This window comes from Marinococcus halophilus, from assembly GCF_002265875.1.
Classification (GTDB): domain Bacteria; phylum Bacillota; class Bacilli; order Bacillales; family Marinococcaceae; genus Marinococcus; species Marinococcus halophilus.
Genome location: NZ_NPFA01000009.1, coordinates 1 through 57,671, shown reverse-complemented (window position 1 = coordinate 57,671; position 57,671 = coordinate 1). Strand labels below are relative to the sequence as shown.

Annotated in this window: 53 protein-coding genes and 1 tRNA gene (1 of these 54 running past the window's edge); 35 read left to right on the top strand and 19 right to left on the bottom strand. The window is 46.9% G+C overall.

Annotated features, from left to right (window positions below):
- Window positions 1–793: the 5' portion of an acetaldehyde dehydrogenase ExaC gene (gene exaC / locus CHL76_RS10610; protein WP_094908529.1), read on the bottom strand. 731 nt of this gene lie to the left of the window's left edge; 793 of the gene's 1,524 nt are visible here — the first part of the coding sequence; its start codon is at window positions 791–793; its stop codon lies beyond the left edge, outside the window.
- Between the two features lie 128 nt (window positions 794–921).
- Complete coding sequence (locus CHL76_RS10605) at window positions 922–1,902, bottom strand: aldo/keto reductase family protein (protein ID WP_079474236.1); 981 nt, start codon at window positions 1,900–1,902, stop codon at window positions 922–924.
- 166 nt (window positions 1,903–2,068) lie between these two features.
- Between CHL76_RS10605 and CHL76_RS10600 the strand changes: the two genes are divergently transcribed.
- Window positions 2,069–2,599 (top strand): GNAT family N-acetyltransferase, encoded by a 531-nt coding sequence (locus CHL76_RS10600; protein WP_179124008.1) that lies wholly within the window; start codon window positions 2,069–2,071, stop codon window positions 2,597–2,599.
- On the opposite strand, the gene CHL76_RS10595 is transcribed toward CHL76_RS10600, so the two are convergent.
- Both CHL76_RS10595 and CHL76_RS10590 read right to left on the bottom strand, forming a co-directional pair.
- Window positions 2,587–3,312, bottom strand: coding sequence for a potassium channel family protein (locus CHL76_RS10595; RefSeq protein ID WP_079474237.1), 726 nt, complete (start codon window positions 3,310–3,312; stop codon window positions 2,587–2,589). The genes CHL76_RS10600 and CHL76_RS10595 overlap by 13 nt on opposite strands.
- A gap of 14 nt (window positions 3,313–3,326) precedes the next feature.
- Window positions 3,327–3,824 (bottom strand): GNAT family N-acetyltransferase, encoded by a 498-nt coding sequence (locus CHL76_RS10590; protein ID WP_079474238.1) that lies wholly within the window; start codon window positions 3,822–3,824, stop codon window positions 3,327–3,329.
- A 129-nt stretch (window positions 3,825–3,953) separates the two neighbouring features.
- Here CHL76_RS10590 and rlmD point away from each other — a divergent pair, with 129 nt between their 5' ends.
- Window positions 3,954–5,342 carry a 23S rRNA (uracil(1939)-C(5))-methyltransferase RlmD gene (gene rlmD, locus CHL76_RS10585; RefSeq protein ID WP_094908528.1) on the top strand — a complete coding sequence of 463 codons (1,389 nt, stop codon included), beginning with the start codon at window positions 3,954–3,956 and terminating at the stop codon, window positions 5,340–5,342.
- A gap of 84 nt (window positions 5,343–5,426) precedes the next feature.
- Here rlmD and CHL76_RS10580 read toward each other — a convergent pair whose 3' ends face one another.
- A complete protein-coding gene (locus CHL76_RS10580; protein WP_094908527.1) occupies window positions 5,427–6,602 on the bottom strand; it encodes a DUF4317 domain-containing protein in 1,176 nt (391 codons plus the stop codon).
- A 122-nt stretch (window positions 6,603–6,724) separates the two neighbouring features.
- Window positions 6,725–7,537: a PRC-barrel domain-containing protein gene (locus CHL76_RS10575; protein ID WP_094908526.1), complete on the bottom strand. Its 813-nt coding sequence runs from the start codon at window positions 7,535–7,537 to the stop codon at window positions 6,725–6,727.
- A gap of 319 nt (window positions 7,538–7,856) precedes the next feature.
- On the opposite strand from CHL76_RS10575, the gene CHL76_RS10570 reads away from it, so the two are divergent.
- The 6 genes from CHL76_RS10570 to CHL76_RS10545 all read left to right on the top strand — a co-directional run bounded on the left by CHL76_RS10570 (window position 7,857) and on the right by CHL76_RS10545 (window position 15,848).
- A complete protein-coding gene (locus CHL76_RS10570; RefSeq protein ID WP_094908525.1) occupies window positions 7,857–9,371 on the top strand; it encodes a pyridoxal phosphate-dependent decarboxylase family protein in 1,515 nt (504 codons plus the stop codon).
- Complete coding sequence (locus CHL76_RS10565) at window positions 9,358–11,118, top strand: IucA/IucC family protein (protein ID WP_094908524.1); 1,761 nt, start codon at window positions 9,358–9,360, stop codon at window positions 11,116–11,118. The genes CHL76_RS10570 and CHL76_RS10565 overlap by 14 nt, the downstream gene beginning before the upstream one ends.
- The gene (locus tag CHL76_RS10560) at window positions 11,099–11,689 is read left to right on the top strand and encodes a GNAT family N-acetyltransferase (RefSeq protein ID WP_094908523.1); all 591 of its coding nucleotides are present in this window, start codon (window positions 11,099–11,101) and stop codon (window positions 11,687–11,689) included. Before CHL76_RS10565 ends, CHL76_RS10560 begins: the two co-directional genes overlap by 20 nt.
- A complete protein-coding gene (locus CHL76_RS10555; protein ID WP_094908522.1) occupies window positions 11,679–12,995 on the top strand; it encodes a lysine N(6)-hydroxylase/L-ornithine N(5)-oxygenase family protein in 1,317 nt (438 codons plus the stop codon). Before CHL76_RS10560 ends, CHL76_RS10555 begins: the two co-directional genes overlap by 11 nt.
- A gap of 39 nt (window positions 12,996–13,034) precedes the next feature.
- A complete protein-coding gene (locus tag CHL76_RS10550) occupies window positions 13,035–14,834 on the top strand; it encodes an IucA/IucC family protein (protein ID WP_094908521.1) in 1,800 nt (599 codons plus the stop codon).
- A 159-nt stretch (window positions 14,835–14,993) separates the two neighbouring features.
- Window positions 14,994–15,848 carry an STAS domain-containing protein gene (locus CHL76_RS10545; RefSeq protein ID WP_233133364.1) on the top strand — a complete coding sequence of 285 codons (855 nt, stop codon included), beginning with the start codon at window positions 14,994–14,996 and terminating at the stop codon, window positions 15,846–15,848.
- A gap of 64 nt (window positions 15,849–15,912) precedes the next feature.
- Here CHL76_RS10545 and CHL76_RS10540 read toward each other — a convergent pair whose 3' ends face one another.
- Window positions 15,913–16,716 carry an alpha/beta hydrolase family protein gene (locus CHL76_RS10540; protein WP_079474246.1) on the bottom strand — a complete coding sequence of 268 codons (804 nt, stop codon included), beginning with the start codon at window positions 16,714–16,716 and terminating at the stop codon, window positions 15,913–15,915.
- Window positions 16,717–16,793: 77 nt separating this feature from the next.
- On the opposite strand from CHL76_RS10540, the gene CHL76_RS17200 reads away from it, so the two are divergent.
- From CHL76_RS17200 to CHL76_RS10530, 3 genes are all read left to right on the top strand, one after another.
- Window positions 16,794–16,964, top strand: a complete 171-nt coding sequence (locus CHL76_RS17200; protein ID WP_179124009.1) for a hypothetical protein — start codon at window positions 16,794–16,796, stop codon at window positions 16,962–16,964.
- Window positions 16,965–16,966: 2 nt separating this feature from the next.
- Window positions 16,967–17,518, top strand: coding sequence for a GNAT family N-acetyltransferase (locus CHL76_RS10535; RefSeq protein ID WP_079474247.1), 552 nt, complete (start codon window positions 16,967–16,969; stop codon window positions 17,516–17,518).
- A gap of 73 nt (window positions 17,519–17,591) precedes the next feature.
- Window positions 17,592–18,644, top strand: a complete 1,053-nt coding sequence (locus tag CHL76_RS10530) for a C45 family autoproteolytic acyltransferase/hydolase (RefSeq protein ID WP_094908519.1) — start codon at window positions 17,592–17,594, stop codon at window positions 18,642–18,644.
- A 24-nt stretch (window positions 18,645–18,668) separates the two neighbouring features.
- On the opposite strand, the gene CHL76_RS10525 is transcribed toward CHL76_RS10530, so the two are convergent.
- A complete protein-coding gene (locus tag CHL76_RS10525; protein WP_079474249.1) occupies window positions 18,669–19,454 on the bottom strand; it encodes an SDR family oxidoreductase in 786 nt (261 codons plus the stop codon).
- A 193-nt stretch (window positions 19,455–19,647) separates the two neighbouring features.
- On the opposite strand from CHL76_RS10525, the gene CHL76_RS10520 reads away from it, so the two are divergent.
- The 3 genes from CHL76_RS10520 (at window position 19,648) to CHL76_RS10510 (ending at window position 21,532) form a co-directional block, all read left to right on the top strand.
- The gene (locus tag CHL76_RS10520) at window positions 19,648–20,079 is read left to right on the top strand and encodes a VOC family protein (RefSeq protein WP_094908518.1); all 432 of its coding nucleotides are present in this window, start codon (window positions 19,648–19,650) and stop codon (window positions 20,077–20,079) included.
- 13 nt (window positions 20,080–20,092) lie between these two features.
- A complete protein-coding gene (locus CHL76_RS10515) occupies window positions 20,093–20,626 on the top strand; it encodes a GNAT family N-acetyltransferase (RefSeq protein WP_079474251.1) in 534 nt (177 codons plus the stop codon).
- Window positions 20,627–20,818: 192 nt separating this feature from the next.
- The gene (locus tag CHL76_RS10510; RefSeq protein WP_079474252.1) at window positions 20,819–21,532 is read left to right on the top strand and encodes a TraR/DksA C4-type zinc finger protein; all 714 of its coding nucleotides are present in this window, start codon (window positions 20,819–20,821) and stop codon (window positions 21,530–21,532) included.
- Between the two features lie 79 nt (window positions 21,533–21,611).
- Here CHL76_RS10510 and CHL76_RS10505 read toward each other — a convergent pair whose 3' ends face one another.
- Entirely contained in the window at window positions 21,612–21,983 is a 372-nt protein-coding gene (locus CHL76_RS10505; RefSeq protein ID WP_094908517.1) for a DUF2512 family protein, read from the bottom strand.
- 408 nt (window positions 21,984–22,391) lie between these two features.
- On the opposite strand from CHL76_RS10505, the gene CHL76_RS10500 reads away from it, so the two are divergent.
- The 14 genes from CHL76_RS10500 to CHL76_RS10435 all read left to right on the top strand — a co-directional run bounded on the left by CHL76_RS10500 (window position 22,392) and on the right by CHL76_RS10435 (window position 40,420).
- Window positions 22,392–23,213, top strand: a complete 822-nt coding sequence (locus CHL76_RS10500; protein ID WP_079474254.1) for an MIP/aquaporin family protein — start codon at window positions 22,392–22,394, stop codon at window positions 23,211–23,213.
- Window positions 23,214–23,443: 230 nt separating this feature from the next.
- Window positions 23,444–24,991, top strand: coding sequence for a carboxylesterase/lipase family protein (locus tag CHL76_RS10495; protein WP_158219153.1), 1,548 nt, complete (start codon window positions 23,444–23,446; stop codon window positions 24,989–24,991).
- Between the two features lie 98 nt (window positions 24,992–25,089).
- Window positions 25,090–28,044: a CDP-glycerol glycerophosphotransferase family protein gene (locus CHL76_RS10490; RefSeq protein WP_158219152.1), complete on the top strand. Its 2,955-nt coding sequence runs from the start codon at window positions 25,090–25,092 to the stop codon at window positions 28,042–28,044.
- A gap of 293 nt (window positions 28,045–28,337) precedes the next feature.
- The gene (gene tagD, locus CHL76_RS10485) at window positions 28,338–28,733 is read left to right on the top strand and encodes a glycerol-3-phosphate cytidylyltransferase (RefSeq protein WP_079474257.1); all 396 of its coding nucleotides are present in this window, start codon (window positions 28,338–28,340) and stop codon (window positions 28,731–28,733) included.
- Window positions 28,734–28,961: 228 nt separating this feature from the next.
- A complete protein-coding gene (locus tag CHL76_RS10480) occupies window positions 28,962–30,224 on the top strand; it encodes a CDP-glycerol glycerophosphotransferase family protein (RefSeq protein ID WP_094908514.1) in 1,263 nt (420 codons plus the stop codon).
- A 33-nt stretch (window positions 30,225–30,257) separates the two neighbouring features.
- Complete coding sequence (locus CHL76_RS10475; protein WP_079474259.1) at window positions 30,258–31,067, top strand: ABC transporter permease; 810 nt, start codon at window positions 30,258–30,260, stop codon at window positions 31,065–31,067.
- Between the two features lie 59 nt (window positions 31,068–31,126).
- Entirely contained in the window at window positions 31,127–31,933 is an 807-nt protein-coding gene (gene tagH / locus CHL76_RS10470; RefSeq protein WP_079474260.1) for a teichoic acids export ABC transporter ATP-binding subunit TagH, read from the top strand.
- Between the two features lie 93 nt (window positions 31,934–32,026).
- Window positions 32,027–32,614: a GNAT family N-acetyltransferase gene (locus CHL76_RS10465; RefSeq protein ID WP_079474261.1), complete on the top strand. Its 588-nt coding sequence runs from the start codon at window positions 32,027–32,029 to the stop codon at window positions 32,612–32,614.
- A 1-nt stretch (window position 32,615) separates the two neighbouring features.
- The gene (locus CHL76_RS10460) at window positions 32,616–33,047 is read left to right on the top strand and encodes a UPF0158 family protein (RefSeq protein WP_079474262.1); all 432 of its coding nucleotides are present in this window, start codon (window positions 32,616–32,618) and stop codon (window positions 33,045–33,047) included.
- Window positions 33,048–33,061: 14 nt separating this feature from the next.
- Window positions 33,062–33,997 carry an alpha/beta hydrolase gene (locus tag CHL76_RS10455; protein ID WP_094908513.1) on the top strand — a complete coding sequence of 312 codons (936 nt, stop codon included), beginning with the start codon at window positions 33,062–33,064 and terminating at the stop codon, window positions 33,995–33,997.
- 170 nt (window positions 33,998–34,167) lie between these two features.
- A complete protein-coding gene (locus tag CHL76_RS10450; protein ID WP_094908512.1) occupies window positions 34,168–34,728 on the top strand; it encodes an LPXTG cell wall anchor domain-containing protein in 561 nt (186 codons plus the stop codon).
- A gap of 115 nt (window positions 34,729–34,843) precedes the next feature.
- A complete protein-coding gene (locus CHL76_RS10445) occupies window positions 34,844–35,779 on the top strand; it encodes an NADP-dependent oxidoreductase (protein WP_079474265.1) in 936 nt (311 codons plus the stop codon).
- 169 nt (window positions 35,780–35,948) lie between these two features.
- Window positions 35,949–38,753 (top strand): bifunctional diguanylate cyclase/phosphodiesterase, encoded by a 2,805-nt coding sequence (locus CHL76_RS10440; RefSeq protein ID WP_094908511.1) that lies wholly within the window; start codon window positions 35,949–35,951, stop codon window positions 38,751–38,753.
- Window positions 38,754–38,779: 26 nt separating this feature from the next.
- Window positions 38,780–40,420: a thiamine pyrophosphate-binding protein gene (locus CHL76_RS10435; RefSeq protein ID WP_079474267.1), complete on the top strand. Its 1,641-nt coding sequence runs from the start codon at window positions 38,780–38,782 to the stop codon at window positions 40,418–40,420.
- A gap of 19 nt (window positions 40,421–40,439) precedes the next feature.
- On the opposite strand, the gene CHL76_RS10430 is transcribed toward CHL76_RS10435, so the two are convergent.
- Window positions 40,440–41,513 (bottom strand): FUSC family protein, encoded by a 1,074-nt coding sequence (locus tag CHL76_RS10430; RefSeq protein ID WP_094908510.1) that lies wholly within the window; start codon window positions 41,511–41,513, stop codon window positions 40,440–40,442.
- A gap of 124 nt (window positions 41,514–41,637) precedes the next feature.
- A complete protein-coding gene (locus CHL76_RS10425) occupies window positions 41,638–43,074 on the bottom strand; it encodes a carbon starvation CstA family protein (RefSeq protein ID WP_094908509.1) in 1,437 nt (478 codons plus the stop codon).
- 252 nt (window positions 43,075–43,326) lie between these two features.
- On the opposite strand from CHL76_RS10425, the gene CHL76_RS10420 reads away from it, so the two are divergent.
- The 3 genes from CHL76_RS10420 to CHL76_RS10410 all read left to right on the top strand — a co-directional run bounded on the left by CHL76_RS10420 (window position 43,327) and on the right by CHL76_RS10410 (window position 47,303).
- Window positions 43,327–44,085, top strand: coding sequence for a FadR/GntR family transcriptional regulator (locus CHL76_RS10420; protein ID WP_269845161.1), 759 nt, complete (start codon window positions 43,327–43,329; stop codon window positions 44,083–44,085).
- A 102-nt stretch (window positions 44,086–44,187) separates the two neighbouring features.
- Window positions 44,188–44,640 carry a MarR family winged helix-turn-helix transcriptional regulator gene (locus CHL76_RS10415; RefSeq protein ID WP_079474270.1) on the top strand — a complete coding sequence of 151 codons (453 nt, stop codon included), beginning with the start codon at window positions 44,188–44,190 and terminating at the stop codon, window positions 44,638–44,640.
- Window positions 44,637–47,303, top strand: coding sequence for an MMPL family transporter (locus CHL76_RS10410; protein WP_094908508.1), 2,667 nt, complete (start codon window positions 44,637–44,639; stop codon window positions 47,301–47,303). Before CHL76_RS10415 ends, CHL76_RS10410 begins: the two co-directional genes overlap by 4 nt.
- A gap of 39 nt (window positions 47,304–47,342) precedes the next feature.
- Here CHL76_RS10410 and CHL76_RS10405 read toward each other — a convergent pair whose 3' ends face one another.
- The 4 genes from CHL76_RS10405 to CHL76_RS10390 all read right to left on the bottom strand — a co-directional run bounded on the left by CHL76_RS10405 (window position 47,343) and on the right by CHL76_RS10390 (window position 52,894).
- Window positions 47,343–47,762 carry a GNAT family N-acetyltransferase gene (locus CHL76_RS10405; RefSeq protein WP_079474272.1) on the bottom strand — a complete coding sequence of 140 codons (420 nt, stop codon included), beginning with the start codon at window positions 47,760–47,762 and terminating at the stop codon, window positions 47,343–47,345.
- A gap of 65 nt (window positions 47,763–47,827) precedes the next feature.
- Window positions 47,828–50,104 (bottom strand): 5-methyltetrahydropteroyltriglutamate--homocysteine S-methyltransferase, encoded by a 2,277-nt coding sequence (gene metE, locus CHL76_RS10400; protein WP_079474273.1) that lies wholly within the window; start codon window positions 50,102–50,104, stop codon window positions 47,828–47,830.
- A gap of 190 nt (window positions 50,105–50,294) precedes the next feature.
- Entirely contained in the window at window positions 50,295–51,767 is a 1,473-nt protein-coding gene (locus CHL76_RS10395; protein WP_079474274.1) for an MDR family MFS transporter, read from the bottom strand.
- Window positions 51,768–52,018: 251 nt separating this feature from the next.
- The gene (locus tag CHL76_RS10390) at window positions 52,019–52,894 is read right to left on the bottom strand and encodes a TetR/AcrR family transcriptional regulator (protein WP_158219151.1); all 876 of its coding nucleotides are present in this window, start codon (window positions 52,892–52,894) and stop codon (window positions 52,019–52,021) included.
- 167 nt (window positions 52,895–53,061) lie between these two features.
- Here CHL76_RS10390 and CHL76_RS10385 point away from each other — a divergent pair, with 167 nt between their 5' ends.
- Window positions 53,062–54,312, top strand: a complete 1,251-nt coding sequence (locus tag CHL76_RS10385) for a YeeE/YedE family protein (RefSeq protein ID WP_094908506.1) — start codon at window positions 53,062–53,064, stop codon at window positions 54,310–54,312.
- Between the two features lie 54 nt (window positions 54,313–54,366).
- Here the strand turns inward: CHL76_RS10385 and CHL76_RS10380 are convergent, their stop codons facing one another.
- Entirely contained in the window at window positions 54,367–54,927 is a 561-nt protein-coding gene (locus CHL76_RS10380; RefSeq protein WP_079474277.1) for a nitroreductase family protein, read from the bottom strand.
- A 101-nt stretch (window positions 54,928–55,028) separates the two neighbouring features.
- Between CHL76_RS10380 and CHL76_RS10375 the strand changes: the two genes are divergently transcribed.
- Window positions 55,029–55,340, top strand: coding sequence for a flavodoxin domain-containing protein (locus CHL76_RS10375; protein WP_147041507.1), 312 nt, complete (start codon window positions 55,029–55,031; stop codon window positions 55,338–55,340).
- A gap of 36 nt (window positions 55,341–55,376) precedes the next feature.
- On the opposite strand, the gene CHL76_RS10370 is transcribed toward CHL76_RS10375, so the two are convergent.
- Entirely contained in the window at window positions 55,377–56,096 is a 720-nt protein-coding gene (locus CHL76_RS10370) for an NAD-dependent deacylase (RefSeq protein WP_094908504.1), read from the bottom strand.
- Window positions 56,097–56,273: 177 nt separating this feature from the next.
- Window positions 56,274–56,360 (bottom strand) — tRNA-Leu (locus CHL76_RS10365).
- 172 nt (window positions 56,361–56,532) lie between these two features.
- Here CHL76_RS10365 and CHL76_RS10360 point away from each other — a divergent pair.
- Complete coding sequence (locus CHL76_RS10360) at window positions 56,533–57,120, top strand: hypothetical protein (protein WP_233133357.1); 588 nt, start codon at window positions 56,533–56,535, stop codon at window positions 57,118–57,120.
- 129 nt (window positions 57,121–57,249) lie between these two features.
- Window positions 57,250–57,384: a hypothetical protein gene (locus tag CHL76_RS17380; RefSeq protein ID WP_261763931.1), complete on the top strand. Its 135-nt coding sequence runs from the start codon at window positions 57,250–57,252 to the stop codon at window positions 57,382–57,384.
- Between the two features lie 123 nt (window positions 57,385–57,507).
- Here CHL76_RS17380 and CHL76_RS10355 read toward each other — a convergent pair.
- On the bottom strand, window positions 57,508–57,671 hold a 164-nt coding region (locus CHL76_RS10355), incomplete at its 5' end, for a cold-shock protein (protein ID WP_094909179.1).

The following is a 57,671-nucleotide window of genomic DNA, read 5'->3' as shown; positions in this document are numbered from 1 at the left end:
CGCCGAGCTCAAGCGTTACTGGAATAATGTTCTCTGACGCGTACTGCATGATCAGGCGGCCGGTGGTTGTTTCACCAGTGAATGCCACTTTGTCGATGCCTTCATGCTGAGCGAGCGGCTTACCGGCTTCGACCCCAAACCCGCTGACTACATTCAGTACCCCCGGCGGAAGAAGATCTTCGACTAGCTCGAGTACCTTATAAATCGAAGCAGGCGTCTGCTCGGCTGGTTTCAGCACAATGCAGTTCCCGGCAGCTAGGGCAGGAGCGATTTTCCAAATGCCCATAAGGATTGGAAAGTTCCAAGGAATAATCTGCCCGACGACGCCAAGCGGCTCGTGAAAATGATAAGCTACTGTATCATCGTCAATTTGGCCAATTGTTCCTTCCTGGGCACGGATGACGCCCGCAAAGTAGCGCAGGTGGTCGATAGCAAGCGGTATATCAGCATTCAGCGTTTCACGTACCGCTTTACCATTTTCCCAGGTCTCGGCAACCGCAAGCATTTCAAGGTTTTCTTCCATCCGGTTCGCCATTTTATTTAAAATATTGGAACGTTCTGTAGTCGAGGTCTTGCCCCAGGCTTCTTTTGCTTTATTTGCTGCCGCTACAGCCGCGTCAACGTCCTCTTTCGTTGACCGGGCGACCTGGCAGAAAACGGTACCGGTGACCGGGCTGACATTGTCGAAATATTCGCCCTGGGCCGGCGCCCTGTATTCGCCTCCAATAAAGTTGTCATACTTGTTTTTAAAATGTACCAGGCTTTCAGGGGTGTTTGGTGCATCGTATCTCATGCAAAATCCTCCTTCGTATTAGAGAAAAATTGGAAACGTTTACACAAGTTCATTATAGCACCAATTAAAAATAATGAAAATATAGAAGTTTAAAAATAAAAAACCCGCCGGTGCCGGCGGGGATTGTTTTAATGAAGGCCTGAGGTAACGTGTTCGATCTCCTGCAGGGTGCTGTCAATTTCGTCAAGCAGGCTGTCTGAAAGCTCAAGCTCTGCCGCTTTTAAATTCTCGTCAAGCTGTTCGGGACGGCTCGCCCCGACGATGGTAGAGCTTACGCCCGGTTTTCGGAGAATCCAGGCAAGAGCAAGCTGGGAAAGCTTAACGCCGAGTTCGTTACGGGCCAAATCCTCCAGTTTCACGACATTTTCAAGAATGCGGTCGTCCATGAAGCGTTCCATCGCAAAATTAATATCTGAATTAGCAGCCCGGCTGTCGGAAGGAGGCTGTTCCCCCGGACGGTACTTGCCGGTTAAGATGCCCTGGGCGAGAGGGGAGAAGACGACCTGGCCGAGTCCTTCCCGTTCGCTGATTGGAAGGACTTCTTTTTCAATGTAGCGCACGAGCATATTGTAGATTGGCTGATTCGACACCGGCCGGTGAAGATTCCGCTTATCGGCCACGTGGGCTGCATCGCTGATTTGGGTGCCGGACCATTCGCTGAATCCGTAATACAATATTTTCCCCTGGCGTACGAGGTCGTCAAGGGCCATCATTGTTTCTTCTAAAGGAGTATCAGGATCATAACGGTGGCATTGGTACAGATCCATATAATCAGTTCCCAGCCGCTGGAGGCTCGCATCGCACTGCTCCATAATATGCTTACGGGAAAGCCCGCGGTCGTTCGGGCCATCTCCCATTGGAAAATACACCTTTGAAGCGAGCACGTAGCTGTCGCGCTTGTAGGAGCTGAGTGCTTTACCTACGACTTTTTCTGCTTCACCTCTGTTATAGACGTTTGCCGTGTCAAAGAAATTAATGCCGTTTTCATAAGCATGCTGAATAATGTTCCCGGCGGTCTGGTCCTCCACGGATGAACCGTAGGTGAGCCAGCTGCCGAGGCCGATTTCACTTACCTTCAAGCCTGAATTGCCCAATCGACGATATTTCATACCAACACGTCCTTTTCATAAGTATAATTCGCTGCGGCAAAAAGACAGGTTACGTGAAGGGTATTCCTCTGTTTAAAGAATTGTAAACAAGCCGGAAACAAATGTTGAAGCAAACAAAAGAAAAACAGGTATGTTATTCTAGGAAAAAAAGCAGGATAAGAGAGGGATGCAGGTGGACTATTACATAACGAGAATGCAGAAGGAGCACTGGCCCGAGGTCCGGGACATATACGAAATGGGCATTATGAGTGAACACGCCACTTTTGAAACGGAGGCACCGTCGTGGGAGCTGTGGTCAGCAACGCACGACCTGGCCTGCCGGCTCGTTGCCATTGACAGCACGACCGAAAAAGTAATCGGCTGGGCCGCACTCGCACCAATTTCCGGAAGGGAAGTATATGAAGGTGTAGGCGAGACGAGTGTCTATATCCACCAGGACGAGCGCGGCCGGGGCGTAGGCGGCACGCTGTTGGAGGCATTGATTGAAAAAGCGGAAGCGGAGGGCTACTGGATGCTTCAGGCCGGCATTTTTCCGGAAAATGACTACAGCCTGCGGATTCACCGGCGTAAAGGCTTCCGTGAAGTAGGCATACGGGAGCGGATCGGCAAGATGCAGGGGCGCTGGCGTGACGTGGTGCTGCTTGAACGCCGCAGCCAGGTGATCGGCGTAGATGAGGAAGACAATTATGATGATTGATCTTCCTCTTTTTTGTAGCGCTCCTTCCACTTTTCGATTGAAGCAATCATGTCATCCATTTCTCTGGTGGTAATTTTCGGGTAGCGGTTTAGGGTTTCCTGCACGTGCCGGGCTTCGGGTGGAAGCGTACGGTTGTCACGGGAGAAAAAGGCAGCTACGGTTCCGGTTACAACACCGATCAGGCCGATGCCGACGATCATCAGAATGCTTGCAATAATTCTGCCGGCTGTTGTCACAGGAATGAAATCCCCGTACCCGACTGTGGTAGTGGTGACAATTGCCCACCAAAGCGCCTCCTCATATGTGTGAAAATCGGGTTCAATCCAGCGCATGGAAAGACTGGCCGCAAACAGAAGCACGCCGACAATAATGACAGCCCTGTCTATATGGTATTTAGAAAAAAACACGTCAAACGGAGAGTGCTTCCGGCTGAAAAGCACAATCAAACGCAGAACTTTTAAGAGACGAACGAGGCGGGCAGCACGGAAAATTTCCCCGAGCGGTAAAATAGCAATCAGCTCCAGCGGGTTGTTTTTAATGTATTTCCATTTGTTGTCGCTTGCAAAAAAACGGACAGTAAAGTCAATAACAAATAATACATAAATAAATATATCGAGTGCCCGTGCCTGGTCCGACGGCAGATCTACCGTCAATGAAAACATTAAAAGAGCGGCAAGGATCAGCTCATAAATTGCTTCAAATGAAATACGCACAGTGTTGCCCCCTTCTACAGCAGTTTAGCCATCATGATTTCGTTAACGTACGTGCCGTGGGCAAAAAGCGAGTCCTGTTTAACTCCTTCTTCCTGAAAGCCAAAATGCTCGTATAGCGCCCGGGCCCCAGTATTGTCCTCTATAACGGTCAGCTCCAGGCGGCGGAGCCTGCGCTCTTTGGCCCATGCTTCGAGATGCCGGAGCAGCCGTTTTCCAATGCCCAGGCGATGGTATGCCGGGAGCAGGCCGATAACAACAGAGGCGGTCCGGCAGTTGCGAATGGTGCTGCCCCCAACGCCCATTGCGTGTCCAACAACTGTACCCGCATCCTCCACGATAAAAAGCACAAGGCGGTCCTTCATAATAAACTCGTTCACCATATGCTGATGCTGGTTGGCCGTTGGCTTGCGTTCTCCCGGCTCCATCAGCATATAAGAAGTTTCATTATCGAGCTGTTGCGTAAACGCCAGGTGATCGTTGGCGTCGGCTGGCTCGATCAGCCGAATCTTCATATGTATCTCTCCGTTCTAAGCTGTTTGCTTCGGGTATTCCTACATTATAGCGTGCGAACAGACGGACGCCAAACCGTTCCTGTGTTACAATTTTGCTGACAGACTAGAATGAACGGAAGGAACGAAATAATGAGTAAGCAAAACAAGCCGGAAGCCCCGGTAGAAAAAAATGAATTAATAGAGACTACAATTGAAGATTTAACTCACGAAGGACACGGGGTAGGGAGAGTCGAAGGATACGCACTGTTTATCCCTTACGCTCTGCCTGGCGAACGAATCCAGGCAAAGGTGATTAAAACGAAAAAAGGATATGGCTTTGGAAAGCTGATTACCGTTCTTGAAGAAAGCAGCGAACGGACGGAAAAGCCTTGCCCGATCTACGTAAAATGCGGCGGCTGCCAGCTGCAGCATATGACCTACGAGGCACAGCTCCATTATAAGCATAAGCAGGTGAAGGACGCGTTCGAACGTATCGGTGGCCTCAACGAAGCAGTGGTCCGCGATACAATCGGGATGGAGGACCCATGGCGCTACCGCAATAAAGCCCAGGTGCCGATCGGTGTGAAAGAAGACGGACGGTTGAAAGCAGGATTTTACCAGAAACGGACGCACAACATCATTGATATGGATGAGTGCATTATTCAGCAGAAAGAAAACGACGGTGCTGTCCAGCAGGTAAAGGATATCGCCAGCCGGTTTGGCATGAGCGCCTACGATGAAGAAAGCGGACGCGGGTTTCTCCGCCACGTCGTAACACGTTATGCACCGACCACCGGCCAGCTGATGATTGTCGTTATCACAAACGGAAAGAAAATCCCGGACGAGCAGGCTTTTATCGAAGCTGTGCGTAATGAAGTAAAGGATACCGCAAGCATCGTTCAAAACGTGAATACGAAGCGCACGAACGTGATCTTTGGCGAAAAAACAAAAACGTTATGGGGCGAAGACTACATTTACGACCACATTGGCGGCGTGAAGTTTGCGATCTCCGCGCGGTCCTTTTACCAGGTGAACCCGGTCCAGACAAAAACGCTGTACGATAAAGCGCTGGAGTATGCGGACCTGCGCGGTCATGAAACGGTTATTGATGCTTACTGCGGCATCGGTACTATTTCCCTGTTCCTCGCAGAAAAAGCCCGTCAGGTGTACGGCGTGGAGGTAGTGCCGCAGGCCGTGAGTGATGCCAAGCGCAACGCCCAGCTGAATCATTTTGATAATGTAACCTTCGCGGCAGGGAAAGCAGAGGAAGTGATGCCGTGGTGGGTCAAAGCAAACGACCTGCGTCCGGACGTCGTTGTGGTGGATCCGCCGCGGAAGGGCTGCGACGAACAGCTGCTTGATACAATGCTTGAGGTAGCGCCTGAACGTATCGTATACGTTTCCTGTAACCCGGCGACACTCGCCCGGGATTTAAAGCACCTCGTGGAAGGCGGCTATGAGGTCGTCGAGGCCCAGCCGGTAGACATGTTCCCGCAGACGACGCATGTGGAAGTAGCCACGAAATTAGTGAAAAAGTAAAGTGGGAGCCTGCAGAAAGCACGCCGGCAATTCAACTGGATACCAAAAACAAGGAAGGTCCCGGGCGGGGCCTTCCTTGTTTTATTACTGATTATCTTCCCCAAAAGCTTCCGGCAGCATTTTAAAACCTTCAATCTCTGCGTCCTCTTCAATCTCGATCATAATGCACCGCTTTCCCTGGTAATTGACTTGTCTCACGTATTCAAGATCCTGCGGGCTGATCGCGATGTTGGCGATTTTCGTGTTGATTTTAATGGATTTGGAGTTGTATTTCGGCACGATGCTGCTTGCTTTCAGCTCGTACGTTTCGTTATCGGTCACCCGCTGAAAGGCTGTTTTTACTTTATCGGTCTCCACCTGCTCGCCGCTCTGCTGGAGTACCCGTTCGACGTCTCTATAGTCAAGCGTCGGCGAGGTATCCTCTTCGTTTTCTTCGACGACCCGGTGAATTTCTCCGTAGACGTTCGCAAGCGTGGAAGGATTCACCTGGTCGCCGACCACGTCTCTTACAATATCCTCGAATACCGTTTTGTTTTCTTTGGCCGTGATGATCTCTTCGCCGTTCAGCACGTCCTCAATGAACCGGTAGTCCGGATCATTGGGCTTTGAGGCCGCGTAAAGCACATGATTGACATCGGCGGCCCCGTCGGTCATTGCAGGAAACAAAAAGCCGGCCATCGGATGTTTAAGATCGATAACTGGATCGGCCTCGACCTTGTATTTGAATTCCTTCTCAATATAGTCGAATTGCATTTCTTTTTGCGGCTCTTCTGTTTTATTAATACTGCAGAGAATAAAAGCATTGGAATACACCGCATCACGGTCACTCGTTTCTGCCTCCTCGTTCCGCTGCTTTGCCGGCTTTAAATAATCGGCACGGATAAAGGTAATAACGGTATCTTTTTCATACGGATGGTCTTCGATCATTTTTTCAGTTATGCGAAGCATCTGTTCCTTCCAGTCTTCAACATTGCGGCTCAAAAGACCTTTGTGAAGAATGAGCTGGCTGGAGTCTTCAATGTCCCGCTGAAATTTCAGCTCGAATAGCTTTTCATCGAGCTGCCCGGTGAGAACTTTTTTGAAATTGGCCATAAACAGCTCCTGCTGGTCGCTGTCGAGCATTTCGAACGGGTGGCTCTGATGGTGGTAAACCTCGGTTGTTTCTTTCATTATGTAGACATTAAAAATGTCGGAAATGGTTAGCAGGTCATTGTCTGTTTTTAATTGCCTGCGAAGATCGGCAATGTCTTTTTTATCCATTGGTAGTCCACTCCTGAGCTGTTTGAAGAATTATTAGCTTATTAATTTTAACATATCATAGAGATTCTGGTTCCGGCTGGTATAAAAAAGCCCGCTGCATTTAAGCAGTGGGACTCTCGCATTTATCTGTTCGATGGGCTGCCGAAGTGACGGCGGATTTCTTCGCCGTAGTCATCGGTCAGCGTCATGGAGGAGTCGTAATCAGGCGAACGTTCTACAGCTTCGCGGCTCACACTGGCAGTGGCACTTTCGTCAATAGCACTGAACTGATTAAACCGTTCCACTGGAACAAGAGAGTGGTCACTTGAAAGGGCACCAGCGGTATCGATTTCGATAAACTGAACACTCCAGTCGTTTGTGTCAAAAACAACGTCAGAAATGGTGCCGATGTTTTCACCGCTCACATCGACATCATAGCCGCGGAGATCCTTCGTACTCTGCAGATAGTAGTCTTCTTTGTTCCGGGCAGCTTCCATTTCATTTTCTTCTGCGCCGGTGACCGCTGTGTCACGTGCAGGACGCGCATTATTATCATCGTCATCCGTCGGGGCAAACGGTCCGCCTACAGGCATGGCAGGTCCGGTGCCGGTGCTTCCGGCTGTTGGGATCCAATAAGGCTCCAGGTTGTAATAATTTAACACTGAAGATTCATACGAACGGGAAATAGGTTCATGTTCGTCCGGCTTCGGGCTGTCTTTAATCTGGTCTTTCGAAGCATTCATCTGAATGGCCTGGCCGGCCAGATCCATCCGGTCAATTAGTTTGGGACTGAGCAGAACTTTTCCGCCCACAAACCACGTACGGGTATCAGCAACGATAAATCTAACTTTCCATTCGCCTCTGGAATCAAAATAAACGTCAGAAACCGTTCCAACAGCTTCCTCATTGGTAGCTGAAATCCAAAACGCCTGAAAATCTTTTGTGCGTACGAGCAATTACTGCATCTCCTGAAGAAAATAATTGCTGATACCCGGCTTATTGCCTGAGAGGGATGTTTTTAAACTAAAGGCTGGCTTGTTTTAAGTTACATGATTACTAAGTCTCGATTTCAGCGGGGGAAGGGGAATAGACCTAACAGATCGTGAAGGGAAGGGCCAACCTTTGTATCAATTCTCCAAAAGACATTGACTTTGATAATCATTTTCAATTAGTGTATGCGCTGTAAATAAGAGCTTGAAACGGAGCTTTTATTTTTTTGAATTAATTGATAATGATTCTCATTATCTGCAAATACCAAATAATGGAGGAGACGATATGCCGGTTGTGAAGGAAGAGTCCCATACCGCATTTGATAATGAATTTCTAACCAACGTTGGTGATCAGGGCAGAATTCTTGAAATGTTAACCCGGACGTCTGCCTATATAGCGGAATTTTTCAAAGAAAGTGAAAGGCCTGTGCCCGCAGCAGGAGAGTCGCAGATGAAGCATTTCTTTCAAGATATAAAGCAGGAACATGCATTTGATAGTGTGCTTGAGGAAGTAATGGAGCATATTATGAAACGCTCTTTAAACATCAGCCACCCTCATGCGATGGCGCATCTGCATTGTCCGCCGCTTTTGTCCGGGGTGTGCGCAGATGTAATTGTAAGTGCTCTAAACCAGTCGATGGATTCCTGGGATCAAAGTCCGGCAGCGACAGCAGTAGAAATAGAAGTAGTGAATTGGCTGTGTGAATTGTACCAGCTGCCTCAAGCTGCTGCGGGAACATTTACGACTGGAGGCACGCAGTCGAATTTTATGGGGCTGCTGCTTGCAAGAGACCAGTACTGCGCACGGAAATTGTCCCATGATGTAAAAGCCGATGGCCTTCCTTCGGAAGCAGCACGATTTAAAATTTTTTGTTCAGAGGAAGCACACTTTACAGTCAAAAAATCGGCAGTTCAGCTTGGCCTGGGAGAACGGGCAGTAATAGGAGTGCCGGCAGATGAGCATAAAAAGATGAGTACCGAAAAGCTCGAAGCCTTTATTCAGGAGGCAAGGGAAGCCGGTGATCATCCAATTGCTATAGTAGCTACTGCCGGGACTACTAATTTTGGAAGCATTGATCCACTCGAAGATATTTATCATACGGCAGATAAAGAGAATCTGTGGATGCATGTGGACGCAGCGTTTGGCGGGGCGTTAGCGCTCTGCAGTGATCACACTGCCAAACTTGAAGGAATAGAGAACGCAGATTCCCTGGCGGTGGATTTTCATAAACTATTTTATCAGCCGGTCAGCTGCGGGGCCTTTTTGGTTAGGAGCCGGGATAGTTTTCGTTTTATCAGGCATGGGGCGGAGTATTTGAATCCGGAGGATGACAGAGAGCAGGGCTTTACGAACCTTGTGGACTATTCGATGCAGACAACCCGCCGATTCGATGCACTTAAATTATTGATGACGATCCGTACTGTTGGCACGAAAAAATGGTCGGAAATGATTGGCCATGGGTTAAAACAGGCCGGGTGCCTCGCGGAAAAAATTAACGATGAGCCAGCGCTGCACCTAGTAATGAAGCCGGAAATGAATGCAGTGGTGTTTAAATACGACCCTGAGCATTCCTTTGCAAAAGCCGAAGAGGATGAGATCAATAGAGAAATTCAGCAGCAATTATATGCTTCAGGCGAAGCGGTCATTGCCAAAACAAAAATAGATGGCAGGCAGTTTTTAAAATGCACTCTGCTGAATCCTTTAACGACAGAAAAAGATATTGATCATGTAATCGAGGCGGTCATTGAAGCAGGACGGGAAATTGAACTTCTACGAAGGAGGAAAAGTGTTGAATTTTAAACAGAAAGCAGCAGAAGCTTCGATGCAGAGCTTTATCAATTGTTATTTGCGTGAAACCGGAAGCGGCGCCTGGGGAGAAGCGGAATGCCGCGTGGAGCTGTCCCATCAAAAAATTGAACTGATCCTGCCGGTAAAATACCGCTCGTTGACCCACCGGCATATCTTTCATTTTCCGCTTTGTTATAAAACCCTGGAAAGCGGCCCCCTCCTTGAGCTTGATTTGCTGACCGCCGGGGCTTTGCTTTTGAAGGAACTTTCGCTTGAATACGGTGATAACGGAGGAGAAGAAGAGATGATGCAGCGGGTGCTGCAGAGCTTTGAGCTCACAGAGTGGTTTTTGGAAGCACGCAAAGAGCAAAAGGGAGAAATCATCTCCCGTTACATTGATTCAGAACAGGCCCTGCTGCTCGGGCATCTACTGCACCCGACCCCTAAAAGCCGTCAGGGAATGGAACGCGAAGAGGAAAGAAACCTGTATTCCCCGGAAACCGGCGGACGTTTTCAGCTGCATTTCTTCCGGGCGCCATCAGAGCAGATAGAGGAAGCATCGATGGAAAAAGAAAGCGCGGCGGCTATCGTAAAAAACGAGCTCCAAAATGCTCCAGAGACAGAGGAATTATTTAAAGAGGACTATTGCCGTTTGGATGATGGCTATGCCCTGCTTCCGGTGCATCCGCTTCAAGCAGAGGCTCTGCTTCGGAAGGGCTCCATTCAGCGGAAAATAGAGCAAGGAGAATTAGCGTATCTTGGCCCGGCCGGCCGGAGCTTTACAGCGACTTCCTCGGTCCGGACCCTTTACCATGAGCAGTCACCGTATATGCTGAAAGTCTCCATTCCGGTGAAGATTACTAACTCCCTGCGTGTCAACCAAAAAAAGGAAATGGCGCGCGGCGTAGAAGTGGAAAAGCTAATGCGGAGCAGGATTGGAAAAGAGGCATCACAATTTTTCCCAGGGTTTGAAATTGTTCGTGATCCGGCATATATCGCCCTTAAAGGTGAAGAAGAAACAGGCTTTGAAACGATTATCCGGCAAAACCCTTTTCAGGAAACTATGGACGACCAGGTGTCACTGACCGCAGGGCTGGTGCACGATGCTTACGGAGAAGGAAGTATGCTGGGCAATCTGATCCGAAGCCTTGCCCGGGCGGAAAACCGGAGCACTGCCGAAGTAAGCCGGGACTGGTTCCGGCGGTACTTATCAATCTCCCTGCATCCGATGCTTTGGCTGTATATGACCCATGGCATTGCGCTTGAAGCCCACCAGCAGAATTCCGTTGTGCGTTTTACTGGCGGCTATCCGCAGGTGTTTTACTACCGGGACAACCAGGGCTACTATTTTGCACGCTCGAAGGAAGCACACTTAAAAGAGTACGTGCCGGAGTTGAATGCCTCAAGCGATACTGTATGCGTAGATGATATTGCAGACGAGCGCTTTCGTTACTACTTTTTTATCAACCATTTGTTTGGACTGATTAACGGCTTCGGAGCTTCAGAATTGATTGAAGAAGCGGAGCTGCTGCGAATACTCCGCGAGGAGCTTAAAGATGCAGAAAAAGCATTCGGCCGTTCCTCTTTAACCGAAAGCCTTCTTGAACAAGAAACAATCCCTTCCAAGGGTAATCTGCTGACCCGCTTTTTTGATATGGATGAATTGGTCGGCTCCCTTGCGGAACAGTCCGTTTATATTCTTATTTCAAATCCGTTGACCGAAAAGGAGTGCTTGCAGCATGAAAGCCCAGCCATCTAATTCTCATATTTTTACCCGGGAGCCGGACGGGGCTGAAGGTGAACGTATTCAATTCCGTGCAGTTGATGAAAAGGCCGACTTTCACATGCTGCACGGCTGGATGCACGAGACCCACGTGGTGCCGTTTTGGCAGCTGAATATGGGTGAAAGTAAGTATCGGACCCATCTGCACAAGGCGCTAAATGATCCCCACCAGACACTTTACATCGGAGAGCTCGACGGGCGCCCCGTCAGCTACTGGGAAGTGTATTGGGCGGCGGATGACATAATTGGTTCCTATTACAGGGCGGAACCGGCAGATCAGGGCGTGCATCTTTTGATTGGGCCTCCGGAAGAAACAGGGAAAGGCTACGCCCTGCCGCTTTTAAAGGCTATGCTTTCGGTGCAGTTCCAATACGCCCGGACTGCCCGGATTATCGCAGAACCCGATATCACCAACGACAAAATGATTCATGTGTTTAAAAAAGCGGGGTTTGAGTCTGTGAAGCCGGTAGACCTGCCGGATAAACGGGGGCTTCTCATGGTTTGCAGACGGGAGACATTTGAAGGAGGTACAGCCGGTGGGAGCTGAAACAGAAGTATATGATGTACTTGGCATAGGCATTGGCCCATTCAACCTGGGCATGGCAGCGCTTGTGGAAAACGTAGCGGAAATCCAGGGCGTATTCCTGGATGAAAATGAAGCGTTTGAGTGGCACGGCGGCATGCTGCTTGATGGCACCAGCCTGCAGGTTCCTTTTCTTGCTGATCTGGTCACGATGGCAGACCCAAAGAGTCCCTACTCCTTTTTGCAATATTTGCAGGAAAAGGACCGGCTGTATGCTTTTTATTTTTATGAAAAATTTCATATCCCGCGTCTTGAATACAATGACTACTGCCAGTGGGCAGCGGAAAAGCTTTCCTCTTGCCGGTTTGGCCGGCGTGTGACCAATGTATCCTTTTTAGAAGAAGGCAGGCTGTATAAAGTGGAAGCGGTGCGTTCGAATGCTGAGACACCAGAATACTACTATGCCCGGCACATCGTGACGGGCACGGGCACAAAACCGTCGCTTCCTCTCTGGGCAGAAAAAGGAGAAGATGTCTGTCATTCTGCTGATTACCGGTACCGCAGGAAGGAACTGCTTCAAAAAAAGAGCATTACGGTGGCAGGCTCCGGCCAGAGCGCCGCTGAAGTTTTTCTCGATCTGTTGAAGAAGCGGCCTGAGTACGGGTACAGGCTGCACTGGTATACAAGGTCTTCAGGATTTTTCCCGATGGAGTATTCCAAGCTCGGGCTGGAGCATTTTTCGCCGGAATATATTAGTTATTTCTACCACCTTGATTCTTACACAAAGGAGCAGCTGCTTCAAAAGCAGAATCTTTTGTATAAAGGGATCAGCGCCGACACGATCGCTGCTGTGTATGACGAGCTTTATGAACAGACGATCGGGGGGGCGAGCGAGGACATCATTCTTCAGGCAAATACGGAAGTGATGAACACAGAGAGAACGCTGGCCGGCAAAATGAAGCTGTTTTTAAAAAAGATTAACTACGGTACGGAATACACCGAAGAAACGGAAGGACTAATCGCGGCTACAGGCTATCAGCCGTCTCCGCAGCCGTTTTTAAGAGGTATTGAAGCAAGCCTGCGGCGTGATAATCACGGGCGTCTGCAGATTGATGAAAAGTACCGCGCTGTACAGACTGAAAAGAACCATCATGTGTTTATTCAAAACGGGGAAATGCACACGCACGGCGTTGGAGCTCCGGATCTTGGGCTTGGAGCGCATCGGAATGCGGTCATCATTAATCAAATCGCGGATCGGGAAGTTTATCCTGTCCGTTCTAAAAATGTTTTTCAGCAATTTGAAAGAGAAAAGACCGGGGTTTTCGCGTAAACCTGTAAGCCTAATCTTAAAAAGAAGGGAAGAAAGCAGATGAATCCATATACGGCTGAATCCTTTGGAGCCGTCCAACAGCGGCACTGGGAGGAAGCGAACCAGCGGTTAACAGCGAAGATGCTGCAGGAATTTTTGTATGAAGCTATTATAGAAGCAGAGATTGTAAAAGAAGGATCCCCTCAAATGCTTCAAGTAGAAGCGTCTGGAGCGGTTTATACATTTTCTGCACGCAAGCGGCTTTTTGACAGTGTCTACGTGTACCCGGAAAGCATTGTAAAAAAAGAACACGATATGGAAGTACCTGTGCGGGCAGATGCTTTTCTGCTTGAACTTCAGCAAATGGCACCAATCTCGAGTGAGACCGCCGGCCATTTACTGAAAGAATATTATCATACCCTGACCGCAGACTGCCATTTGCTGGACAAACAAACGACAGCTGCCGAGCTTGCGGAAATGGATTATTTGCAGCTTGAAGGAGAAATGGGCGGGCATCCATGGATCACTTACAATAAAGGCCGCATTGGCTTCAGCTTTCAGGATTACCTTTCTTATGCTCCTGAACACAAGCAGGAGGTTCGTTTGTTCTGGATAGCGGTCCATCAGGAAGCAGCTTCGTTTCAAACGGTACACGCTGATGGCTACCATCGTTTAATAGAAGAGGAATTGAGTGGAACCGAACGGGAGCATTTTAGCGATCTTATCAACCGGGCTGGGCGAGAGCCGGAGGACTATTATTACATGCCGGTGCATACCTGGCAGTGGGACAACCGCATTGTGACGCTTTACGCTGAGTATATTGCCAGAGGATGGATCATTCCACTGGATTATGCGGAGGATACGTACCTGCCCCAGCAATCAATCCGCACGTTCGTAAATACAGAGCATAAAACAAAAAAACATGTAAAGCTTCCGGTCAGTATTTTGAATACGCTGGTGTACCGGGGGCTTCCCAGTGAGCGGACCATGGCGGCCCCGGAAGTGACGAAGTGGATTCAGACGGTCAGAGACGAGGATTCGTTCCTGAGGAATACGTGCAGGGTGGGGCTCCTCGGGGAAACAGAGACGATCGATGTGCCGCACCCTGCGTTTCACCATCTGCAGGGAGTGCCGTATCAGTATACAGAAATGCTTGGGGCTGTCTGGAGAGAAAGTATTTATATGGCTGTGGAAGAGGACGAAAAACCAGTAACGCTGGCGGCCCTTCTGCACGAGGATGCGAATGGAAAGCCTCTGGTGCTCGAATACGTGGAGCGGTCGGGATTAAGTACAGAAGGCTGGATTAAACAGCTATTTGATGCCGTGCTTCCTCCGCTGCTGCATTACATGTATAAATACGGCACCGTTTTTTCGCCGCACGGCCAGAATACGATCGTGGTGTTAAAGAACTACAAGCCGCACCGGCTTATTATGAAAGACTTTGTGGATGACGTAAATGTGAGCGATCAGCAGCTGCCGGAGCTCAAAGGCTTGCCGGCCCGGCTGAAACAGGTTTTACGCTGCGAACCGCCGGAAGGACTCGTGCAGTTTATCTTCACGGGGCTGTTTATCTGCCATTTCCGCTACCTGTCGGATCTGCTTGACCGGGAAAACTTACTTGCAGAGCATACATTCTGGAAAATGATAGTTGAAACAATTGAAGCGTATCAAAAACGTTTTTCGGAGCTTGCTGAACGTTTCCAGCTTTTTAACCTTTTTCAGCCAGCCATGGTGAAGCTTTGCCTGAATCGGAACCGCATGCTTGATTACGGGTACGGAGACGATGGTGATCGGCCGCACGCTTCAGAGCATGGATTCGTTGAAAACGCGCTATATATGGTTCGCGTACCTTACACTTAAGCCAGGGAAGCTCCCTGGCTTTTTGTATGAAAAAATATAATAAGTATGCATTTATATAATACTAAAGACATATGGATTGTTTGAGCGGAAGAAAAGTATTATAATAATTCTAATGTGCAAGTCACCCCACAATCAATCTAAATGTTGGAGGAACATAAATTGCAAAAAGAGTATAGCCTGGATTCGACTGAATTTCCGTCGCTTAAATCCGTTTCGCGGAAAATATTTGATATTATAGCAGATCAGCTTGATGTTAATACAGCTTACATCACCAAACGAGGCAACAATGAAATGACTGTTATCAGCACGTTTAATAAGAAAGAAGAGATTATTCCAGAAGGCTATTCGGTAAAATATAGCGACACATATTGCAGAAAGATCATTATGAATGAAGAAGATGCTTTCTGTACCGAGAACTTGACCAGAGACGTCATGACAAAGGAGCTGGAGGTCACCTCCCAGCTTCAGATGAAAGGCTTCCTCGGCGTCACGCTGACCGACCTGGATGGTAACGTATTCGGTACCTTGTGCGTCATGGATCCGGAAGAGAAAATATTCAGCCAGGAGGACGTGGATTACTTAAAAGCTATGGGGGATGTGCTTGCCCATATCATCGAACTCGACCATACACAGTACAATCTCGGTTTTTTGAATGTGCCGATCATTCCGGTCCGCACTGGCATATCTATACTCCCGGTCCAGGGCATCATTGATGAAAAACGGGCGGAGATTATCACCCGGACTGTTCTGGAGTACGCGGCGAACCAAAAAATTGAACACCTTGTAATTGATCTGTCCGGGCTGGTAATTGTGGATGGTGAATTTCCACACGTGTTTATTAACGTCATTCACGCCCTGAAGCTGATGGGGGTTAACATTTTACTCACAGGTATATCCCCGGCGATCGCCCAGCACGAATTAAGCAATAATGAAATTTTAAAAATGAACATCCATATTTCAAGAAATCTTGAAGCTGCATTGGAGCATATTGGTTTCCATCTCCAGTCTCAATGAAGCCGGTGTCCACACCGGTTTTTTTGCTATCAAAGGTATTGTTGGCGTTTTCCCGTAAATAAATCTATAAAGACAGCATCTCATGGATTTCTTCTTTAATCATGCTCCAGGCCTCTGTCTGGATATCAGTAAGCATAAAATGCTCTGCGTCGGGAAGCTCAAGATATTTGATAGGCCGGTAGCCGATTTTTGCCGCCTGGTTATATTGGGCGCTGATGCCAACAGGTACGTTCACATCGAGCGCTCCGTGCACGAGTATCTGGGGGACATCAATAGGAATCAGGTCAAACGGCGACGTCTCAGTATAGCGCTCAGGAAATTCATCCGGGGAGCCGCCGAGCAGATCTGCGACAGGGTCCATGGGCTCCTGGGCGTTTGTGATTTTGTTGCGGTAATCGTGTATCTCGTGCATGAGGTGCATATCAAGCACACCGGCGAGACTCACAGCCCCGTACATGGATAACGGTTCAGCGAAATGGGATAATTCGCTGGTAGCCGGCAGGAATGGCCGGGCAGCGAGCCACAAGGCGAGCTGTCCCCCTGCGGAATGGCCAATAGAAAATATCCGCCGAACGTCGATAGGGTGAATGGCTGCGAGCTCACGTACATAGTCTGCAGCCCTGCCAACATCATTAAACGTACCGGGCCAGCCACCTCCTTCATGGCCGATGCGACGGTATTCAATGTTCCATGTGGCGATGCCCTCCCGGGTTAAATCCTCTGCCACGTCCTGAATAATATCAAGGCCGAATGGCTTTTTCCAAAACCCGCCGTGAATAACCACAGCTAAAGGAAAAGGCCCTTCACCTTCCGGAATGCGAAGATCCCCGAATTGTTCTGTATGCTTACCGTAATAAATTCGTTCCATATTTTTCCCTCCTGTTCTCCTTTTATCATACCTGCTTTTGGTACAATAGATAATAGAAAATGCTGAGGAATAGAGACGTGAGAATAAAAACGTTTTACGCCATAAGCGATAAAGGGCTTGACAGGAAGGTGAACGCTTTTCTGGACGACGCAGGCATTGAAGTAACGGATATTCAGTTTGGAATGAATTTCTTTTATTTCAGCGCGATGGTCGTATATCGGGATAACCAGGAAATAAATGGAGGGTAACTATGCAGTCATTAGTAAAAGCAATTGAAGGGGAGCAGCTGTATCTGCGTCCATATACGAAAGAAGAAGTACCGGCTTTGTATGAAGCATTTAACAATAATCAGATTGCCCGCCAGTTTACAGGAACGAATCATATTTATACGCTGGAGGATGTAGAGCGCTACATTGAAGGGGGCGATGCCCACGCAGATGTCCGCCTCGGCATTTTCATGCAGGGAAATGATCAATTAATCGGAGACACTTCGTTTATTGACATCGACACGCCGGCAAGCCGCCAGGCAAGGTTTCAAATGGTCGTTTTTGACGATTATATAGGACAGCGTTTCGGCACAGAAGCAACCAAGCTGATGCTTGAATATGGGTTTGGGAAATTGAATTTCCACCGGATTGAGCTCGAAGTCTTCTCGTTTAACACCCGCGCGATTCATGTATACGAAAAGCTTGGATTTGTTCACGAAGGAATGAAGCGTGAGTGCCGTTACTACGATCATCAGTACTACCACGCTGTGATAATGAGCATACTTGAACAGGAATACCGGGAAAAGTATCGCTAAGCCGCCTGCAGCCAGGCGGTTTTTCACTTTATGAAACCCAGCGGGAAAATAATTATTCAATGAAGGTGACAATGTGAAAGAAATTTACAGTAGCGTGGTGCAGTTTCGCGGCACCCATTACGAATTTGGCAAATACCAGGGAGAACACCTCGCCGGGTCATTGTCTGTCGAAAACCGGGACAAGCAATGGAAAATACGCAAGCTCCGGTTTCAAGTGGACATAAAGGAAACCAAAGAAATGTTTATGAATCTGGCGCCCGGCATCTGGGAAGAGCTTGAAGGTCTGCAGGACGGCTTAAAGTGGGATATGGAAAAAATTATTATGCATTTTTCCGGCTATCGTCTTGAAATACCTAAATCAGGCTGCTCTATTATGACAGGGGATAATTATCTGGTTCGTAATTATGACTATCACCCAAAAACCTACGAGGGCAGGTACACGTTGTTTCAGCCGACGGATCAGGGCTATGCGATGGTTGGCCCTTCGCAGCGGGTAACCGGCCGGATGGACGGAATGAACGAAAAACAGCTTGCGATGGGCTATAATTTTATGCACCGGAAAAAGCCGGGAGATGGATTTATCTGCTCAATGATTGGGCGCCTAATATTAGAGGTGTGTGCTTCTGTGGAGGAAGCTGTCGACATGCTGAAGGAAATACCGCACCGCCACTCGTTCAGCTACGTGGTGCAGGACATGAAGGGAACCTCTCAAGTTGTGGAGGCATCGCCGCGTGGAGTGATTGCACGGGAAGACCATGCATGCACCAACCACTTTGAAAAAATGCCGGAAGAGAACCGTCATTATCTGGTGGATTCAAAAGCCCGCCAGGCGGTGATGAAGCAGGAAAAGCAAACAGCTCCTTCGGCGGAACAAGCGTACCGGCTGCTGAACAATACCGAAGGCGGCGTTTTTTCGGATAATTACCATAGCTGGGCGGGCACCATTCACACATCCGGCTATCTTTTGCGGGAACAAAAAGCGTGGTTCGCGCTCGGAGGCGACCAAAAGCCGTATGAAATCGATTTTTCCCGCTGGCTAAAAGGTGAAGATGTACCTGAGAAGTATATGTACGGCCAGGTGGATACCGGCATGAAGTTTCTTCATATGGACCAGAACGTAAAATAAACCGGCACCTGGCCGGTTTATTTTTTATATACGGGCGTCCCAGTTTTTCTGTTCCTCCTGCTTCATCTGGTCTTCGGCCTCCTGTGGATATGCTGTGCGGAAGGCATGATGATCTGCTTCCACCACTTCGACCATTTTGGCAATCATGTCATCAGGATCAAACTGGCTGTCGAGAATTTGTTCCATTTCGCCGATCGACTTTTCAGGCGTGAAATTTTTCTTAGGATCGTACCATTTCCATTTTTCTTCAAACATCCGGTCATTAAAGCCGGTTTCATACGGACCGGGATTGATGGTTGCTACCTGGACGTTAAATTCTTCAAGCTCTGCCTTCATCGCCTTGGCGATAGCCTCAATGGCATGCTTGGTGGAGGCATAAGCAGCAAGGTAAGGCATGCCTACTATGCCGGCAATGGAGCTAAGAAAGATTATTTTGCCCCGGCCTTTTTCCACGAATTTTTTTGCGGCGATCTGGGCGTTTTCGAGCGTACTGAATACGTTGGTTTCGAAAATATCGCGAACGCGGTCAACTGGTATTTCAGCTATCGGCCCGCCTTCACCAATGGCTGCGTTTGCAACGAAAATATCGTAGTCATAGTCAGCGACCAGTTCCTGGTCCCGTTTGTTGGTAATATCAAGCTTAATTACTTCAAGATTTACTCCTGCTGCTTCTGCTTCCTCCCGCAGACTGGTAATCTGAGCCATTATCTCGACTGCTGCAATTACGTGGTGGCCCTTTTTAGCCAGCCCAAGTGCTGTGCCTTTTCCAAGCCCTGTACCGGCACCGGTAATAAATATTGTTTTACTCATGAATCGTATGCCCCCTTATGGAAATCATGGTAGTAATGAGCCGTTCCCGTTTGGATGAAAAGCGAAACGCTCCTTGGGCCGGATACATTGCGGGTCAGCTTCAGCTGTGTGAAAGGGAATGCGCAGGCTCCCGGCGAATTACCTACTAAGGGTGTTCAGCACTTATGAAATTTTAATATCGGAGGCTGATTATATGAATAGAATTAATCTGATTACCCTTGGGGTCAGGAACATGACTGTTTCCGTGCAATTTTACCGGGATGGACTCGGCTTTGAAACTAATACAGAAGAGGACGCCCCGGGCATTGTTTTTTTTAATAACGAAGGCACTAAGCTGGCGCTTTATCCACTAAAGGAGCTGGCGAAAGAAACGGGGGAGAAAGTAGAGGACCCGGGCCAGGGTTTTTCAGGAATGACTCTTGCATATAATGCCAAGTCTGTCGAAGAAGTGGATGCCATTATTCAGCAGGCTGCCTCTGCAGGCGGAAGGGTGGCAAAAGAACCGGAATGGGTATTCTGGGGAGGTTATAGTGGTTATTTTAAAGATCCGGATGGTTACATTTGGGAAGCGGCATATGCAGAATTTTGGAAGTTTGATGAGCAGAATATGCTGATTTTAGAATAAAGGAGAAGATGGAATGTTTTCATATAACATTACGGAACGTTTGGAGCTCTTGCTGCTCCAAAAAGAGCATGCAGAAGAGCTGTTTGCCCTGATCGATAACAATCGCCAACACTTAAAAGAATGGATGAATTGGGTGGATCGTGTCCAATCGGTGCATGATACCGCCGCCAGCATCGAAAAAACGCTCCAGCAGGCAGCTGAGGGAGGAGGATTCCGAGCAGGTTTAATATTTGATGGAAAGCTGGCGGGCATTATTAATTACCATGAAATAGACTGGGGAAACAAAAAAACAAGCCTCGGCTACTGGCTCGGGAAGGAATATGAAGGAAGAGGCCTCATGACTCAGGCGGTTCAGGCTTTTACAAAGTATGCTTTTAACAGTATGGGCCTGCACCGGGTGGAAATTCGCTGCGCAGAAGAAAATAAAAAAAGCAGGGCTGTCCCCGAAAAACTGGGTTTTAAAATGGAAGGGGTCTTAATAGAATCGGAACGCCTCCGGGAAGGCTATGTAAACCAGGTAGTCTATGGGCTGGTCAATGCAGAATAGAACCAGTGAAGTGACTTCCGGGAACTATCGGTGTTTACCTATCGGTGAATCGAGGTAAAAAGGGTAAGCGTTCACTAAGAGAGCAGCGAAACCAGTGCTGTGAGAAAGGCAAAACACTTTTGACGAAAAAAGTATTTTCAACAGAGCCGGTAATCGGGTAAAGAGAGAGTAGAAAATACTGGAGGGATACAAATGATTACGGCAGAACAGGAAAAAACATTAAAAAACCAGCTTTTAGAAATGAAAGAAGAAAATAAAGAAAAAATTGAAGTTGAAGAAACAAGGGACGAAAATAATAATACAGAAACGATCGGTGAACTGTCGGAGTACAGTAACCATCCAGGCGACCAGGGCACCGAACTGCATGAAATGGAAAAAGATGCAGCATTGAACAATCAGGCGCGCGAACAGCTCGAAAATATCGATCATGCCCTTGAAGCAATGAAAAACGGAAATTACGGCAAGTGTGAAATTTGCGGCAGAGAGATTCCGTACGAACGGCTTGAAATTGTTCCCGAAACGATGCGGTGTGTAGATCATGCGAGCAGTGACAAACCCGAGCAGGACCACCCGGTGGAAGAAGATGTAGTCAACCCGGGGCCAGAACGTGAGCAGCGGCAGGAGGAAAATGTAGCTTTCGATAAAGAAGATGCGTGGGAAGCAGTAAGTGAGCATAGTACCTCCCAAACGCCGTCCGACGATCCGGAAATGACCGGCTACACAAGTGAACAGGAAGAAGAGGAGGAAGAAGAAGGACGGGTGGAAAAAGTAGAAGACGCCTCCGTTGCTGACATGGAAGGAGAAGATACAGGCAATACCGCCGACCAGAAAGAACAGTGGCAGGGAAGCCGGAATTCTGCTGAAGAAAGAAAAAAACAGGAAAAAAACTCGCAGGACAAAAAATAAAGCAGATAAACCAAGGGCAGCCCGTTATCATTACGGGCTGCCCTTGGTTCATAAGAATGGCCGTTTGGGGACCAAAATATTAATTTACCAGGCTGTTTCCTTTCATGCTCATTATTTTACTGCGCAGGTAATTATGATAAGGGTATTCAAAAGCCCCGACGATAACCCCGGCAATCACAGCTCCTACCCATGTTTCCGCGCTGTTGCCAGTGAAAATCAGAACAGTCAGCAATACTAATACAAATACGAGGCCGATACCTGCAAGCACAGCCGTAGGATTTTTCACACGGGGGATCATCATTAAGTCGCCCCCGTAAGAAAGAAGAGTGAGCACGACAGCTAACAAAACGATAGTCCAGCCGGGCAGAAGTGAAAGTACAGCACCGAGCAGCAGGCCAAGCGAAACAGCCATCGCAACAAACTTAATAAAAAGTGGAAGTAAATGTGGCAAATGGTTCACCTCCTAATATGAGATCAGCCGGAGACTGCAGCGTATAAAAAATAAAAAAACCGGAAAAGAGTAGTCTCTTTTCCGGCTCACGGGTTAGCTTTAATTCCAACCGTTTTCACCGACAGTGTATTCATCTGGGTCTCCAGCTTCATAATATGGTTCTGGTATACTTAATAACCGTTAAACAGTAAAATGAAACGTGACAACCCTCACGTTTTGAATTGACAGCGTTTTCTTTTCGTGCTAAAGTTTTTTTAAGTTAATAAATCGGGCTGAGTCGAATGAAAGCCGCACACTAATTAGCTCTGCATGGGCAAAGTGTGCGGTTTTTTAGTCGTTTTAAGGCGATGAAACGGCTTTTGATACTTATGTCTGTAAATTACAAACGCTTACAAGGGAGCTGGAAAGATGTCGATATACTTAGCGGAAGTCATCGGTACGATGATACTTATTATTTTTGGCGGAGGAGTTGTGGCAAATGTTAACTTAAACAAATCAAAAGCTGAAGGTGGAGGCTGGATTGTTATAGCGCTTGGCTGGGCGTTTGCTGTAGCAATGGGAGTGTACGCTGTGGGCCAGTTTTCCGGCGCGCATTTGAATCCAGCTGTTACTCTTGGTTTTGCTTCTATTGGTGCTTTCCCGTGGGCGGATGTGCCCGGCTATATCGTGTCTCAAATTATAGGGGCGGGACTTGGCGGAGCCGTTGTCTACTGGCATTTCCTTGGACACTGGAAGGAAACAGAGAACGCTGATGTGAAGCTGGCGGCGTTTTCGACAGACCCAGCGATTCCTAACCGATTTGCGAACTTTTTAAGTGAGTTTATCGCGACAGCCGTATTTTTACTCGTATTAAACAGTATAGGAGCAAACGAGTTCACGGAAGGCCTGAATCCGCTTATTGTCGGTTTTCTTGTAGGTGCTATCGGGCTGTCGCTCGGCGGCACGACTGGTTACGCGATCAACCCGGCCAGGGATTTAGGTCCGCGTATTGCTCACGCCCTGCTGCCTATTGCAGGTAAACGGGATTCCAACTGGCCATACGCCTGGATTCCGGTTGCTGCGCCCGCGCTTGGCGGTATTTTTGGCTCACTTGTTTACCGGGCCGGCTTTTTAGGAGAGGGCTATGGCGTGCTGGCACTATTCAGTATTGTGGTCCTTATCGTCCTCGGTGCACTCTACACCACGAATAAAAGAGCTACAAAAGTCAGCAATCCGGACGTGAAAAACTAATTACCGTAAACTGCAATCTCCATCCACGGAGCATTGCAGTTTTTTATTAATTGTAGGGGAAAAGAAGCGGAAGTAACAGTAATAAATAAGACAACGATAATTAAAAATTTGTAAAAATATGTAACTACTCATGTGTAACCTGCGGGTTGTTCTGTCGACTAATCCCAGGAAAGGTACGTATTTAGAACCTACAGGATAAATCCAACGCTTTTAAATATATGGAGGATAAAATGAAAAAATCAAAAGGAAGTGTGCGGCTGCATGCGCCTGCAGGGATTTACGAAGGCTGTTTATACAAACATGTCCAGGAGTATCTAGGAATAAAATACGCAGAAGCGGAGCGGTTCAAAAAACCGGAACGCTTAGGCGGAGCGATGAAAGTATATAATGCAGCAGAGTACGGGCCCGCCTGCCCGCAGTCCGTGGAAGGTCTTAAAAAGGGGAGGGAATCGGAGGACTGCCTGCACTTAAATATTTGGAGACCGGATGAAGAGCCGGGACACCGGCGGCCGGTGATGGTATTTATTCACGGTGGGGGATTTAATAGCGGCTCGAACCGGGAGGCGTTATATGACGGAAAATCTCTGGCTGCCCGGGGAGAAGTCGTAATGGTCAGCATTAATTACCGGCTTGGCATATTTGGCTTTTTGGATGCCGAAAGTATATGCGGGCCGGAAAAAGCCTACATGAAAAATCTCGGTCTGCTTGACCAGATAGAAGCACTCCGGTGGGTGCAGGAAAATATTGAAAGCTTTGGCGGAGATGCCGGTAACGTCACTATCTTCGGAGAATCTGCGGGCAGTATCAGCGTAACAGCGCTGCTTGCAGCTCCTGCTGCCCGGGGGCTTTTTCAGAAAGTAATTGCTCAAAGCGGGGTGATTACCGGGCTTGGCCGTTCGGTTGAGGACGCGGCAAATATTTCCGACCAGCTCATCTATAAGCTCGGCCTGCATTCCATGAATGATATTTGCACCATTCCGGCGGAAAGCCTGGTAAAAACCACTGTTTCATTTGTAAACAAAAACTTCACCTCCAACGGCCCGTACAATGGGTCAAGGATGTTTGCCCCAACGACTGATGGAGAAATTATTCCGTTTGACATAGAGCGGGCTATTCAGGAAAACGCAGGAAAAGTACAGCTGCTTCACGGCTCAAACGCCAACGAAATGCATTTTTTTAAGCTGTTGATTCCGGAGCTGCGACAGAAACATTCAGTAGCTACATACGTATTATTTTATCTTCGAAAATACGAGCATATGTCAGAGGAAACCACAATGGCGGTTTACCAGGACTATAAAGAAAGATATCCGAAATGGAGCCGCTCGAAGATTTTTATGCAAATGTTTACAGACCGGGCATTCCGCCTGTATCACACGGAACTGAGCGAGCTTTATTCTAAAGCAGGAGGCAAAGTGTACCAGTACCGCTTCAGCGTGGAAGCCCGCTGGTTGAAAGCCTGTCATGGCCTGGAGTTGGGATATTTGTTTAACACAGTTAAAACAGCCTTTTCCTTTCGGAACCGCACGCTGCTCGGAATAAACGAAAACCCGGGGCTCACCCGACGCATGCAGGACGCCTGGGTGCGTTTCGCAAGTGAGGGAAATCCCGGGCACGCTGGAATCCCGGAATGGAAGCAGTATACAAAGGAACGGCCGGAGACGATGATTATTGGGAAGAAGTGGGTGCCTAGGCGTCATGATCATGCGGAGGATGATTTTGCGTGGAAAGCCCGGGTGCCTGAAACATACACCCAGCGGTCCGCTTATAGAAGCTATTAATACGCGTATGCTATACTAATACAAAACGTAATGCGGACTTTCCCAAAGTCCGCATTTTACATAGTACAGATAGTTTGATGACAGAGGAGAGCGTCGAGATGAAAGCCCCAACAATAAAAACGCATTACCGGACACCGGTCCAGCAGTTAAAAAAGAGACAATCCCCGTGGAAGGAAAAGCAGTACAGCTGCCGGGCAAAGGAATGGCTTGGAGATGACTATGGAATAACGATTCGCATTGAAATTGGCAATGAACGGCTGCCAAAGCGTATTGAAGAAGAGTACTCTTTTATTGAATGGGCGTCGGGACCGGAATGGGAAAACCGGATCAGGGTGCCGCTTCGTTTTTTTGCGACAGATACGCGAAACGGACGGAGTTTTTCGACATTTGAAGGCTTTGTGCCGTACGTCCTGTTCGAGAAGCTGGACACCGCTGTGCCATTTAAAGCCATCGGATTTGCCGTGCTTTCAAGCCGCCAGGAAGGCATTCGTTTTCGTCTAAAAACGGGACGGAGCGGGACGACCTGGCTGCAGAAGGGAACGATTGGTGTAAATGAGAAGGGTTGGCTGTTCAGGCCGGTGGTCAACAAATTTAACAACCTGGAACTGAGGGTTACCAGGCCGTCCGGAAAAAAAGTTAAACTTTTCCCGGCTTACTTGATGGATGTAGAAAAAGTCAGCATCGGGTGGAAGCTGCTCGGTACGGCTCCCAGGCATCTGCTTGAAGCAAACGGCTGGCCGTCAAAGCTTCAGCTGATACTGAAAAAGCGCGGAGAATCCCAGAAATATTACTACCCTGTTGAATGGGAGAGCGATAAATGGTGGTCGGCAGTCGTTGAGCTTGATCCTTCAAGCCATTTTACAGGAGTATGGGATTTTTATATCACAGATGGCGGTGATAAACCATTATGGAGGCACCGTCTTCATATGCCAGCTAAAGATATAGCAAAAGCATCTAAATGGTATGCCCCGCACTATGAAAAAGGAGCAGTCAGCTTCCGACTGTACCGCACCCAGAATTATTCAGCTTCAATCATGATTCAGACGGAAAACGTTAAGCTGTATACAGTGCGGGCAAGCTACGAGCAGGGAAGCATTCACTTCCGGGGTACGCTTTACTGGAACCGCTATACTCCGGATGCCTGGCAGCTCGTCTGGAAAAACCGGGACACCAACGAAGAGGCTGTTGTGCCTGTGCATATGTATAAGCTTCATTCCAAACGGGCACAATACGTCTTTCACGGCGAAGTGACGGATTTATTTAAAAATGAAGCAGGCACAGGGGGGGCGCCCTACCGGCTCGGTCGATCCGATCTCTATCTCCGTGTGAGAAGCGATGAAGAGGATATTGACTACCGGCTGCGTTCCAATAATAGAAAACTTGTGAAAAATACAAAGCACGAATGGTATCATCAGAATAAAATTTATCGTCACCAGTTTTACCGTACAACAAGCAAACGTGTTGCTTTCTCCATTGATGAAATCGATATTGCCAAGGACATTACATCGATGAAGGTAAAGAACGGGAAATTCATTATTGAAGGGCAGGCTCGTTTTACAACACTAACACGTAATCTGCGGCCAAGGCAGCAAGCATCTGTAGTAGTGAAAAACCGGGAAACAAAAGAGGAGCATCACTTTTCTATCAAAAGTCAACACCTGAAAGATAACTGGATACAATTTGAAGCGGAAGCGGCTTTTGAAGATTTTCGGTGGCTCCACAGTGACAAAGCCGTTTTGGATTTGCATATTCGTCTGCATGCCGGGGAATTCATGCACGAACGAAAGCTTGGGAAAAAAGATTTTGTTTATTATAAAGATGAAATTCTGCATTCCTATGTGCTTGAAGAAGGAGAGCAGGCAATTTCCTGGTATGTTACCTACACCCCGAGAGGCAATGTAAAAATCGAAACAATAACATATCCGCGCAGGCAATTTCTAAAGCTGCAGGAGGAAAATGAAAAGATGAAAAAGGCCGGGGCACAATCCAGAGTCTGGGTGGTGGGAGAGCGTCCCGACACCGCGCAGGATACAGGATATCATTTCTTCAAATACTGCCGGACAGCTCATCCCGAAATAGAAGTGTACTATGCCATCGAAAGTGACTCTATGGACCGGGAAGTCGTGGAAGAGCTCGGAAATGTATTGATTATTGGAAGCGATGAGCATGTGGAGGTGTGCCTGCGGGCAACTGCCTTTTTCGGATCGCATGATATCGAATACTTTCTTCCGTTTAAAGGAACATTGATGGAATCCTATCGGCATGGCCTGCGAGTTTTTCTGCAGCACGGTGTTCTTGGGCGCAAGCGTGTGGAATATAACCAGGAATATTATAAATATCCGTTTCATTTATTTTGTGTAAGCTCGAAAAGTGAAAAGAGAATGGTTATGAAAAAAATGCATTACGACGAAGAGACAGTGCAGGTGACGGGCTTGTCGAGGTTTGATAATCTCCTTGAAGGCCCTCCGGCAGAGCGGAAAATTGTTTTTATTCCGACCTGGCGGGAGTGGCTGCATTCTAGAGAAGCCTTTCTGGAGTCAGAATATTATCGCCGGTACAAAAGCTTTCTGGAAAATCCGAAGCTGCACCGGTTTTTAGAAAAAAACGATGTCGTGCTGCAGTTTTATCCGCACTACCGCATGCAGCAATATACGGATGCTTTCGATAAAATCAAAAGCGAAAAAATTGAAATAGTTAAACTGGGTAAAAAGACGGTCCAGCAGCTGTTAAAGGAAAGTATGCTGATGATTACTGATTACTCAAGCGTTTCATTCGATTTCACATATATGCAGAAGCCCGTCATCTATTATCATTTTGATACGAAGCGGTTTTTCCAGGGAGGAAGTCTCCGGCCACTGGAAGAGACTTTTCTTGGGGATGTGGTGCATTCTGAAGAAGAGCTGTTAAAAAGTCTGCGGCGCCATTTAAAACGAGGGTGGGCTGAAAAGAAAGCTGTCAGTGAAAACAGGAGGATGATTTTTAGCTATTCTGACAAACAGAACGCCGCACGCATTTTCCAGGCCGCCAAAGAGCTTGAAAAAGAAAACAGATGACGGAGCGGGGGCACTCTTTTCCGTTTTTGAGGGATTCGACTGTTCATAAACTATATTAAAATATCTTTAAATGTGTGAAAAGATGTAAAGCTTGTGCCTTCTGTCACATAGTTTTATAGAAAGTTGGCCCCACTTCCCACGATTAGACGACATGTTTGGCAAGGTATATGTGTTACAATTAACGCGTCAAGTTGATAAATGTAAATTTTTAATGAAGAATTTGTTGAGGAAATTATTTGTGTAGAAGAATAAAATACAGAGTAAAAATTAACGGAATATAGGGGGGCACTACTATGAAAAAAGTATTGACTTACGGCACATTCGATTTGCTTCATTGGGGGCATATTAATCTTCTCCGCAGGGCAAAAGAGCTTGGAGATTATTTGGTGGTAGCAATATCGACAGACGAATTCAATGACTTGAAATCCAAAAAAGCATATTACACGTACGAGCAGCGTAAGCTGATTTTGGAAGCGGTTCGTTATGTAGATGAAGTCATCCCGGAAGAAAACTGGGAGCAGAAAATCGATGATGTGCTCGATCATGACATTACTACATTCGTGATGGGTGATGACTGGCACGGGAAATTCGATTTTCTCCGCCCGTACTGTGAAGTAGTGTATCTGCCGCGTACTGCGGATATTTCAACGACAAAAATTAAACAAGAATTACTGCTCGTAAACTATTAAACTTCACTCAAAAAGGCTTCGCCTTCCTAAGCGGAGAACCTGAGCAGACAGGGAGGGAGAGTTGTTCTCTCCCTTTTTTTGTTGCGATGAAAATTAAACAATGATTTACAAAAACTTAAACCTGTTTTGTAAGTTTGTCGTTTTTGTTAAGCTCTTTTTTGATAGAATGGAAAAGGATATGCTTCAAAGCATCTAAAATATAAACTTTTAAAAAATTGAGGGACGATAATGGCAAAAAAGAAATGGACGAAAAAATATAAAAAGAAATTTAAACGCTCGTGGCAGAATATAAAAAAACGGACAAAGAAGCGATGGAAAAAAATCAAAAGGCTCCGCAATGGTAAAAACTTCTATAAAGCGGTGCTCTCAGTACTAGGAAAGCTTCCCAAAAACGAAAACATCATTGTTTTTGAAAGCTTTTACGGCAAACAGTACAGCTGTAACCCGCGGGCCATTTATGAACAGATGCAGCAGGACTATCCGAAGCTCCGCTTTTACTGGAGCATTGACCACCGTTACAAAAAGCTTTTTGAAGAACGGGGATTAAAAACAATCAAGCGTTTTTCTTTCCGGTGGTTTATTGTGTTGATGCGCGCCCGGTACTGGGTGTTTAACAGCAGACTGCCAAAGTGGATCCCCAAGCCGGATAAAACGGTGTATATTCAAACATGGCACGGCACGCCGCTCAAAAAACTTGCTAAAGACATGAACGAAGTAACCATGCCGGGCACGACGACGGAAAAATACAAACGAAACTTTCTGTTTGAAGCCGGGCGCTGGGACTACCTGGTAGCCCCGAATCCTTACTCCGCCCAAATCTTCCGGAGAGCATTTGAATTCAAGCATAATCTGCTTGAAACTGGTTATCCAAGAAATGACTACCTGCATCATTATTCAAATGCAGATATGGAGAAGATTAAAGAAAATCTTGGTATCCCGGAAGACAAAAAAGTCATTTTGTATGCTCCGACGTGGAGAGATAATGAATACTACTTTATTGGGAAGTACAAATTCACCCTTTCCATGGATCTTGAGGAAATGAGAACACGTCTTGGAGACGAGTATGTACTGCTGCTGCGCCTGCATTACCTTGTTTCTGACCATCTGGATGTGACCGGATACGAAGATTTCGCAATTGACGCTTCTGCATATGAGGATATTCGGGACCTTTATGTAATCAGTGATGTACTGATTACCGATTATTCCTCGGTGATGTTTGATTATGGCATTTTGAAACGCCCGATGATATTTTATACGTACGATATCGACAGCTACCGCGACAAGCTGCGCGGCTTCTATTTTGATTTTGAACAGGAAGCACCGGGACCGCTTGTCATGAATACCGAAGAAATTATTGAAGAGGTTAAAAACAGTGGCACTATCCGCGAACGTTACCATAAAGAAGTGGCCGATTTTGAAAAGCAATTCAATCAATGGGAAGACGGTTATGCTGCCAAACGCGTAGTGGAAAAAGTGTTCAACGCAAATTAACTAGTTGGGCAGAGGATAAAAGAGGGAAACGATATGAATGCAGTACTAACCGTAGCGAAAGAATTATGGACGAGCATTCCGCTGATCAACCGGCTGGCGGTGTATGAAACAAAAATTAAAAACAAAAGTAATTATCTTGGTTCATTCTGGGAAATCATCAGTCCGCTTCTGTTTATCGCTATTTACTGGTTTGCTTTTGGCTACGGCATCCGTCAGCGGAGCGATGTTGATGGTATTCCTTTTCTGACGTGGATGCTTGCGGGCATTATACTATGGTTTTTTATCCAGCCGGGAGTAACTAATGGATCAAAAGCTATCTTTTCAAAGATTAAAATGATTTCCAAAATGAACTTTCCGACGAGCATCATCCCGGCCTATGTAGTAATCTCAAGACTCTTTCCGCATTTGGCGCTGCTTGCGATTACGATCGTTTACATGCAGTTTGCCGGGCACCCGATCAGCATTTACTACCTGCAGATCCCGTATTTTCTTGTGGCAGCTATTATGCTTGTCATCAGCGTGGTAATGATCACCTCCACGCTCACAGTGATTGTCCGGGATTTCCAAGTGTTTATCCAATCTTCCATCCGGGTGTTTTTGTATTTAACCCCGATACTGTGGCCGATGGACAACCGTCTGCCTGACTGGCTGATTCCTGTGATGAAAATCAATCCTATGTATTATCTCGTGGAGGGGTACCGGGCGAGCTTCTTTTACGGGGAATGGTATTTTATCACCAACGCCAGCTATACGCTGTATTTCTGGGCGCTGGTTTTCGTGCTTTTCAGTATTGGCGCCGTACTGCACGTGCGTTTCCGCCGGCATTTTGTGGATTTTCTGTAAGCTGGCCGGGCGGATGGTTTTACAAAATACACAACGAGGATAGAGACGGGGGAAAGCAAATGAAAAAATCCGTCGTAGTGAAAAATGTCTCAAAAAAATACAAGCTGTATGATACGCACGCCGAGCGGTTGAAGGATCTTCTTCTGCCAAAAAGCTACGGCGAAGAATTTTACGCGCTCCATAACGTTTCATTTAAGGCAGATAAAGGGGATATTATTGGACTCGTGGGGGTTAACGGGTCCGGAAAATCAACTCTTTCCAACATTATTGCCGGAACTATTCCGCCGACGAAGGGGTCAGTAAAAACGAACGGGGAAGCCGCGATGATTTCCGTTTCCACCGGCTTGAACGGAAAGCTGTCAGGACGGGAAAACATTGAGCTGAAATGCCTGATGCTCGGTTTTTCCAAGCGGCAGATCCGGCAAATGGAGCCCGACATTATTGAATTCTCCGAACTTGAACAGTTCATTGACCAGCCGGTGAAATCATATTCGAGCGGGATGAAGTCGAGACTTGGCTTTGCTATTTCAATTACTGTTAATCCTGATATTTTTATTGTAGATGAAGCTTTATCGGTAGGAGACAAAGCCTTTGCACAAAAATGCCTGGATAAAATGCATGAATTCGAGCAGCGCGGCAAAACCATGTTTTTTGTCAGTCATTCACTGACACAGATGAAAGAATTCTGCAATAAAGTAATTTGGCTTGAATTTGGCGAAATAAGGGCGGAAGGAGAAGCTTCTGAAATTTTAAAACAATATGAAGCTTTCTTAAAAGAATATAACGCTTTTACCCCGAAAGAAAAAAAAGCGTTCCGGAACCAGGGGTTTGAAAAGCAAAGCGCTGTCCGGGCAGTGACCGAGTAAGCAGCATCCCGAGGGGTGCTGCTTTTCACTTTGGGCTAAAGGCTTAGAATGATATGATGAATATATCTCATTAAAGGAAATGGAGCTAATACATTGCGTTTGACAGGTGAGCAGTTTGAGCTGGAATTGCTGGAAGAAAAACATACGGAGTCGTTGTTTAAGATTGCTTCAGAGCCGTCCAATTGGACATACATGACGAGAAAGATGCATAATGAACAGGATATGAAGCTAATTGTTCAAGAGGCTCTTAAGCTGCATCAGCAGGGAGATACAGAGCCGTTTATTGTAAGGCGGAAAAAGGACGGGGCAATTGTGGGATCAACCAGGCTGTATGATATCTCCATGCCCCGGAAAACAGCTGAGATTGGTTCTACGTATTACAGTGAAAGCGTGCGTTCCACCGGCGTGAATACGGAGTGTAAATATTTACTTCTCACATATGCGTTTGAAACTCTGGGGGTTGTTCGTGTACAGTTTAAAACAGATGAACAAAACAAAGCCGCCAGGAAAGCTATTCAAAAACTGGGCGCTTCCGAGGAGGGCATTCTGCGCAATGAGCGTATGCTGCCGGACGGGCGTGTGCGCAATGCGGCAGTTTACAGCATTATAAAAGAGGAATGGCCCGAGGTAAAAACGAAATTAACGGAAAGCATTGAAATCAAGAAAAAGGGGCACGAATAACATGGCATTGATGGACGATTTAGTAGAAGCATACCTACAGCAGTTTGATGAGTTCATGTTCGTTTTGGATAAAAAGCTTGGGCTCGTCTTTGTAGAAACGGTTTCTGAAGACACGCCGCTTTCCTGGAGTTCGGAGGAGAGCGCCAACCTAGTGGCAATTCCGACGATTACGAAAGCAGAAAGTACGCGTCTGATGCAGGAATTTGCTTCAAAACAGCCGGACGATAAAGAAAATACGCTGCAAAAAGCTTTGGAGGAAGAGGACCGGTTTTTATCTTTCGAAAAAAAGATTGAAGAATTCGGGCTCGAAAGCGAGTGGGAACAGTTCGAACGGGACAATGCCAAAAAATATGTCCAGGACTGGCTGCAGCTGCTTCAGCTCGATTATGATGAGCTGAATGAAAAACATGCGATCCATGCAACAGAAGAGTAAGCGGGGCGGATAATATGGCTGTACATGAAGAACTGCAGGCAATTCTGGAAGAACAGGAAAGCATGATGCAGATACACGAATTGACTCCGGTGGAAGCCCGGGGCCAGTTTAACGACAGCATTGATGTTATAACTTCACATGTAAACGTTGATGAAGCCGGCGGTCTCCGGGATGTGATGACCACGGGGGAATACGGTGAGATCCCGCTTCGGATTTACTATCCTGATACGGAAATGGAGCGCTACCCAACCATGGTTTATTATCATGGCGGTGGGTTTGTGATTGGAAATATTGGCACCCACGACCATATCTGCAGGGCTATCGCTAAAGAGTCGGACTGCGCGGTTGTGAGCGTGGACTACCGGCTTGCTCCTGAGCATCCGTTTCCAGCAGCGCCAGAGGATGCGTACAATGCATTATTGTGGCTGGTGGAAAACGCTGAGCCGCATAATCTGGATGCGGAAAGAATCGCTTTGGCCGGAGACAGTGCCGGCGGTAACCTGGCGGCTGTAACTGCTATACGGGTGCTGCAGGAAGACGGCCCTAAAATCGCTTCCCTGCTGCTCTTTTATCCAAGCGTCAGCGGGGAGCATGATTTTCCGTCGGTTGATATGTTTGCCGGTGGGTACGGTTTGTCGCTCCGGGATCTGGAATGGTTTATGGAACAGTACGCCGACGGGGAGGACGAAGATAATCCGCACCTTGCCCCGTTGGCCTTTGAACGCCTTGGTGAACTTCCGCCTACGCATATCGTTACTGCAGAAAATGATGTACTGCGGGATGAGGGAGAGGCGTTTGCCAAAGCCATTGCTCAAAAGGGCGGGCAGGTCAGCCTGCGCCGGGCAGAAGGCATGATTCACGGTTTCCTGCATTGGACACGGGCCTTCCCCGAGGTGGATGAAGAGCTTCTCGCTGCGTTAGAGCCGGTGAAAGACGTTCTCGCGGAATGAATAAATATTGAAAAAAGATCCCTCCTGTGTAAAATCCCGCAGGAGGGATTTTTGTATTATATGTAAATTAAATTTACATATAATACAAAAAAATATTGTTATTTCACAAATTATTACCTAAGATAATAGTAGGGGGCTAGGTATATGTACTTAAATAAGGAGGAATTTGTGTGTCAAAAAAATGGCTAGTGAGTCTATTCAGCGCAGGGGTAATTTCATTGGGAATTTCCGCGCCGGTATCGGCGGATGATGAAAACTGTTCAGATTTTAGTGATGGACAAGAAGTTTTGGCCTTCTGGGAAGACAACAACTATGGGCCAGGTGACGATCCACATAACTTAGACGCAGATAATGACAACTTACCATGCGAAGGATTAACAGAAGGTATGGAAAGTGAATTTGATGCGGCAGCTGAAGGTTCTGAAGAAAATGAAACTACAGAAGACGGTTCCTCCGCTGACACCACAGAAGATACCACTTCTACTACAGAAGAAAACATGATAGAAGAAGAAACCTATTCCTCCGACGAAGGAACTACAGAAGAAACGACTAATGAAGAAGAAGCTGCTTCCACAGAAGCTTCCGATGAAAATATGACTGAAGAATCTGTAGAAGAAGGCGGCGAAATGCCGGAAACAGCTACAAATCAACCAGCCTGGGCCCTGGCGGGAACAGCAGTCGCCGGCCTCGGAGCTCTTTTACTTGTACGCAGACGGGTAACGTCCCACTAATTATTATCGCATATCCTGCTCCCTAACCGTTGCGCCATGAGGTGCGGCGGTTTTTTATTATGTGTTTTATTTAAAGAAGTAAAAGGTATGAGGAATGTAGGAGAGGAGGCTCATAATGAAAGCAATTGTAATCGAACAGTACGGCAGTGCCGATGAACTAGTGGAAAGAGAAATGGAAGCGGAAACTCCCGGAGACAAACAGGTGCTTGTAGATGTGTATGCCACGTCCATCAACCCGATCGACTGGAAACTGCGGGAAGGATATATGAAAGACGATATACCTTTCGAATTTCCTATTATTTTAGGATGGGACGTAGCAGGGGTCATCCGCACAGCTGGAAAAGACGTAACCTCCTTTGGACCAGGGGATAGAGTGTTTGCACGGCCGAAATTGACGGCACGCGGTACTTATGCAGAACAGACAGTGGTGGATGAGGAGCTATTAGTAGCCATTCCTGAGCCAATGTCCTACGAAGAGGCAGCCGGCATTCCACTCGCCGGAATGACAGCGCAGCAGTGCCTTCTCGAATTTGGAGAAATCACTCAAGGCAGTAAGGTTCTTATTCAGGGAGGTTCCGGTGGCGTCGGCCATTTTGCGATACAGGTGGCTAAAGATATGGGTGCCTATGTCGCAGCTACAGCAAGCGGAAAAAACCAGGAATTCTTAAAACAGATGGGTGCCGATGTGGCGATCAATTATGAAGAAGAAAACGTGGTGGATGTCATTTCTGATTATGATATGGTATTAGATACAGTAGGGGAAAGTGTGCATGAGGAAAGCTTCCAGGTGCTCCGTCCTGGTGGAAGACTTGCTTCGGTAGCTGCGCCGCCTTCCCAGGAAAAAGCAGAAGAAGCTGGAGTTACTGCCCAGTTCGTATGGCTGCAGGAAGCAGGCGAAAAGCTCCAACGCTTAACTTCGCTGTATAATAAAGGCGCTTTGCAGGTGGAAATCAACAGCAGGCATAAATTTTCAGAAAAAGGGCTGCGATCTGCACATAAAGAGAGCGAAGCAGGTCGTGCCCGTGGTAAAATAGTCATTAAGGTCCGCTAGAGATCTATGAGGCGTATTCGTTTCCTCCGGGAAATGAAACGTCTTCTACATAACAGGGGAATAGCAGAGAAAAATAGGACTTTAATAAAGAAAAAAATTTCCTGCTATTGAAATATTAGTGCATAATAAAGGTAAAGCTTTTGAATCATCGACAGACAGGGGCGATTCGATGTCAAACGGACAACACAATCGTTATACGCGTCTTGCTAGGATTACACGACTGATCAATGCCAATTTAGACATTAAAACACTCCTTGAACACGTCGTAACAGCTATATCAGAAGAAATTATCCAATGCGATGCGGTTGGTATTTATCTCCCGGAGGATGGAGAGCGCTACAGAGGTTACGTCAGCAAGCCGGAAGTACTGAGCGGTATGACTATAGACCTGCATGTAGTTGATCCTCAGGTGGACCACCTGGCCCGTGAAGTAATCAGCTCAAGGCAGTCGATCTATATTGCTGATACGTCCAAAGATAACAGACCCGATGCCAGAACGATCGATTTCTTTCAGATCCGGTCGATGCTTACAGTTCCGATTTCTCACGGGGACGAATTATTCGGGCTCGTATATTTGTTTGATTACGGGGTCCCAATGAATTTAACAGAATCTGAAATAGAAACAGTGGAAGCATATGTACACATGGCTGCGGTAGCGATTCGTAACAGCCAGGCGATGCATAACATTGAAGAACTCCTGCACGAAAAACAGACGCTCATCGAAGTGATGGAACAGCTCGCACATTCACAGACGTCTGACTCAGCGATTGATGTTTGTTTTAATCATATAGGTGATGAGCTTCATAATCACAATGTGAGTCTGCATATCATTGATCCCGTTTCTAAAGAAACAGTTATGCCTTCAAAGCTCAGCCGTAAAAGCGATTTCGAACAGAATGAATGGTTAAACATTCACGAACGTATGCAGATGGACCAGACGAACGACGAGCTTTTCCAACAGGTAGTTCAAACAAAGCAATCGTTATTTGTAGAGGATGTGGCCCAGGAGAACAGAATATTTCAGGAAATCTGTGACGTTTTTAACATCAAAAGTATTTTTATGGTGCCAATGATTTCTGTCGGCCGGGTACTCGGCGTTATCGTTGTCGCCCACCTCGGTGAAAAGCCGGCCCGGTATACAAAAGCCCAGCAGCGCAGGGTGGAGTCAGTTGTCAATGCGACTGCACCTGTACTCATTCATTTATACAACCTTGAAAGCCAGGAAAGCATCATTGCACGCCGGACAGAAGAAATACAAAGTAAAAATGAAGAGCTTCAGCGGCTGATTTTAGAAATGCGCAAGGTCAATACAGAAAAAGAATTGATCATGAATACGGTAGATGAAGGGATTATCGGTTTTTCGATGGAAGGCACTGTCATGTTTTCCAATGAAGCCGCCGAACACATGCTTGAAACAGACACCCAATTATTCCACAGCATTCAGTCCTATGAAGAGATTCTTGATCATATAGAAAATGAAGAAGAAGCTCTTTCTGATGTTTTCGCTTCTTATCTGAATTCAGATTCCATTCAGCCAGTGAGCGGGGAAGCATATATGAGTCATCCTGAAAAAGGGCTGGTAACACTTGAATACACTATTTCGAGCCAGATTGAAGAAGGCGCAGTAGTCGGGTATGTACTGACAGTCAGGGACGTAACGGTGCGAAAAGAAATGGAGCAGCGCATTGAGTACTACGCTTACTACGACGGTACCACCGGCCTGCCCAACCGGATGCTCGTTCATGACCGTCTGAGCCAGACGCTCCGGGAAGCCAAAGAGCACGACCAGGAAATGGCCGTATTGTTTCTCGATCTGGATCGTTTTAAACAAATTAATGATCGTTTCGGCCATGCCGGTGGAGATGAATTATTAACTGAAGTTGCCTACCGTCTCCAGGAAATGGTGAGCGGAGCTGCCACTGTTGCCCGCCAGGGAGGAGACGAATTTATTTTAATCCTTCCCCGGTTGGATAACATGGCCCAGGCTACGACTACTGCAGAACATATTCTGCGTGTGTTCCGCAATCCGTTTTACCTTGAAGGAGAAGAAGTGTATGTAAAACCGAGTATTGGTATCAGCTTCTTTCCACTTGATGGACAATTGGCAGATGACTTAATTCAGAACGCCAATTCGGCAATGCATAAAGCAAAGGAAATGAACGGCAATACGTACCGGGCGTTTTCTTCCGAGCAAATGGGACCAGATATGAAAAAAATCCGGCTTGAAAATGATTTATACCGGGCACAGGAAAATAATGAGCTTGAATTATTTTACCAGCCTCAGGTCCGTTTAAGTAAAAACATTGTCACAGGGGTAGAAGCACTTGTGCGATGGAATCATCCCGTCTACGGAAAAATCCCTCCTTCGGAATTCATCCCGATAGCTGAGGATACTGGCTTAATTACGTCTATCGGCGAATGGATTTTAAATGAGGCGTGTTCTCAGGCAAAAAGCTGGCATGACCAGGGACTTTGCAGTCTTCGGGTGGCGGTAAACATTTCCGCGCAGCAATTTCAGCGGGAAAGCCTGGTGGAAACTGTGAAAGAAGTGCTTGCCCGCACCGGGCTAGAACCAGAATTTTTAGAAATTGAAATTACGGAAAATACGCTGCTGCTGAATACGGAAGAAACAGTTACAACAATGAGAAGGCTTAAAAGCATCGGCGTCCGCATTTCGATAGACGATTTTGGTACCGGTTACTGCTCGTTGCAGTACCTCCGGGAATTTCCAATTGATACGCTGAAAATTGATAAAGTATTTATTGATGACATTAAATCGGAAAGCAGCTCCGCCCCTATTACAACTACGATTATTGCTCTTGCTCACAGCCTCGGCCTTCATGTGATTGCTGAAGGGGTTGAAACGCTTGAACAGCAGAAATTCCTGCAGGCAAATAAATGTGATTTAGTTCAAGGTTTCCTGTATAGTAAACCAATACAGGCAAGTAAAATTCCTGAATTTTGTAATAACTAGTAAAAATTAGTGGGGGGATAAACGGAATGAAAGCAGCTCAGTGGATAATTGATTATTTGCGGCAGGGTGGACTGGACTACGTCTTCGGTATTCCGGCGGGATCGGTAAATGCTCTTTTTGATAAAATGTATGAGCACGCTGATATTACGCCAATTATTACAAAACATGAAGGGGCAGCCGGATATATGGCTGCCGCCTACGCGAAGCGTTCGGATAAGCTTGGAGTTTGTATAGCGAGCAGCGGCCCCGGGGCAACGAATCTTCTCTCTGGTGCAGCAAATGCAATGAGAGAGCAGACCCCGGTACTGTTTATCACTGGCTCTGTGCCAACATCGACAGTAGGCTTGAATGCTTCTCAGGAGCTTGACGTTGTTCCGATGTTTGCCCCGGTCGCTAAATACAGCCGGCGGGTGGAGAGCATCCACGAAGTGCGTGAAGTATTTAAGGAAGCAGTATGCAAAGCATTCGCCGGGATACCCGGACCAGTGCACGTAGCGGTTCCGATCAACATTCAATTATCTATGCTCGAAGGCAGCACTGAGCTGCTGGAATATCCAGCCAAGCGCCGGCTCTCACCAGTTGAAAGCAACGTGTCGGAGGCAACCCGTATACTTTCGAGTAACCGTCAGGGCATCATTTTCCTTGGCCAGGGTGCTAAAGACGCAATGCCGGATATCATGAATCTGGTGGATTATTTGGGCTGGCCGGCGGTTACTACACCGCAGGCTAAAGGACTTGTGCCGACAAATCACCCGAATGCACGTGGTGTTTACGGTTTTGCCGGCCATCAAACAGCCACAGAAGTAATGGAAGACAGAGAGAATTCCATTATCTTCATTATAGGCTCAAGCCTTGGGGAAACGGCCACAAACAACTGGAATCCGGCTTTGACTGCTGATCGGTTTGTCATCCAGCTCGATCATGACCCGACGGTGTTTGACCGCAAATATAAAGTAGATATCTCTCTACTTGGCGACGCCCAGACAACGATCCTGGAAATAAACAATAAACTTCGCCTGCCGGCAGCCGGGGAAAAAAGTCAGGCGCAGGCAAAAATTCCTCCACAAGCAGTAAACGAAAAATACGAAACGCAAAACGTGCTCCAGCGTTTTCAGTCCCACGTGCCAGAGAATACGCTTTTTACGGTGGATATCGGAGAGTTTATGAGCTATGTGATTCATTATATGGACGTAAAAAAACCAGATACGTATGACATCAATGTACATTTTGGCGCCATGGGTTCAGGAATTTCCAATGCCCTTGGAGCGAAGCTTGCAGATCCTGAGCGCCCGGTGGTAAGCATTACGGGAGATGGCTGCTTCTTTATGCATGGGATGGAAGTGCTCACAGCCAAAGAGTACCAGCTGCCTATTTTGTTTATCGTGATGAATAACGCAAGGCTCGGAATGGTGTATCACGGCCACCGGCTTCAATACGGCAGAATGCACGATCGATTTGAACAATCGATGGTTCCGGTAGCGGCTATTGCAGAACAAATGGGGGTAAAATATGCTACTGTCCGCAGCATGGAGGATATTACTCCGGATCTTTATAGAGATCTATGCTCAGACAATTGCCCGGCTGTGCTTGAGATTCAGCTTATTGATGAGCAGACGCCTCCAATGGGAGACCGGGTGAAATTTTTATCATCCTTTAGTAAATCCTAAAAAGAAAACGCTCCGTGCCTTAGGAAGGCCGGGGCGTTTGCTGTTGTTCGGGCTGCTCGGGAAAATGGAGTTCCTCAAGCTCTTCAAGTACATCATGAATGGATAACAAAGCAAAAATAATAATAACGTCTGTGGAAAAGTGGTGATGATATTTTTTTATATTTGGGCGTGAGGCATGCTGGCGTTTTTTCCAAAAGCAGCGGTCGAGACGTTCAATCAGCCGGAATTGTTCCTCGGGAATCTGTTCCCCAAAGTGATGAATTGTCTGTGACATTGCGGGAATAATATCGCTAATCAGCTGAATCTCCTCTTTTGTAAACGTATAGCCATCTGTTTCAAAATTAAATAGACGGTTAATATGGTAGCTGATCCGTTCTAGAAAATGAAGCTGACGCTGCTCCCGGGTGAATCTTCTGGCTTCTGTATCCTTTTTCTTATGATATTTCCATTCCTCCTGCTGGTAATAAGAAAGCTGAATGGCCCGTTCCAGGTCGCTTTCAAGCTGGTGATATTTATCCATCACCTGCGCTGAGGGGCGTTGGCCGTTCATAACTTCCTTGAGCCGCAGTTCAAAAATTTCAGCGGTCTCTACAAACATTTTGCGATTCTGCTCAGCGAGCAGGGAAGAAAATTTTGGAGGGAGGATCGTTAAATTGATTACCGTGGAGATTGCGAGCCCGATAAAGGTCGTGCCGACCCGTTCGACAAAAGTTAAAAAATAATGATCACTCGCTGTCGGAATCATTGCCACAGCTGTAATGGTAGCGACAAGCATGCCATCTCGGAGCCGGAACATATTACAAAAATAAAGTGTTAAAACGGAAGCAGTCATATAGGTTACCGGGGTAGGCCCGAATAAATAAACGGTAATCATTGCAAGAGCTGCTCCAATGACGGTGGCTGGAAGCCGTTGGGCGCCGTTACGTATAGAAGCAGCTGCTGTCGGTTCAAGCGTGACGATGGCAGTAATGACCGCGAACGCCTGCGGGAGATCAAAAATGCCGCATACAAAGGCAGTGAGTAGAACAGCAATGCCGGTTTTGATCAGTCTTCCGCCAATGAACCGCCGCTTAATTTTTCTCCAGTAGTGCATAGTAAGCCGCCTTCTTTATCATAATTTCTCGCCTGTATTTAGTGTAGCATGAACATGCAGCGGTTTCATCAGCGTGCTTGAAGTAAAAAGAGCCGCCCGCAGAAAAGCGGACAGCCAAGAGGCTTCAGATGGATTTTTCGACCTGTTCATACGCTCCCTGCCGCCTGGCGGAAATTATTTTAAAGACGTACCAGGCAAGCACGAATACGGTCAGCACAGCTCCAATCGTCATGGAAAGGCCGTATGGAAGGCCAAAACCCTCCGGAGCGTAAAAGATATAGGAGCAGACTACAGCAGTCATAAACATCGCCGGAACGCCGCAGATGAAATGATTTTTACCGGCATAAAGCAGGTACATGCAGCCTGTCCAAAGCATCACAGTAGCGACCAGCTGATTGGTCCATCCGACATATCTCCACAAAAAGGAATAATCAATCATGGATAAAAGTAATGCCGGAATAACAACTGGCACGATGGTTAGGATTAAAAGCGGCTTTCCTTTCAGGGAGACGGCGTTTGCCACGAGTTCGGCAAGCATCATCCGCGAGGAACGAAGGGCAGTATCCCCTGTGGTAATAGGAAGCAAAATAACGCCAAGGACGGCCAGTACACCGCCGAGCGTGCCAAGAAGGCTTGTCGAAATTTCATTAACAGCTCCGGCCGGGCCGCCGGCAGCTATGGCAGCCTGAAGCCCTCCGGTTCCTCCGAAAAAGGCCATACCGGCGGCAGCCCAGATAAGGGTGATGACGCCTTCGGCAATCATGGCTCCGTAAAATACTTTACGCCCCTCTGATTCTTTTTTGAGCGTACGGGCAATAATTGGGCTTTGGGTACTGTGAAACCCGGAAATGGCACCGCAGGAAATCGTCACCATAACCATTGGCCACACCGGCAGTTCCTCGGGATGGAGATTGGCAAGCGTCACATTTGGAATCGTGGCGTCTGAAAATACAAGTGCACCGGCAATGCTGACCGCCATAAAAATAAGCACCGCCCCGAAAAGAGGATAAATCTTTCCAATGACCCGCTGAATCGGAAGAAGGGCAGCTAATAAAAAATAAGCAAAAATAGCAAAAATGGCGGTAAGAAAACTGAGCGGTGTCAGGCTGGCAATTAATTCGGCGGGACCGGCAATAAAGGCAGCGGCCACAAGAATCATTAAACAGATGCTGACGATGTTAATAAAGCTCTGCATCGGGCGGCCGAGATATTTACCTACGAGCCCTGGAAACTGGGCGCCGTTGTGCCGAAGAGAAAGCATGCCCGAGAAGTAGTCGTGTACGGCTCCGGCGAAAATAGTGCCGAGTACGATCCAGAAAAATACGACGGGGCCATACAAGGCTCCAAGGAGCGCCCCGAAAATCGGGCCGAGCCCGGCAATATTCAATAACTGGATAAGGCTGCCGCGCCACCAACTGAGAGGCGAGTAATCGATATGCCCTTCGTTATGATACGCGGGGGTTTTGTTACGGTCATTGATGCCGAACGTTTTTTCCACGAAGGAACCGTAAACAATGTAACCGGCAATTAACAGGATAATAGCAATAAAAAAAGATAACATAAAAAGCCCCACCTTTGCTGCAATGTACTAGAGAAAACCATTGTTATAAATTCTAACTTGTTCTTTCCAAAATGACAATCGTCTATGTGGAAAAAACAAAACTTTTTTCATATAAAAGTAATAGAAGCGCGAAAAGCTGAATAAAAAGTGATTTCTGGTCCTGTTGGCAGGAAGCAATTCTTTCTCACGCCTTGGCCTCGTTGGTAAAAAGGGGGTAAGTATAGTACTGGTGCCCTGTGGGGTGATACAATGATGATAAATAGTGAACGGAAGGAAGAGCGGGCAATGACCATGGACCGTATTGAAACGAAAAAAATAGCTGAAGTTATCCGGGAAAAAATTGAGGATATGATCAAGCGGGGAGAGGTGAAGCCTGGCGAAAAGCTCGACTCTGTTGTCGCTCTCGCAGAGAAATTCGATGTAAGCCGTTCAGCCGTCCGTGAAGCATTAAGCGCGCTGCGTGCAGTAGGAATTGTAACCATACGCCAGGGGGAAGGAACCTTTGTGAATCAATATGATTTTTCTACTATTACGGACATGATGAACAGCCGTACTCTTATTTCGAAACAGGAAATGAAGGAGTTGTTCGAAGTCCGGCATGTGCTTGAAAAAGGGGCTTCCGAGCTTGCAGCGGTGCGGAGGTCAAAAGAAAATCTCGAGCAGATGAGCACCGCTCTTTACCAGATGAAACAGGCGTCAGCAGACACCGACGATCTTGGGGAACAGGCAGACGTCCGTTTCCATCTTGCGATCGTTGAGGCGTCCGGAAACACTTTATTAAAACAAATGATGGGCCGGCTCTCCGACACCATGCAGAAAACAATGTATGAAACAAGGAAAGTATGGCTATTTTCGGAAAAACGTTCATTCCAGCGGCTTCTTGACGAACACCAGCGAATTTATACTGCGATAGATGAGCAGAAGCCGGAAGCGGCTGCAGATGCAATGAGCGCTCATTTAACGAACGTGGAAAAAGTCCTCTCCAAAGGCATTGAGCATATAAGCGACTAATACGTCCGGCTATGGAAGATTAATTTCCAATTCTTCACCCTCTAATACTTGACGAATGAAAGTTCAGGGGGTAAACTACTAAATAGTTCAGGGGGTGTACTAATGAAGGACCAAAAAATGGAGGAAGCGGTGGAACTGTTCGCAGAAGTAATGATTCTCGGCAGAAACCGCATAACAAATGAAATACCCGATAATTTATTAAACCAAATTTCTCCGGAACAGGTAGAGCTGCTGGATTTTTTAATGAAATACGGGCCAATGACGTCGACAGAAATCCAGAACAGGATGCTCGTCGGAAAGAGCGCTTTATCCAATCGCCTGAAAAAAATGGAAAACAACGGCTATGTGAAATTTGTGCCGAGCAGTGAAGATCAGCGGGTGAAGTACGTGGAAATTACCGCGGAAGGAAAAACATCTCACGAGCGGCATACCCGTCTCGTAAATGAGTATGTCTCCGATCTGCTTCAGGACATAAACGCAGAGGAAGTAGAGCAGTTTATCCAGACCTTTCACAAAATACGAAGCATACTACAAAAAGGTGGACAGCAAAGATGAAAACAATACTACAGTTTCGCTGGTGGGTAGCTGCATTAATAGTTATTTTCACTGTAGCCCTTACCGTCGTTTCCCCGAGTTTATCCAATTTGGCCGCCGATAAAGAAACGCTGCAAATACCGGAAGAAGAAACGTCTTCTCAGGCTCAAGAAATATTGGACGAAAACGGTGAGGGCGGCAACACCATCAGCGCCGTGATCCAAACAGAAAACGAGGCTGGCGAACAAGAGCAGGAAAACATACAATCACTGATTACTGCCATTGAAGAAGAAAACATTGAAGGGATTTCAGAAGTCACGGACCCCTTTGGCAGTGAGGAAACAGAAGAACAGCTGGTTGCCTCAGAAGAAAATGTTGTTGTTATTCCGATCTCGATAGAAGGGAACAATGATGCAGCGGTTAATGCAGCTGAAGAGATTCGTAGTCTTGATGAAGCTTCGAATATGGAGATGTACGTTACCGGGGAGTCGCTTTTAAACCAGCAGGTAAATGAAGCGAGCCAGGAAGGACTCGAGCGTACGGAAGTGATTACAGTAGTGCTGATTCTTGCGCTGTTGTTTGTTGTGTTCCGTGCGGTTATTACTCCATTTGTACCGCTTATTGCTGTCGGTCTTACGTATTTGATCAGCCAGTCGATTATCGCATATTTGGTAGACTGGTTTAACTTTCCGGTCTCCAACTATACGCAGATTTTTCTGGTAGCTGTGCTGTTTGGCATCGGCACCGATTACTGTATTCTTCTGTTGAGCAGGTACCGGGAGGAATTAGCCGCTGGCCTTGACTATAAAAAAGCTATCATAAGGACGTACAAAACAGCCGGTAAAACGATGGTTTACAGTGCGCTCGCCGTGCTTGTCGGCTTTACGGCAATCGGTTTCGCTAACTTCTCCGTCTTTCAGTCCGGAGTTGGGGTGGCGGTCGGCATAGTGGTGTTAACGGGCGTTCTTTGGACGATTCTGCCATTCTTTATGCTGACATTAAAAAAAGCTTTATTTTGGCCGTCGAAGCTGCACAATGGCCATGCTGACAGTAAAATATGGAAATGGCTGAGCCACATCTCCGTGTTCCGTCCGCTGCTTGCTATTCTAATTGTAGCTGTCGTTACGGTGCCGCTATTGTTAACATTTGATAATTCGCGGTCTTACGACACGATTGATGAAATTGACCAGGACACGGAAGAAGTTACGGGGCTTAACTTAATTGAAGAAGGTCTTGGCTCCGGGCAGGCGCTTCCAATGCAGATCGTCATCGAATCGGACGACTCGGTGATGGAGTCGGACACGCTTGCGTATGTAGAGGACTTGAGTCGTTCAATCTCCAATCTGGAAGAGGTGGAGGAGGTGCGCAGCGCCACACGCCCGGCAGGAGATATTATTGACGATTTTTATGTAAACAATCAGCTCGAGGAAGTGAGCAATGGCATTAGTGATGCCCGGGATGGCATTGAAGAAACCGAGAGCGGGCTGCAGGAAGTCGAAAATGGCCTTAGCTCCATCCAGGAACAGCTTGGAAGCAATGATACGGAGAATTCGTCTCTGCAGGATGCTGCTGACGGCCTCGGAGAAGTGAATACAGCGCTTGAGCAGGTGAGCACGCAGCTGGCAAACGCTTCTTCCCCGCAGGAAGCAGCAGCAGCTTCAGAGCAGCTGGCCGGCATTAGTCAGCAGCTTACAGAGATTCAAAGCGGGCTTGAAGAAGGCCAGCAGGAGCTTGATCAACAGACGGCAGAGCTCGAGCAGTTAGCCGAAACGCTTGGAACACTCGAAAACGGGGTGTCTGATTCCCGTGACGGGCTGACCGAAATCAGTGACGGCCTTGAAAGTGCTGAAACCTTCACCGGAGAGGTGTCTGAGGCAAATTATGTTGAAGGCACCGGTGTATACCTTCCGGAAGATACCATCGAGAATGAAGACTTCCAGGACGGTGCCTCCAATTACGTATTCGACAATGAAAATGGCATGACCATTGAAGTTGGCTTGAATGCGGATCCTTATTCCAAAGAAGCCATCCAAAGTGCGGAAGAAGTCAAAGAGGTTATGGAAATGAATACGCAGGGCACGCCGCTTGAAGATACGACGATCGAATATGGAGGCGTGCCGAGTGTGAACAGCGACCTACAGTCGGTCAGCTCCAGTGATTTTGACCGGACGGTATTGATCGTTCTTGTCGGTATTTTTGCGATACTCATTATTTTGCTTCGTAATATTATTCAGCCGCTTTATATTATCGGCGGGCTCGTGCTTGCATACTTTACAGCGATGGCTGTGACAGAACTGATTTTTGTAAATGGGCTTGGATATCCGGGCATCGCCTGGCCGGTACCATTCTTCGGATTTGTTATGCTTGTAGCGCTCGGGGTGGATTATTCCATCTTCCTGCTAAGCAGGTACAATGAAGAAGCTAAAGCCGGTATACGTACAGGGATGCAGACGGCAATGATCAAGATGGGCACGGTGATCATTACAGCAGCGATCATTCTGTCAGGAACGTTTGCAGCAATGCTTCCTTCGGGAGTGCTTACTCTCCTTGAGGTAGCAACGGTTGTCATTACCGGACTGCTGCTGTTTGGGCTTATCGTGCTGCCATTATTAATTCCGGCATTAATCAGCTTTAACTCCGAAGAAAAAAATCCAAAGAAAAAACAAAAGCAACAGGAGCGATAAAAAAGAAACTCTGCCTTTCATGGGGCAGAGTTTTTTGCGCTATAAGGTATGCCGAAAAACGTAGCTTGAGGCGTGATAACCAAGACGTTCATAAAAGCGATGGGCGTCTTCGCGCTGCAGGCCGGAGGAGAGAATTACTTCTGTGCATCCGTGATTTTCTGCGTGTTGATGAATAGCCCGGAGAAGTCTCTCGCCGTGACCATTGGAGCGTGCGTGCTCTGCCGTCACAAGTTCATGAACCCAGGCGTGTTTCCCCCAGGCGAGACTTTCCAAAAGCTCCACTCCGGATACTGAGACTACCACGCCATCTTCTTTTAAGGCGAGCAGCTGGTATGAAGGATGACGGGAGAGGTAATCGTGGAAGGCTTCCCAGCTGAGAGAAGGACGCAGGGTTTGAATAATTTCATATGCTTTTTTGTAATCGGACCGTTTATTTAAAAATGTAGTAGTCATAGTCATAGATGGGATGTCCTTTCCGTACGAAAATAAGGCCCGGAAGGCCGGGCCTTATTACGTAGTGATAATTATGCATGCTGTTCGAGATTTTTTCTTACTTCTTCCGCAGCACGGACCATGTTTTTAAGAGCTTCAATCGTTTCCGGCACATCACGTGTTTTGAGTCCGCAGTCCGGATTTACCCAAAACAGGCTGCTCGGAAGCACGCGCAGGGCTCGGTCAATCATTTGAGTCATTTCTTCCACGTCCGGCACACGCGGGCTGTGAATGTCATAAACACCAAGGCCGATGCCTTTGTCATAAACAGCTGTTTCAAATGTTTCAATAAGTTCCCCGTGGCTCCGGGAAGTTTCAATCGAGATGACGTCGGCATCGAGCGCGCGGATCGACTCAATCATATCCTGAAACTCACTATAGCACATGTGTGTATGAATCTGGGTGGTGTCTTTGACAGAAGAAGTAGAAAGGCGGAAGGCGTGAACGGTCCATTCCAAGTACTCGTCCCATTCTGCCCGTTTTAACGGCAGTCCTTCGCGAATGGCGGGTTCGTCCACCTGGATCATTTCAATGCCTTCGTTTTCAAGCGCGAGCACCTCATCATTCAGGGCTCGTGCAATTTGAAAGGCTACTTCTTTTTTCGGAATGTCATTGCGTTCAAAACTCCAGTTCAGAATCGTTACCGGGCCGGTAAGCATTCCCTTCATCGGCTTTTCGGTCAGCGTTTGGGCGTATTTGGTTTCTTTTACGGTCATTGGTTCTTTAAACTCGACATTCCCGTAAATGACCGGCGGTTTGACACATCGTGAACCATAGGATTGTACCCAGCCGTTGGAGGTGAAAGCGAAGCCGCCTAATTTTTCCCCAAAGAACTCTACCATGTCTGTACGTTCAAACTCTCCATGCACGAGAACGTCGAGTCCGATCTCTTCCTGAATATCGACCCATTCCTGCATTTTATTTTGAATGTACGTTTCGTATTCTTCTGCGGAAATTTCACCTTTTCTCATCCGCCGGCGTTCGACCCGAACCTCACGTGTCTGCGGAAAGCTTCCGATAGTAGTGGTAGGAAGCTTTGGGAGCTGAAACTTTTCCTGCTGAAGCGGACTTCTTTCCTCGAATGAAAGCGGCCGGGAGGAAGGAATGTCGCCTGTAGCGTTGCCGGCTGTTTCCTGGCGCCACGGAGCGTTTTTAACACGAGCAAGCTGAGCGGTATTTTCTTCGATTTCTCCTGCCGTGTCTTCCCCGTTTAACGTGCGTGTGACGAGGTCGATTTCTTCGAGCTTTTGATCAGCAAAAGAAAGAGCATCCAGCAAAAGCGGATCAAGCTGCGTTTCGTGTCTGGTCGTCACCGGTGTATGAAGAAGACTGCAGGACGGCTGGATTTCGACATGTTCACTGCCCGTTTCTGCCTGAATATCTTTGGCAAAAGCGACAGTGGCCTTCACGTCTGCTTTCCAAATGTTGCGTCCGTCAATTACCCCTGCGCCCAGTACTTTGCCTGCAGGGAAGCCGTGATTTTGAATGTTTGCCCAGTTGCCTTCCTTACCGTGGACAAAATCAAGGCCGAGACCTGCGATTGGAAGAGAAATAATGTCTTTATAATGAGAAACGCTATCGAAATACGTTTGTACAAACAGGTCTAGTTCAGGTACTTCGCGGTTGAATAACTCATATGCTTTCCGGATTAATGGAATATCTGTTTCGGGAAAGGACTGAACAAATGCCGGCTCATCGATTTGAACGCTTTTCGCTCCTGCGTCCTGCAGCTGCCGCAGTACTTTTTCATAAAGAGGAAGAAGGTCATTAAACAGCTGTTCAAACTGATGGTCTTCATAGCCTTTGGAAAGCTTCAGGAAAGTATAAGGACCGATTAGGTATGGACGTCCTTCAATACCTAATTCAGACGCTGCCTCCTGATAAGCTTTTAACGGGTAGTTATCCACTAGGCGGGGCTTTGCGTTTTGAAGCTCCGGCACAATGTAGTGATAATTGGTGTTAAACCACTTGGTCATTTCACTTGCCGGCGATGCTTTCGTACCGCGGGCTACAGCGAAATATGTAGATAGGGAGGAATAGCCCTCGGAAGCATCAAAGCGCTCCGGCACAAGCCCAAACATCACTGAAGTATCAAGTACGTGATCATACAGCGAGAAATCACCAACGGGGATCGAATCCACACCGCGCTCCTGTTGCTTTTTCAAGAAATCCAATCGGAGTTCTCGGATTTGTTGTTGAAAAGAACCCTTATCCAGCTTTCCTTTCCAGTAGGATTCCAATGCTTTTTTCCATTCACGTTTTTCACCTAACCGTGGGTAGCCCAGGTTGCTGCTTGTCCATGTTGTCATTAAATTATTTTCTCCCTTCCAGTAGTACTCGATTGTCCTCCTATTCTTTATGTGAGAGGCATCCATGTAGCCAAACTATATCTTTTTCTGTGTTAAAGTGTCAAGGTATTTCACAGAATATTTCCACGTTTAATACAGTAAAAGACACTCTCAGCCATTGCTGAGAGTGTCTTTGTTAAATTAGGAGAGTTTATGCTTTGCTTTCTTTTGTGCTGCTTTTGTTTCCACGAACCTCGCGTTTTTCCATCGTATCCGGTCTTGTGTTTTTAAGAAAGAATGAAAGCACAAGGCCGACCACAGCGGCAATTAAAGCTACGAAAAAAGCCACATTAATGCCATGAATTAAGGCGCCGGTCTGGCTTGACACTTCGCCTGCCCGGGCAGCACCAGAAGCGCTCTGGGACATCACGGTAATCAGAACGGCAGTACCAATGGATCCTGCTACCTGGCGGAGCGTATTCGTCATCGCCGTGCCGTGGGCGATTAATGAATTCGGAAGCTGGTTTAGGCCGGCAGTCGTCATTGGCATCATGACCATTGCGACACCGAGCATGCGGAGGGCAAACATAACGGTCAAGAAGACGATGGATGAGTCTTGCGTTAAAAACATATACGGAATGGTGCCGATTGTTAACAGGGAGAGGCCAGTGATAGCGAGGCCTCGGCCCCCGACTTTATCAAAAATGCGCCCGGTAATAGGACTCATCAGCCCCATTAAAAGAGCACCCGGCAGAAGCATCAGGCCGGAATCAAGGGCGGAAAAACCACGTGCGTTCTGAACATACAGCGGGATGAGAGTCTGGGAGCCGACCATGGAAACAAAACAGGCCATGGCTACGACCACCGTCAACGTAAAGATAGGGTTTTTCAGCACACGGAACTCAAGTATAGGGCGTTCCACATGAAGCTGTCTCCAAATGAACAAGAACAAGGCAACTGAGCCTATCGCAAGCGTAGTTAATACGGTGGCACTTCCCCAGCCGGTGTTTCCGGCAGCGCTGAATCCATACAAAAGGCCGCCGAATCCGGCAGTCGAGAGCATAATCGATAGTAAATCGAGCTTTGGATGCTTAAGCTCCGTTACATTTTTCAGCAAAAAGTACGCTAAAATAATGTCAACAATGGCGATCGGAAGAATAATGTAAAACAATGTGTTCCAGGAATATGAATCCACGACCCAGCCGGAAAGAGTAGGGCCGAATGCCGGTGCAAATGCAATGGCGAGTCCGGCAAGCCCCATAGCCTGGCCGCGCTGGGAAATAGGGAACATGGTCATAATAGATGTCTGCATTAACGGAATCATAATACCGGCACCAACGCCCTGAATTACTCTTCCGGCCATGAGCAGGCCGAAGGTTGGGGAGAGGGCTGCGAACAGAGTTCCAAGCGCGAAGGAACACATGGCAAATAAAAATAGCCCGCGGGTAGTAAATTTTTCAATAAGAAAGGCGGTGATTGGAATCATAATGCCATTAACAAGCATAAATACGGTCGTTACCCATTGTGCTGTGTTGGCGCTCACGTTTAAATCAGCCATAATGCTTGGAATGGCCACGGCGAGCAGGGTCTGGTTTAAAATAGCGATAAACGCTCCGGTAAGAAATACCGCTATAATTAAATTTCTTGTTTTAGCAGGTATTTGTGTAGCTGCTTCTTCTGGCATGAGAAGCCCTCCTTCGATGATGTAATACATTTTTCGAGTATAAATTTTCTATAAAACGAAACGGTTTTTAAAGTACTTTTTAGTTTTCGTCAGCATATAATAACGCCAGCCACAGGAAAGATCAAGAAACTTGTTTCAGGACAAACAAATATCTGACTTTTTGTGCTGACGGTTTGAGACTTGGCTGTGAAGATTTAAAAGTCGGTAAAGCAAGAAAACCGCAATAAATGAACGATACCGGTATCCGAAAGCTACTGAATAATCTCCCGCAGAATATTAATATTACTCTGCAGTTCTTCTTTCTTCTCGAGAAAACAAAACAATGATTCCATGACAATTGTTTCAGGTTCGGGTTCGTAAAATTCCTGGTTTAGACGATCTACTGCTTCGACCCACTGCTTTTTTTCATAGGACGGAAAGCGGTAATGAATGAAAGCCCGTACCTGCTGAATGGTCCGATCCCATAAATCCTTTTGATCAATTTCGCCGTAATGACCCTGAAGATTGAAAGGCTCCATATCCTCGCTTGAAAAGACAGAAGCCGAGGACGTCTTGTGTTTGATGATACTTTCAATGTTGGTGACTAATACTTCAGCAAGACGGTCAAAATCAAAATTATGCCGGTCAACCTTTTCAGCAAATGCAATCATTTCTCTGCTCATTCCCTGCATGCATATCGCAAGGTCCCAAACGAAAGGCTCTATATCGGTGCCAAATGCTTCGAGCAGTGTATCCTTATGCCAGTTCACCATAATAAGCTGGCCTTGTTTTAAAAGGGCCTTAATGTCGTCAGACTGTTTGTTGATGGAAGCAGATTGGTAAAGCATCCACACATATTCGCGATGCTCCAAGAGGCCTTCAATTTCCCTCGACAGCTTGGCAATCAGCTGATCCCGGGGCTGCTTAGACTGCTCGTTGCGGGCGTAATTGGCACGATGAATAATATGGTTTAAATTATCCCTTACAATTTGGGCGAGAATGTCTTCTTTAGAATGAAAAATTTTATAAATAGAAGCTTTGGACATCCGGCACGCTTCAGCAATATCCTGTACTGAGGTGTGAAAGAACCCCTGGTTGGAAAACAGCTGCATTGCAGTCTGCTGAATGTATATTTTCTTTTCATCCATGCCCATGCCCCCCCTTAAAACTATATAGTTTTTTTAGTACCTTTAAGTTTCAACTCATTAATAATAGTAAATTTTCGTTACAAAAGCAACATCTTTGACTATCTTTAAAAAAATATTTAAGATAAAGAACGTAAAACTGACTAAAAAGATAGGAATGGGGGATTATAATGGCAGTAACAGTACAGCCCGTTTCCCAGCAGGAAACTGCCGAGAAAGCTTCCAAGAAACTGGGAGCTCCTCAAAATAAGCTGGTTACCGGCGGGTTGATCGTATTTGCTATCTTAACTTTATATCTTGCATTAACCCAGGCGATCGTACAGCCACTTTTGCTTACTATTGGGCTTCTTTTAGGATACACACTATTTCACGCCAGGTTTGGATTTACATCGGCGTTTCGGCGTTTGATGTCTGTCGGTAACGGCCAGGCGCTAAGAGCTCACATGGTAATGCTGGCGGCAGCGGTCACCCTGTTCGCGCCAATTCTTGCTATTGGTTCAACATTTTTTGGAGGGGAAGCTGCCGGCTACGTCAGCCCTGTTGGCGTGAGTGTTGTCGTTGGTTCATTTATGTTCGGGCTGGGAATGCAGCTCGGAGGAGGGTGCGCTTCCGGAACGCTGTATGCAGTAGGCGGCGGTCGGACGAATATGTTCATTACGCTGCTCTTTTTCATTGTCGGCTCTACCGTTGGAGCGTATCATCTTTCGTTCTGGACAGATGAAACACCTTCCTTCGGGTCGATATCGCTGGCAACGTCCACCGGTCTTGGATATGCGGGGGCCTGGATAGTATCTTTGCTTATTTTTGCCGCTGTGATCGCAGTGACATTAATTATTGATAAAAAGAAAAACCCGCCGGCAATGGCTACTCTGCCTACAGCGAGCGGCTGGAAACGCATTTTCCGCGGTTCCTGGCCAATGATGATTGCAGCAGTAGTTCTTGCTGTATTAAATGCTTTAACCCTGCTTACACGCGGCCAGCCGTGGGGAATTACCTCGGCGTTTGCACTTTGGGGATCCAAAGCAGCTGAAGCAGTAGGCATCAATGCTTCAGGCTGGGATTATTGGAGCGGGGAAAGTGCGCAGGCTCTGCAGACTACCATATTTGCCGACTCCACTACTGTACTGAACTTTGGCGTAATTTTAGGCGCATTTATTGCTTCAGCAGCAGGCGGTTTGTTTAAGTTTACAAAAGTGACTATCGGCAACGCTTCTGCCTCTATTATCGGCGGCCTTTTGATGGGTTACGGAGCACGGCTCGCTTTTGGATGTAACATCGGTGCTTACTTTGGTGGTATTGCCTCCTTTAGTGTCCACGGCTATGTATGGGCAGTATTTGCGTTAGCCGGTACATTCCTGGCTCTTTTCCTACGGCCGTTGTTCGGTCTTTCTGTACCCAAACCAAAAGATACGTTCTGTTAATACGAAAAAACCTTCCTGGCGTTCAGGAAGGTTTTTTTATGGAAAATGAGCTTTTCATTCAAAAATATTAATTTTTTCTTTAATGGATGTTCGTGGTTTTGCTTTTGGCGTTTTTTCAAAATAGCCAAGCTGCAGCATGCCGACAATAGTTTCTTTCGGTTCGATACCAAGGGACTTCTTGAAACGATCTGAATATATATAATCTCCCGTTTTCCAAATCATACCGATATTTTGCTCCCAGCTTAACAGCTGAAAGTTTTGAATAAGAGTAGAGGCCGCGCCAAAATCCTCTTCCCATTTTTCCGTTTTTTCCTCTGCCTGGTTGACGACAAGCAGGGCCCCGGGGAGCTCGGAAATTTGGGCCCGCACTTTTTCGGGTTTTTTTGAACCTTCGTGCTCCTGGTAATCGGCGAGAGCCTCTGCAAGTTTTTCTGTACCGCTGCCAAGAAAAAGCAGAAAGCGCCACGGCTCACGTATGCCATGGTCAGGCGCCCATTTGGAAACTTCAAGTAATTCAAGAATTGTTTGTTTATCTACCGGCTGCTCTGTAAACTTTTTAATGCTACGCCGAGATTGAATGGTTTGTGCAAGTGGGGTGCTGGCTATATCGGTCATAAGAGGTGCCTCCTAAGTTGAAAATGATTATCATTTACTATTTTAACATATAGACGAATTAATAGAAGAGCCTGAGCTGGCTCATTTGAATATATACGACGGTGTATTATTTGGTACTTACACCTAGGGGCGGAGGTCTTCACTATGAAGTAGAGGATAATTATGCAGAAATGGGAGAAATACAGTTAAAAGGTTTGCAGGTAGCACTGTTCGGCTCGTGCGACTTCATGTATCCAAAATATGGGCGGGCCCTCGACTTGATAGAGGGCCGGTTCCAAAAGCATGGAGCGCAGATAGTAGCTGCGCCGCTGAAAGTGGAAATTGATCCGAGAGAGGAAGAAGCCAGGGCGGCCCGTAAACTTGTAGATGCGTTACTGCAGAAAAAGAAAGTGAAAACCAGCGCTATTCCATAAAAAGAAGCATCCAGCGACGACTGGAAGCTTCTTTAGTTACATATACGCATTTGTTTCTAGAAGAACGTCTTGAATAGAAGCCCCGGGGAAGGTTAAATCTGCCCGCGAATCGAGATCTGTATCTTCCTGGTTTACGATAACAAGCCTGGCTCCGTTCTCTTTTGCTTCCATTGGAAACAGGGAAGCAGGTGCTACCTGGAGGCTTGACCCGAGCACGATAAATAAATCACAGGACGAGGTAGCCTCCTGCGCTTGTTGAATATCATGTTCCGGCAGCATTTCACCAAACAGGACAATACCTGGCCGCAGTTTGCCGCCGCAATTCGGACAAAGAGAAGATCTGTTTAAAAAATCCTCCTGCGCTGCCGGCCGGCCGCAAATGTGACAATGGATCTCCCGCAGGCTGCCGTGCAAAGCAGAAACATGTTGCTGGCCGGCCGCCTGGTGAAAACCATCTACGTTTTGGGTTATGACATGCTGCAGGATGCCCTGCTGTTCCCAATGGGCTAAAACTTCGTGGCCTTTATTTGGAGATGCTTCGAGTAAGGACTGCAGGCGCCATTGGTAGAAACTTGTGAATGCTTCATTTTGGTGTTCAAGGGCTTCGACCGTGGCTAACTGCTTTGGGTCATAATTGCTCCAAAGTCCCGAAGATGAACGGAAATCCGGGAGCCCGCTATCCGTAGACATTCCCGCGCCGGTCATTACAACACTGTATTTGGATGCTTGAAGCCATCCTGCCAGCTGTCTGCTCAACTTAATCCTCCTAACGTCTGCTCATTGATTACTGCTGTAATTCAATACCCGTCTTTACCCACTGCTTACACCAATAAAAGGGGAGGTGTCTTCGGGGAAGTTCATGATAGAATAAAGGGATAAAAGCATAAAAAAACACCAGCCTGAAAAAGCCTGGTGTATTCGTTATATAAGGAATGGTGCGGATGAGAGGATTCGAACCTCCAAGAGCGTAAGCTCACACGGACCTGAACCGTGCGCGTCTGCCAGTTCCGCCACATCCGCAAGACAAATTCTATTATAACCAGTAGTAGCGAATTGTGCAATAGAAGATTTGCTGTTTTTTTTATAAATATAGTACGATTAAAGCTTAGAAGAAAACAAACAGGAAAGCGAGTCTTTAATTATGGGTGAAAAGAGGGACCAGGAATTTGGGAAGAGACTATATGAAGCCATTATGGTGATACTTGCCATTCTATCTGTAGGCACTATTTGGTACGACACAGAAGTGTCCGGCTATATTATTTGGACCACCTGGGCATTATTCACGCTTGATTATGCTTTCCGATTTTTTCGGGCAGAGCGGAAATGGGAGTTCGTTAAAACACACCCGTTTTTATTAATAGCTATTATACCATTAGATGCGATCTTTCAGTTTGCACGACTGGCAAGAATTATTCATCTGTTCCGGCTCAAAACGATTACTAAATTTTATACAATGCCGCTTATTCGGTATTTAAGCCGTCAGCATCAGTATTATGTCTGGGGCGGTATTTTAATATTATACATCTGTTTCGTGATCTGGGTGTGGGGGATCGAACCTCCGGCAGATTCCCTGTGGACCTCTGCCCTGAGCGTACTCATGGCGCTTGTCATGTTCGGGCGCTCTAACATTGAGCCGGTTACGGCACTTGGTCAGGGAACAATGGTAGTGCTGAGTCTGTTCGGAGTTATTTTATACGGTTTGATTTTAACTTATATATTTGAATACTTTTCCGTCAAGTATTGGAAAAATAAAGTGAAGAAGTGGTTTCCCTTTAATTAAAATTCAGTCTTTCGGATGAAGAGCCCCTCTTGGCCAAGGAGAACAGAAGATATACTGAAAAATAACACAAAATTGTTGCAAACGTGTGACAGGGGAGTATGATAGAAATATATCAAAAGGAGGGATAACATGTGGGCTTTGCATCTAGTTCAGAATATGCGCTTTGTCATTATGGGGCTCTTATCCCTTTCGGCACTCAGCATTTTTGCTTTTCAGTCGGTAGAAATTGTACATGCTTTTCTTGAAACATTCAGGCGCCGCTAGTGAATAATATCCTGCATTAGGAATACCCGGTTTTTGGGTATTCTTTTTTTGTATGTGTGGACGTCCGAAAGCAACAAGAAAAAACCTCTCTCCAAAAAGGAAAGAGGTTTATATATGGCTTAATTAGTTTTTAGTGACGTTTGCAGCTTGTGGGCCGCGGTCGCCTTCTACTATTTCGAATTCTACCGTTTGTCCTTCTTCTAAGGTTTTAAAGCCTTCTTCCTGGATAGCGGAGAAGTGAACGAAAACGTCGTCTGCGCCTTCGCGCTCGATGAAGCCAAAACCTT

Excerpts from the sequence above, each read along its gene's own strand:
- CHL76_RS10605 (WP_079474236.1), bottom strand. The coding sequence starts at position 1,902 with ATGAAATATCGTCGATTGGGCAATTCAGGCTTGAAGGTAAGTGAAATC.
- CHL76_RS10600 (WP_179124008.1), top strand. The coding sequence starts at position 2,069 with ATGCAGGTGGACTATTACATAACGAGAATGCAGAAGGAGCACTGGCCC.
- CHL76_RS10590 (WP_079474238.1), bottom strand. The coding sequence starts at position 3,824 with ATGAAGATTCGGCTGATCGAGCCAGCCGACGCCAACGATCACCTGGCG.
- rlmD (WP_094908528.1), top strand. The coding sequence starts at position 3,954 with ATGAGTAAGCAAAACAAGCCGGAAGCCCCGGTAGAAAAAAATGAATTA.
- CHL76_RS10580 (WP_094908527.1), bottom strand. The coding sequence starts at position 6,602 with ATGGATAAAAAAGACATTGCCGATCTTCGCAGGCAATTAAAAACAGAC.
- CHL76_RS10570 (WP_094908525.1), top strand. The coding sequence starts at position 7,857 with ATGCCGGTTGTGAAGGAAGAGTCCCATACCGCATTTGATAATGAATTT.
- CHL76_RS10560 (WP_094908523.1), top strand. The coding sequence starts at position 11,099 with ATGAAAGCCCAGCCATCTAATTCTCATATTTTTACCCGGGAGCCGGAC.
- CHL76_RS10550 (WP_094908521.1), top strand. The coding sequence starts at position 13,035 with ATGAATCCATATACGGCTGAATCCTTTGGAGCCGTCCAACAGCGGCAC.
- CHL76_RS10540 (WP_079474246.1), bottom strand. The coding sequence starts at position 16,716 with ATGGAACGAATTTATTACGGTAAGCATACAGAACAATTCGGGGATCTT.
- CHL76_RS10535 (WP_079474247.1), top strand. The coding sequence starts at position 16,967 with ATGCAGTCATTAGTAAAAGCAATTGAAGGGGAGCAGCTGTATCTGCGT.
- CHL76_RS10525 (WP_079474249.1), bottom strand. The coding sequence starts at position 19,454 with ATGAGTAAAACAATATTTATTACCGGTGCCGGTACAGGGCTTGGAAAA.
- CHL76_RS10520 (WP_094908518.1), top strand. The coding sequence starts at position 19,648 with ATGAATAGAATTAATCTGATTACCCTTGGGGTCAGGAACATGACTGTT.
- CHL76_RS10515 (WP_079474251.1), top strand. The coding sequence starts at position 20,093 with ATGTTTTCATATAACATTACGGAACGTTTGGAGCTCTTGCTGCTCCAA.
- CHL76_RS10510 (WP_079474252.1), top strand. The coding sequence starts at position 20,819 with ATGATTACGGCAGAACAGGAAAAAACATTAAAAAACCAGCTTTTAGAA.
- CHL76_RS10500 (WP_079474254.1), top strand. The coding sequence starts at position 22,392 with ATGTCGATATACTTAGCGGAAGTCATCGGTACGATGATACTTATTATT.
- CHL76_RS10495 (WP_158219153.1), top strand. The coding sequence starts at position 23,444 with ATGAAAAAATCAAAAGGAAGTGTGCGGCTGCATGCGCCTGCAGGGATT.
- CHL76_RS10490 (WP_158219152.1), top strand. The coding sequence starts at position 25,090 with ATGAAAGCCCCAACAATAAAAACGCATTACCGGACACCGGTCCAGCAG.
- tagD (WP_079474257.1), top strand. The coding sequence starts at position 28,338 with ATGAAAAAAGTATTGACTTACGGCACATTCGATTTGCTTCATTGGGGG.
- CHL76_RS10480 (WP_094908514.1), top strand. The coding sequence starts at position 28,962 with ATGGCAAAAAAGAAATGGACGAAAAAATATAAAAAGAAATTTAAACGC.
- CHL76_RS10475 (WP_079474259.1), top strand. The coding sequence starts at position 30,258 with ATGAATGCAGTACTAACCGTAGCGAAAGAATTATGGACGAGCATTCCG.
- tagH (WP_079474260.1), top strand. The coding sequence starts at position 31,127 with ATGAAAAAATCCGTCGTAGTGAAAAATGTCTCAAAAAAATACAAGCTG.
- CHL76_RS10460 (WP_079474262.1), top strand. The coding sequence starts at position 32,616 with ATGGCATTGATGGACGATTTAGTAGAAGCATACCTACAGCAGTTTGAT.
- CHL76_RS10455 (WP_094908513.1), top strand. The coding sequence starts at position 33,062 with ATGGCTGTACATGAAGAACTGCAGGCAATTCTGGAAGAACAGGAAAGC.
- CHL76_RS10445 (WP_079474265.1), top strand. The coding sequence starts at position 34,844 with ATGAAAGCAATTGTAATCGAACAGTACGGCAGTGCCGATGAACTAGTG.
- CHL76_RS10440 (WP_094908511.1), top strand. The coding sequence starts at position 35,949 with ATGTCAAACGGACAACACAATCGTTATACGCGTCTTGCTAGGATTACA.
- CHL76_RS10435 (WP_079474267.1), top strand. The coding sequence starts at position 38,780 with ATGAAAGCAGCTCAGTGGATAATTGATTATTTGCGGCAGGGTGGACTG.
- CHL76_RS10430 (WP_094908510.1), bottom strand. The coding sequence starts at position 41,513 with ATGCACTACTGGAGAAAAATTAAGCGGCGGTTCATTGGCGGAAGACTG.
- CHL76_RS10425 (WP_094908509.1), bottom strand. The coding sequence starts at position 43,074 with ATGTTATCTTTTTTTATTGCTATTATCCTGTTAATTGCCGGTTACATT.
- CHL76_RS10420 (WP_269845161.1), top strand. The coding sequence starts at position 43,327 with ATGATAAATAGTGAACGGAAGGAAGAGCGGGCAATGACCATGGACCGT.
- CHL76_RS10415 (WP_079474270.1), top strand. The coding sequence starts at position 44,188 with ATGAAGGACCAAAAAATGGAGGAAGCGGTGGAACTGTTCGCAGAAGTA.
- CHL76_RS10410 (WP_094908508.1), top strand. The coding sequence starts at position 44,637 with ATGAAAACAATACTACAGTTTCGCTGGTGGGTAGCTGCATTAATAGTT.
- CHL76_RS10405 (WP_079474272.1), bottom strand. The coding sequence starts at position 47,762 with ATGACTATGACTACTACATTTTTAAATAAACGGTCCGATTACAAAAAA.
- metE (WP_079474273.1), bottom strand. The coding sequence starts at position 50,104 with ATGACAACATGGACAAGCAGCAACCTGGGCTACCCACGGTTAGGTGAA.
- CHL76_RS10395 (WP_079474274.1), bottom strand. The coding sequence starts at position 51,767 with ATGCCAGAAGAAGCAGCTACACAAATACCTGCTAAAACAAGAAATTTA.
- CHL76_RS10390 (WP_158219151.1), bottom strand. The coding sequence starts at position 52,894 with ATGGATGAAAAGAAAATATACATTCAGCAGACTGCAATGCAGCTGTTT.
- CHL76_RS10385 (WP_094908506.1), top strand. The coding sequence starts at position 53,062 with ATGGCAGTAACAGTACAGCCCGTTTCCCAGCAGGAAACTGCCGAGAAA.
- CHL76_RS10380 (WP_079474277.1), bottom strand. The coding sequence starts at position 54,927 with ATGACCGATATAGCCAGCACCCCACTTGCACAAACCATTCAATCTCGG.
- CHL76_RS10360 (WP_233133357.1), top strand. The coding sequence starts at position 56,533 with ATGGTGATACTTGCCATTCTATCTGTAGGCACTATTTGGTACGACACA.
- CHL76_RS17380 (WP_261763931.1), top strand. The coding sequence starts at position 57,250 with ATGTGGGCTTTGCATCTAGTTCAGAATATGCGCTTTGTCATTATGGGG.